Source organism: Pigmentiphaga humi (assembly GCF_900606115.1).
Classification (GTDB): Bacteria; Pseudomonadota; Gammaproteobacteria; order Burkholderiales; family Burkholderiaceae_B; genus Pigmentiphaga; species Pigmentiphaga humi.
The window spans coordinates 1-55,997 of the sequence record NZ_UWPJ01000010.1; the positions used below are offsets into that span (position 1 = coordinate 1).

Genomic DNA, 55,997 nt, shown 5'->3' on the forward strand with positions numbered 1-55,997 from the left:
CCCCCGCCCAACCCGACACCGACGAACTCCCCAAGAGCTTCGAACCCGCCGCCATCGAAGCGCGCTGGTATCCGCTGTGGGAACAACGGGGAGACTTCGCCGCCGGGGTACACGTACAGGGGCCGGAGAACGGCCAGCCCTTCGCCGTCCAGCTGCCGCCCCCCAACGTCACCGGCACCCTGCACATGGGCCACGCCTTCAACCAGACCATCATGGACGGCCTCACGCGCTACCACCGCATGCGCGGCTGCGACACCGTCTGGGTCCCGGGCACCGACCACGCCGGCATCGCCACCCAGATCGTGGTCGAACGCCAGCTCGACGCGCAGAAGATCAGCCGCCACGACCTCGGCCGCGAAAAGTTCGTCGAAAAAGTCTGGGAATGGAAGCAATACTCGGGCGGCACCATCACCGGCCAGATGCGGCGCCTCGGCACCTCGCCCGACTGGACGCGCGAATACTTCACCATGAACGACGACATGTCGCGCGGCGTGGCCGAAGTCTTCACGCGCCTCTACGAACAAGGCCTGATCTACCGCGGCAAGCGCCTGGTCAACTGGGATCCCAAACTGCTGACCGCGGTCAGCGACCTCGAAGTCGTCAGCGAAGAAGAAGAGGGCCGCCTCTGGCACATCCGCTATCCGGTGGACGGCACCGGCGAGTCCATCGTCGTCGCCACCACCCGCCCCGAGACCATGCTGGGCGACGTCGCCGTGATGGTCCACCCCGAGGACGAGCGCTACCAGGCCCTGATCGGCAAACAGGTGCGCCTGCCGCTGACCGACCGCCTGATTCCGGTCATTGCCGACGACTACGTCGACCGCGAATTCGGCACCGGCGCGGTCAAGGTCACCCCCGCCCACGACTTCAACGACTACGCCGTCGGCCAGCGCCACGGCCTGCCCATGATCTCGGTGCTGACGCTCGACGGCCGCATCAACGACGAAGCGCCCGAGACCTACCGCGGCCTGGACCGCTTCGAAGCGCGCGCCCGCATCGTCGCCGACCTCGAAGCCCAGGGCCTGATGGCGGAAATCAAGAAGCACAAACTGATGGTGCCGCGCGGCGACCGCACCAACGCCATCATCGAACCCATGCTGACCGACCAGTGGTTCGTCGCGATGAGCAAGCCCGCGCCCGAAGGCACGTTCAACCCCGGCAAGTCCATCACCGACGTCGCGCTGGAAGTCGTGACCGACGGCCGCGTCAAGTTCTACCCCGAGAACTGGACCACCACCTACAACCAGTGGCTCAACAACATCCAGGACTGGTGCATCTCGCGCCAGCTGTGGTGGGGCCACCAGATTCCCGCCTGGTACGGCGACAATGGCGAAATCTTCGTCGCCCGCAACGAAGAGGAAGCCCGCGGCAAGGCCGACGCGGCGGGCTATGCCGGCGCGCTCACGCGCGATCCCGACGTCCTGGACACCTGGTTCTCATCGGCGCTCGTGCCGTTCACCACGCTGGGCTGGCCCGAGCAGACGCCCGACCTGGCGCGCTACCTGCCCTCGTCCGTGCTGGTCACCGGCTTCGACATCATTTTCTTCTGGATCGCCCGGATGGTCATGATGACCACCCACTTCACCGGCCAGGTTCCATTCAGGCACGTCTACGTGCACGGCCTGATCCGCGACGCCGAAGGCCAGAAGATGAGCAAGTCCAAGGGCAACACCCTGGACCCCGTGGACCTAATCGACGGCATCGGCCTGGATGCCCTCGTCGCCAAGCGCACCACCGGCCTGATGAACCCGAAGCAGGCCGAGAACATCGCCAAAAAGACCCGCAAGGAATTCGCCGACGGCATACCCGCCTTCGGCGCCGATGCCCTGCGCTTCACCATGGCCGCCTACGCCACGCTGGGCCGCAACATCAACTTCGACCTGAAGCGCTGCGAGGGCTACCGCAACTTCTGCAACAAGCTGTGGAACGCCACCCGCTTCGTGCTGATGAACGTCGAAGGCAAGGACTGCGGCGTGGAAGCCGGCGCGGCGGTGGAATTGTCGGTGTTCGACAAATGGATCGTCAGCCAGCTGCAGCGCACCGAGGCCGAGGTCGCCAGGGGCTTCGAGGACTACCGCTTCGACAACATCTCGACCGCGCTGTACCGCTTCGTCTGGGACGAATACTGCGACTGGTACCTGGAGTTGGCCAAGGTCCAGCTGCAGACCGGCGGCGAAGCCCAGCAGCGCGGCACGCGCCAGACCCTGATCCGCGTGCTCGAGACCGTGCTGCGCCTGGCCCACCCCATCATTCCGTTCATCACCGAAGAACTGTGGCAGAAGGTCTCCGTCGCCGCCGGCAAGCGCGCCGCCGGCGACTCGACCAGCGTGGGCCTGCAGCCCTACCCGGCATCGCAGCCCGAGAAGATCGACGAAGCGGCCGAGGCCGCCATGGCCGAGCTCAAGGCCCAGGTCGATGCCGTGCGCGCGCTGCGCGGCGAGATGAACGTGCCGCCCTCGCAGAAAGCGCCGCTCAATGCCGCCGGCAACCGCGCGGCGCTGGAGCGCAACGCCCCCTATCTGGCCGCGCTGGCCCGTCTGTCGGAAGTGAAGGTGGTCGATGCGCTGCCGGACGTCGTGGGCGCGCCCGTGCAGGTGGTCGGCGATGCGCGGCTGATGCTGCACATCGAAGTGGACGTCGCGGCCGAGAAGCTGCGGCTGGACAAGGAGATCGCCCGCCTGCAAGGCGAGATCGCCAAGGCCAACGGCAAGCTGGGCAACGCCAGCTTCGTCGACCGCGCCCCGCCTGCCGTCGTGGAACAGGAAAAGGCCAGGCTGGCGCAGTTCAGCGATACGCTGGCCAAGGTGCAGGAGCAGCGCGCCAAGCTGGGCTGATCTTATAGCAGCCAGAGGTTCCCGTCAGAATCAGGAGATCGATCCTGGCTCCTCAAGGCCTATTCCTTCATGGGATAGGTCTTGCATAACGGTCAAAGGCCATGACAATCCTGTCCCGGTACGTATTGAACATGATGTGTCGATTTGACAGACTGTCTCCGCAAGGAGACAATTTGCATGTTCACATTCCAGCGGACCAACCGATTCGCCAAGTGGCTGCGTGAAATCAACGATCCTCAAGATCGAGCCCGTATTTTGATGAGACTGATACGGGCTCAGCACGGGCAACTCGGCGACACCCGCCACTTGGGCTCTGGCATCATCGAAATGCGTCTCCATTTCGGGCCTGGATATCGCATTTATTTTGCCCAGGAGCGCTCGTGCTACCTCTTGCTGTGGGGTGGCACGAAAAACTCCCAAACACGCGACATATCCATGGCCCGTGCACTGTGGCAAAACTTCCAGCGGAATAACTCATGAAAAGGTTCATGCAACCAGAGGCCGCCGAATTCGATCCGGCAGAGTTCCTGCAAGACGAAGACACCATTGCCTGCTTTCTTTCTGAAGCGATGCATGACCAGGACCCAGGTATTTTCCTGGCTGCGTTAGCCGCGGTGGCGCGCGCGCGGGGCATGAGCACGATTGCGCAAAAAACCGGACTGGGAAGACAGAGCCTCTACAAGGCCCTGGCGCCAGGAGCCAACCCTCATTACTTGACGCTGCGCAAAGTTATGGACGCTCTGGGAGTCGACTTCTCGGTTCGCGCCCGGACATAGCTCCTGTCCTTCAGCGCCGCTTCATGTAGTGCACGAACAGCTCGCCGTCGTCGGTCTGCGCCAGCAGTTCGTTGCCGGTCTGCTTGGCGAAGGCCTGGAAGTCGCGGGTCGAGCCTTTGTCGGTGGAAACGACCTTGAGCACCTGGCCGCTTACCAGAGTGGCCAGGGCTTTCTTGGCCCGCAGGATGGGCAGGGGGCATTTCAGCCCCTTGGTGTCGATTTCCAGATCGAACGCTACGGGATCGCTCATGCTTGCTTGCCCTCCCCCGGCGCTCAGAGACGGCCTTCCACCCAGCCCTGCACGCCGGCCAGCGCCTGCGGCAGCGCGGCGGGATCGGAGCCGCCCGCCATCGCCATGTCGGGCCGGCCGCCGCCCTTGCCGCCCACCTGCTGGGCGACGAAGTTGACCAGTTCCCCGGCCTTGACCTTGCCGGAGGCGTCGGACGTGACGCCCGCCACCAGGCTGACCTTGCCGCCATCGACCGCGGCCAGCACGATGGCGGCGGACTTCAGCTTGTTCTTGAGCTGGTCTACGGTTTCGCGCAGCGACTTCGGATCGACGCCGTCCAGGCGGGCCGCCAGCACCTTGACGCCCTTGACCTCGATCGCCGAGGCGGCCAGGTCGTCGCCGGCGCTGCTGGCGAGCTTGCTCTTCAACTGGGCGATTTCCTTTTCCAGGCCCTTGAGCTGGTCCTGCACCTGGCCGATGCGGGCGGGCAGATCGCCCGGCTGCACCTTGAGCGCGCCGGCCGCGGCGGCCAGCGTGGCGTTCAGGTTCTGCAGGAAGGCCAGGGAATTGTCGCCGGTGATGGCCTCGACACGGCGCACGCCGGCGGCCACGCCGCCCTCGGCGACGATCTTGAACAGGCCGATGTCGCCGGTGCGGGCCACATGGGTGCCGCCGCACAGTTCGCGCGAAAAGCCGATGTCCAGCACCCGCACTTCATCGCCGTACTTCTCGCCGAACAGCGCCACCGCGCCGCCCTTGACCGCGTCGTCGTAGCCCATCAGTTGCGACTGCACCGGCGTGTTGGCCAGCACCTCCTGATTGACGATGGCTTCCACCCAGGCGACCTGTTCGGCGTTCATCGGCGCGTCGTGCGCGAAATCGAAGCGGGTCTTGTCAGGGTCGACCAGCGAGCCCTTCTGCTGCACGTGCTCGCCCAGCACCTGGCGCAGCGCCTTGTGCATCAGGTGGGTGGCCGAGTGGTTGCGCATGGTGCGCGCGCGGCGCACTTCGTCCACCTGCGCATCGACCGTGTCGCCCACGGCGAGCGCGCCCTCGGCCAGCTTGCCGTGGTGGCCGTACACGTCGGCCTGGATCTTCTGCGTGTCTTCCACGTCGAAGCGCGCAGCGCCGCCGACCAGCACGCCGGCATCGCCGACCTGGCCGCCGGATTCGGCATAGAAAGGCGTGCGGTCCAGCACCACCACCGCGGCCTGGCCGGCCTCGACGCGCGGCACCGAGGCGCCGTCCACGTACAGCGCCGTGACCTTGCCCTGCGCGGCCAGGTGCGTGTAGCCCTCGAACACGGTCTTGGCGCCGTCGTAGGACAGGCCGGCGGCCATCTTGAACTTGCCGGCGGCGCGCGCCTGCTCGCGCTGGCGCGTCATCGCGGTTTCGAAGCCCGCCATGTCCACCTCGACATTGCGCTCGCGGCAGATGTCGGCGGTCAGGTCAACCGGGAAACCATAGGTGTCGTACAGGTTGAACAGGGTCTCGCCGTCGAGCTCGGCGCCCGGTTCCACCGCGGCCAGCGCGCCGTCCAGGATCTTCATGCCGTGCTCCAGGGTCTCGCCGAAGCGTTCTTCTTCCTGGCGCAGCACCTGCTCCACGCGCGTCTCGGCCTTGGCCAGTTCGGGATAGGCCTCGCCCATCTCGGCCACCAGGTCCTTGACGATGCGGTAGAAGAAGGGCTTGGTCTGGCCCAGCTTGTAGCCATGGCGCAGCGCGCGGCGGATGATGCGGCGAAGCACGTAGCCGCGGCCCTCGTTGCCGGGAATCACGCCGTCCACGATCAGGAACGAGCAGGCGCGGATGTGGTCGGCGATGACCTTGAGCGAGTTGTTCGCGAGATCGGTACAGCCGGTCTCGCGCGCCGCGGCCTTGATCAGGTTCTGGAACAGGTCGATCTCGTAGTTCGAGTGCACGTGCTGCAGCACGGCGGCGATGCGCTCCAGGCCCATGCCGGTATCGACACACGGCTTGGGCAGCGGCGTGAGCGTTCCCGCGGCATCGCGGTCGAACTGCATGAACACCAGGTTCCAGATCTCGATGTAGCGGTCGCCGTCTTCCTCGGGAGATCCCGGCGGGCCGCCCCAGATCCCGGGACCGTGGTCGTAGAAGATCTCGGAACACGGACCGCACGGGCCGGTGTCGGCCATCTGCCAGAAGTTGTCCGAGGCGTAGCGGGCGCCCTTGTTGTCGCCGATGCGGATGATGCGCTCGGCCGGCACGCCGATCTCGTTCTGCCAGATGCCGTAGGCCTCGTCGTCTTCCTGGTAGACGGTGACCCAGAGCTTTTCCTTGGGCAGCTTGTAGACCGTGGTCAGCAGCTCCCAGGCGTAGTGGATGGCGTCGCGCTTGAAGTAGTCGCCGAAGCTGAAATTGCCCAGCATCTCGAAGAACGTGTGGTGGCGGGCGGTGTAGCCCACGTTTTCGAGGTCGTTGTGCTTGCCGCCGGCGCGCACGCTGCGCTGCGACGAGGTCGCGCGCTTGTAGGGGCGCACTTCGTTGCCCAGGAACACGTCCTTGAACTGGACCATGCCCGAATTGGTGAAAAGCAGGGTCGGATCGTTGGCTGGCACCAACGACGAGGACGGCACGATGGCGTGGCCCTTGGACTCGAAGAACTGCAGGAACTTCTGACGGATCTCGGCGGATTTCATCGCTACACGCTGGTGAGGGGATGAATCGCCAACAACGCCCGCATCCCCGGATCAATATCGAATCCTCGATTATAGAGGGAGGCGGGCGGAAAACCGGGTCAGCGGCCTGCCACGGCCTTCTTGATCTTCTGGTCGGTCTTGTATTGGCTCAGGGCGTACACGGACCAGATCGCCGCGGGGATCCAGCCGATCAGCGTGAGCTGCAGGATCAGGCAGAAGATGCCGGCGAACGGGCGGCCGATCGTGAAGAACTGGAGCCAGGGGAGCAGGAGCGCGAGAAGGAGACGCATACGTATCCGCGGAAAGACTGGAAAGCCATTTTACCCATGGCGCGCCTGCCGGGCGCCGGCGGGCCGGTGTCCAGGCGGCAGGCGCCGGCAGGCCTGCCTGCCCTACGTACGTAGAGCCCCGCATCTCCGGAACGGCGGAGCGTCCGTAGAAGCGGGCTGCGCCGCCCAGCCATCGAATGGAGCGGGGCCTGCCCGGCTCGTATCGCCGCCTTTGCTCGACCTTAAGGATCCTCCATGCACCAGACCTCCCCTCGCCCCGCGCCACGCCCGCATCTTGCCGTCTTGTCGCTGTCCGCCCTGCTCGCGGCCTGCGGCGGCGGAGACGACGGCGGCGCGCCGCTGCCTTCCCAGCCGTCGATCCCGCAAGCGGGCGGCGCGCGTCCCATCACGACCATGCCCGCCTCGAGCTACACGGGCGACAAGCTCGCCGCCTTCACCCATCTCAATGAAGCGCGCCTGGCCGCCGGCGTGGGAGCCGTGGAACAGAACGCGCAGCTCGATGCCGCCGCACAGGCGCATGCGACCTACCAGGCGAAGAATTACACGACCGGGCACGGCGAGCGGCGGGACCAGCCTTTTTTTACCGGCACGAACGCGGCGGACCGGGCGCGGGCCCAGGGCTATGCGGGCACCATGACCGCGGAGATCATCAGCTATGCCGCGCAGGGGAAGCCTGCGATCGACTCGCTGCTCTATTCGGTCTACCACCTGCATGCGGCGCTCGACCCGCGGGCGAACCAGCTGGGCATAGGCATGGACAGCACGCTCACGCCCGGAGCGCTGTCCAGCACCAGCCTCACTCTCGGCCAACAACGCGGCGCCCCAGGGCCCGTGGCGACGATCTGGCATTGGCCCGCCTCCGGGCAGACGGGCGTTCAGCCCGGGTTCGCGCCTGCCGGCGAATCCCCCAATCCCGCGCCGGACCTGGCGGTGACGGGAACGCCCATCATGTTCTGCGGCGCGGCGGGGAATTACGCGCCGCTCAGGTTGCTGGACGTGAGCCTCATCGAAACCGCCACCAGAGAAGCGGTGCCGTTGCGCGTGCTCAAGAGCGCGGCCGTGCAGAGCGATGCCTCGCTGCAGGCCCAGGTCGTCGACGACCCCAACCTGACGCCCGGCGTGGTTTACCAGATGTGCGTGTTCATGCTGCCCTTGCGCGCGCTCGACGCCGGCGCCCGCTACGACGTGGGCATCAGCGCAGGCCAGGCCGGCGAGCGCCTGGAAGCCGGGTGGACGTTCTCGACGCTCGTTCCGGATTGAGCTCGGGGCTGGTCGCCGTGAACGGGTCGCCGTGAGCCGGGCGCCTCAGCCCGGCATCTCGACGTAGCAGCTCGAAGCGAAGCTGCCGCTCTGGAAAAAATACCCCCTGTATCCGTTGTCGACCGACTGCAGGAATTGGTTCTGGTTGGCGAACGCGCCGACCTGCGCCAGATATTGCTCCCAGCCATAGACGGCCCATGCGGAGGCGCTTCCCGACATCCAGCTCTGGCAACTGGCGCCCGTGACGGTAATGCTGGCGGGCGTGATGGACATGGAGATCCTCGCGGTGCCTATGTCGACCTGGCAGGAAGTATTCAACGGCGTGAAGGAGCATAGCGACCCCCAGGTGTTGTTCCCCACGTTGTGCATCTGGATATCCGCGCGGTCCGCACGCACCTGGACACGGAGTATCGACGGCAGCTCCTGCCATCCGCTGCGCGTATCCCATATCTCCCGATAGTAGAGATCGGCCCCGTTCATTCGCTCCAGCAGTTCCGAAATCGACGTCGGCGCCGACACCGGCACCGGACCGGTGTCGGGCTCGACAGGCGAAGACGCAGCCGGAATCTGCGGCATTACCCGCTGCGCAATACCCGTCACGTGCGTCGAATCCGCCCACGCGCCCCGGCCCTGCGGCACGGCGGCCTGGCCGTCGGCCACGCCGAGCGCCCCCATGCAGCCGCCGGCGGCAAGCCCCAGGACCACCACCCGGATGTTCTTCATGTTCACTCCTCAGTATTTGCAATAAACCTGCGCAAGGGCACGAGCCGGGCCTCCCAAGGGGGTGCCATCGAAATCGAGCAGCAGCACCTGCCAATGCGCTCCCGCATCGACCGCCTTGCGCGTGAAGGACGCTGCCTGGGACGACTCGATCTGCGGCAGCAGGTAGATCAACGGCGTGCCGGCCGCAGTCCCCAATTGGCCGCACACGGGCTTGTCCACCAGGTCGCCCGAACCGACCAGCACGCTGCCGGCCATGACGTAGCTGGACAGCAGGTCGTCGGCACGCATCCAGACGCCCAGGCGGCACACGAGGCCGGTGCCGCTGGCGATGTCGGTGGCGAAAGCGCCGTTGGGCGCGCAGGCCGCGCCGGTATCGGCCATCGCGGCCAACTCGCGCCATGCGCCCCCGGCGCATACCAGCAGCCCGCCCGCGGCCGTGCGCGCGAACTCGGCGTGGGCGCCGGCCGCGGTGGCGATCTGCTGCGTGCACGCGGTGTTGGCCGCCGCGGTCTCGCGGATGCCGAGGCGGGTAGCCGACACGCCCGCGTGGCCGATGAGATCCTGGCCCGCGATGGTCAAGGCCAGCCCATGGCCGGTGGCCACGATCATCTGCCCGGCGGACACCCGGATCGTGGGCTGGGCGTCGGCGGCGTCGAAAACCGACCCTCGGTCCGTCGCCAGGCCCAGGCCGGCCTTGATGCGCCGGCTGACGATCACGCCCGAGGCAGGATCGATCTGCACGGTGCTGCCGTCGTCCGCCTGGAACAGGCCGGTCGCGGCCTCCAGCCTGCCGGCGCAGCGCACCTGCAGGACACCGGTGTTGGCCGCCGTCAGGCAGGCGCCGGACGGCCCGGCGAGCGCGAGGGTATCGTGCAGGGTGACCGCCCCCCGCACGTCCAGCATGCCCTGCAGATCGGGATTGCGGCTGTCCCGCATGCGGACGAACTGATTGAACATGGTGGTATCCAGGCTCGCCTGCACACCCACGATGCCCGCCGTGCCGCCCAGAGGATTCGGAACGGAGAACGCGGTTCCCCGTATCAGGCCCGGTTGCTCGGGATAGGCTGCGCCGCCGTAGCCGCCGCTGGACAGCACGACCTGCGCCAGCAGCGAACGGTCGGGCTCGGCGCTCGCGGCCGTGCGGACGGGCGTGGCGGTGTAGACCAGCGCATCGAGCCGGCAGCCGCTGCCCGGACAGTCTCCGCTGCGTTCGACGCGCACCGCCGGCGCCTGGTTGAACGGCGTCAGGTCCGGGAAACCTGCGTGAAGCAGGCCGGCCTGCCGGAGTTCCGGCAGAGACGGGGCAAGCGGCGCGGCTACGCCGGCGATGTCCTCGCCGCGAGCCATCGCCTCGTAGTGCCGGACCAGATAGCCATCCATCGCGCCCTTGATGGCCAGCAGGTAGGTTCCCGTGGCCTGGGCGGCGGCGTCGTCCACTTCCTGCACGAAGCGGCCCGCCGCGAACACGGCCAGCATCATGGCAATGCTGGCGGCAATGGCGACCTCGACCAGGGTCAGGCCCCGCTGGCGCGAGGCGGGTCCGGCACGCATGGCAGGAACGGGAGCGATGCGCATCTCGCCTTCCTAGCGGGCGCTGAATACGAACGTATTGGCGTCGCCGCTCGCGCATGCTCCGGCCGCGCCCGCCGCATCGTATACGCCCGTCATTCCGCCCGTACCGGGCTGCTTGACGCTGGTGCCGTTGATGGAGATGCGTTCGGACACCCGCTGCATGACCGCGGCCAGCGACGGGCACGCCGCCTCGTTGACTTTGTCCAGTGTCAGCATGAAAGCATCCCCCGCCGTCGTGATCGTGTCCGAGGCCAGCACGACACGGCCGTCGGTTGCGCCCAATCCATGGCTGACCACCGCCGCGGCCCCTGCGCCGCTGACGGCCAGCACGCTGCTGCTGCGCAGGGCGCTGGCCAGTTGAGCCGCGCCGAGGCCCGTATAAGGCGTGGTGCCCAGCCCCTGGTTGGCCGCCTTGGTGCGCGCCACGAAGCGCTGCAGTTCCTGCGCCACCGGCGGCACTTTGTTCTCGATGATGTAGCCGTTGATCGCCGGTATCCCGACGATGGCCGCGATCAGGACGATGGCCGCGACGATGGCGACCTCGACCAGGGTGAAACCTCGTTGGCGGCGAAACGGCGAAGTGCGGTTGCAAGGCATGATGGCTCCTCAATGGCTGGAGTAGTAGTTGGTCAAGGCGATCCGCATCTCGTTGACGACGCCGACGTGCCAGAACACCAGTCCGAGCGCGACGCCTACCGCCCCGAGCAGCAAGGCCCAGCGCATCAGATTCGCCCGGGAGGCGACCTGCCTGGCGACGGTTGCTTCCAGCCGCGACCGCGACTGCTGCAGCGCGGCGTCCATGCCGCGCGCCGCGACCAGGTCGTTCAGGAACCAGAGCGTTTCGGCGTCGATGAGACCGGTATCGAAGGTCGCGCCGCCGACCCGGCCGTCGTCGATGTGGCCCAGCATCTGCTCCAGATGCCAGCGGGTCCACGCGCTGGCGCCTTCCATCAGCATGTCCAGCGCCTCGCGCAGCGCCGTCGTGACATTGCCGCGGCGCTTGACCATCACCGCCAGCGCGGCGAGGAAGCGGATGCTCTGGAAGTCCCGGTAGAGCCGCCACAGGAAGCAGCGATCGAGCAGCGTGCGCGCCCTGCCCGTCAGATTCGGCATGGACCACGCGACGACGTAGCCGGCCAGCGCCAGCGTGACGGCCATCGTGAAGGCATGCTGCCCGACGAATTCGGCGAATCCGAACAGGCCGCGCGTCAGGCGCCCCAGCATGTCGGGCGGCACCATGCCGAAAGCGTGCCGCAGGCGCGGCACGGTAAACAGCGGAACCGCCACCGCCATGGCGGCCGCCACGAGCACGGCGACGAACGCCACGGCGAGCGTTCCCAGCAAGGTGCGCCGCGCCTGGTCCACCAGCCGCGTCATTGCCGCCACGTCGCGCAGGGTCTGGCCGAGCGCGCCCGCGCCGCCGCGCTGCGCCATCCGGATCAGCACGAGATCCTGCCCGGGCAGCGTCGCCCGGAAGGTCTCATGGAGATCCCCGCCGCCGTCCTGGTAGCGCAGAGCCCAGTGCGCGGACAGTACGCCGCGCGGATGGCGCTTGTACCGGAGCGCATCGTCCACGAATATGTCGCGCAGCGTCTTGCGGCCATTGCTGGCATCCATCAGGTCGGCCAGGTAATCGTAGTAATCCGCGCGCGCATGGCGAAACCGCCACGCGGCCAGCGCCACCTGGGCGCGGCGCAACTGCCAGGTCATGGCCGGACTCCCTGCCGGCCCGCCAATGCGGGAACACGGCCGGAGGCCAGACGCCGTCCCCGCAAGCCGGCGCGCCGCGTCTCGCCGGCACGCCTGCGGCGCATCTGCACCGTCTCGAAACTCACGAAGCGCGGTTCGACGTCGCGCGGATCGATCAATCCCTGCGATGCCTTGTAGACGGCGCACTCCATCGCGGTCTTGCCGGTCATGTCGGGATCGTCGAAGGCGCTGCGCCGCCGGCTCAGGTAGTAGTCCCGCAGCGCCAGCGCATCGGCCCGGCGCACGAGCTTGAGAAAGCCGTCGTCCACGGCCGGATCGATCATTTCCGCGGCGACGGTCCTTCCCGCATAGCCGCGCAGCTCGGCCAGCGCCGTCTCGCGGCACGCCGGGCAGCCTTCGGGATTGCGCACGCGAAAGCGCGTGGGGTCGAGCCCGTATAGATCGTGCAGGCGCTCGCCATAGCTGCGCCAATGTCCGGGCCCACGCGCCGCCGCCCCGGCCCGGCCGTACAGAGAGTCGAACGGCAGCGCGCAGGCCGCGCACAGCCTGGGCAGCAGGGTCTGGTAGACCAGCAGCTTCAGTATTCCCGGCGTTGCCAGCAACTGGCGCGACACGCCGATGAACTCCGAGGCGAGGCGGTCCGGTATCAGGGCCGCCGCGCCTGCATGCGTGGTGGTGTAGAGGTTGCTGCCCGAACTGGCCAGGTCCATGAAGGCGCGCCCGGTGGACAGGTCGCGGATCTCGCCGATCAGCAGGTCGTTCATCGCCGATCGCTTGATGGTCTTGAGCTTGGCGTCGAATTCGTTGGATACCGAACCGTCGAGCGAACGACTGACGCTGTTCTGCAGGGCATTGGGTATCAGGTATTCGACCGGATCCTCGAGCGTGATGACCTTGCGGGTAGGCGGTATCGACGACATCATCGACGCGATGGTCGTGGACTTCCCCGAGCCCACCACGCCCGCCAGCACGATCGCGCCGCCTTCCGCGACCAGCGCGCGCTGCATGGCGCGGATCTGCGACGGCAGATATCCCAGCTGCGCGAAATCCAGCGGCTGCGCCTGCAGGTCCATGCGCAGGAGACGCAAGGTCACGGAAGCGCCGGCGTCGGTTGCCAGCGATGCCCATCTGAGCATGAACGAGGTGCCATCGACTTCGTGCAGGATGCTGCCCTGCTGCTCGACCACGGGATCGAACACGGCGCCGTTGCCGCCCTGTATGTCCATGTAGGCCACGGCCAGGATGTCCATCAGCGTCGCGGTCTGCATGCCGCGAAAGCGCTCCGGCATGACGTAGCGGCCACCGACCGTATAGCGGATCTCGGATTCGGGCTGGGCGATGCGCACGTTGACGTGGATGTCGCTGGCGGCGTGGCGTACGCCCCAGGCGACGATGTCGTGGAAAGCGGCCGCCATCGAACTCTTGACCGGATCCATCAATACGCGCCGGCGCGACCTCAAGGCGTCGCCGGTGATCTGGCCCCTGACGATGGACAGCAGCAGCGTGGCCGGCACGACCACCCTAGCCGGCCGCGCCAGAATCCTGCCGCGCTGCGCCACCATGCGTTCGAATTCTTCGATCTGTTCGCTTTGCGCATATTCGTCCACCGTGAACAGCGCGACGTGCCCGTTGTCGAGTTCGACGGGGCAGAGCTTGTTCAACAGCCCTCCCACATCGAACTCGGCGCGCAGCGCGCGCTTGAAGGCCGGCGTCATGCGGGCGAGCCGGTCGCGGCTGTCTACCCGTGCCGGCGCGGGCGGCGCTGCGCCGGGCTCGTTCGGAAACGCGCCGGCAGGAGCGGCATCGGCCGCGAGCCGAAGACTCCAGGGATGGCGCAGGCGCTGGAAACTGATGGACATGCGGGCTCCTTCGATGCGTGACGGGAAACGGCTCACGGACGCGGCAGCGGGACCGGCGCTTGCAGCGCATGCACGCCGGGCGCCATGGCCGCAACCGGCCTGGCGGGCGGCGTGGGCAGAGCTGCGGACGCATCGAAGCAGGCCGTTCGTTCAGCCGCCCCTTTGCGCAGGACCACGCAGCCATCGTCGATGCGCCGCAGCACGTAGTCCTGCCTGCCGGCGGACGCGCCGCGCGCCTGCTCCCGGCCCTGCCGGTACAGGCGCGGCTGGCCGTTGACGACCACCACCGCCGTCAGCGCGCCTTTCGTGCCGTACAGCGACGCCAGCGCCAGCGTGTCGCCCGCCGCCGCAACGGCCCGCGCCGGCGCGGGCTTGGGAGTCCGGGATCGTTCGGCGACGAGCGCCCGCTCGGTGTCGAGCCGCAGCATCTCGCGCACGCGGTCCAGTTCGGGTTCGGCTGCCGCGGCGTGCCCGGCGAAAAGCGCCACCGCCGCGACGAACGGCGCCATATAGTCATTCATGCGCATACAGCACTCCGGAAATGCCGGCCATGATCCGGCTGCGATTCAACGACGGCGCGGCGCCGTCATCGATGGTGAGCGACACCTGGCGCCATTCGATCTGGCCGTCGAGTTCCTCCGGCACCGCCAGCAGCGACCGCAGCGGCCCCTCGAGGCGCAGCGCCCGTTCGAACAGCGCCGGCATACCGGCGGGCCGCTCCAGTTCCCGCCCCTGTTCGTCGTGCGGCGCCTGGATGCGCAGCGGCGCGAATTCGCCTACGGCCGCTCCGCTCAGCAAGGGCAAAATGCGCTGCACCGCGCTGAGGGCATGCCCGTCCTGCCAGGTGCGGTCCCGCAGCGCGGCCGGGTCGAGCGGACCGCCGCCCGCATCCAGTGAGAAATGGGCAACGACGGCATCCATGGGTTGCCATGTTTCCTGCCAGCCCGCCGGACGGGCTTCCAGGAAACTGGCATTGGTCGCCTGCCGCGCCTGCCTGTCGTACCTGGCCGCGCACGACCAATCCTGCGCCGCGGCCCGCTTGCACGACGCCGAGGCCAGACGCCAGCCGCCGATCCCGGCGGGCAGTTCCGCCAGGCCCGCCAGCAGCCGCGCCCGATCGGCGGAGCCATGCACGCGAACGTTCCGCAGTGCCCGGTCCAGCGATTGCCGCCACGCGGACGCGGCATCGACCGGCTCGGCCGGCACGGCCGCAACCTGGCGGCTGCGATAGCCATCCCACGCCGCCCGGCCCCCCAGGGCCAGCGCGCATCCGAGCGCGGCAACGGCCAGCGGCTTCGGCAGCGCGGGCAAGGCCCAGCCGCACTCGCGCAAGCCGCAGGCCTGGGCGTCGGCAGGCAGCAGGGCCGACAGATCACCGGTCTCGCCGTCTTGCGGCCCATACACGTCGAGGCCGTCGCCATAGCGCTCGACGAGATCCGCCAAAGCCTGCTCGGCGTCCTGTTCCGAGACATAGAGACGATCGGAATGCGTCAGCACTTTGCCTGACTGCACGGCCACCACCCAGATCCGCCCGTCGGGCAGGCGCGCGCGCAACGCCGCCACGCCGTGCCGGTGCCCGGCGGCGAAAGCCAGCGCCCCGCTGTAGAGCAGCCGTGCGCCGCGGCGGTCGGCGCGCCCCAGCCGCACGACGCCGACCGCCTCGGAGCGTCCGTCGTGCGCATAGTGCGTGGCGCGCATCTGCCGCGCCGTCTTGCGCGCGCGGCGGTCGAGCCGGCTGCCCAGAATGGTGTGCCAGCGCATGCCCAGGATCAGCATCCGCTCGTCGCCATCCACGCGATGGAGGAGATAGTCGGCCATGGCGCCTCAATAGCCCTCTTCGACCTGCGCCGTGATCAGCACGACCGTGCTGCGCCGCTCGCGGGATGCCTTGCCCGACCCGCCGAGCAGCAGGGGCGCATCGTCGTCCAGGCGGCGCTTGTCGTACTGTTCCTGGCTGCGTTCGAACCCCGACACCAGCACGGGCTGGCCCGGACGCAACTCGACCTGCTGCACGGTGCCCATGCCGTCCACCGTTTTCTGCTGCAGTTGCACCTGGCTGCCGCTGGCGCCGAAAGTCAGCGTCTTGAGCGGCTGCGCGACGGTGCTGTCGTAGGCGATGGAAAGCAGGATCTGGCCGTCGTCCTGCGCGTCGGGGATCACGGTCAGGAAAGAACCGACGGTTTCTTCTTTCTGCGTGACCGAAGGCGCGGTGGACGTGCCCGCCGCCGACGCCACCGTCGTCACCTGCACCTGGTCGATATAGGTGAAGGTGGTCCGCACCGCATGCGTCACGGGACGCCGGTTCAAGGTCTGCAGGGGAACGGTGGTGTGCCGCGTAATGGTGCCGACTTCGCTCAGCGCCTTGAGGACCAGGGCGGTGCCGTCCCAGCGGCCGCCGGTGATAGACAGTCCCAGCCCCGCGCCGGCGATGTCGGACACCAGCGAGCCGGGCGTCCCGCCCTGCACGGCATCGCGGGTGCGCCGGTAGACCAGGTTCCAGTCTATGCCGTGCTCGTTCTGGTTCTTGGCGACCAGCTCGATTTCTTCGAACATCAGGCGTACGCGACGGGTCAGCGCCTTGTTCTCGCGCTCCAGGAACGCAGCGATGCGATCCAGCGATTCGGGAACGTCGGTGACGACGACCAGGCCCGAAGCATCGCCATTGGCGGCGATGACGCCCGCGCGCGTCAGGAACGGTTCGAGCTTGCCTTTGACGGCGGCCAGCGCGTCGCCCGTGCCCGACTCGATCCGCGTGGCCGACGCGCTTTCGAACGAGCCGGAGCTTCCGCCCGCCGAGCGTCCCAGGCTGGCGGCGGAGGTGGCCTTCAGCGTCAGCGCGCGTACATTGAAAGTACGCGTCTCGGTGCGATAGAACACGATGGCATCCGACTCGTACTTCCAATGGACCCCGAGCCGGTTGGCCGCCAGATCCAGCAGGCGCGGCAGCGGGTGCAGCCCCATGGGCAGCGCGACCGAGGCCGAGGACGGCGCGGCGGACGGCCCGCCCGATGCAGCGGTGGAGGCCAGCCGCGGCATGAAGGCCTCGATGGGCAGCAGCGCATCGGGGCGGACGCGCACCTGGATGCCCGTGGCCAGTGCGATCTGCTCGCCCAGGGTAGGCAGATCGACGCGTCCGCCGGGAAACATCAGGGCGGTCTCGACCGAGGCCCGCAGCGGTTCGGGCAGCACGACTTCGCGCGACAAGGGCAGGGGCTTGCCCGCCAGCCAGGGCCGTTCGACCTCTTGGGCCAGGACGCGCCGGCGCGCATCGACCACCGACTGCTGGAAGCCTATGCGCGCGCTGGCGATGCTGTCGGCCGTGCGGGCCGCGCCATCGTCGATCTGGCGGATGGCGTCGATGTGTCCGCAGCCGCCGGCAAGCAGCAATGCAGACATCGCGCCGCGACTCAGGCGGATGGGAAAGGGGACGTGTGCCATGTCTTACCCCTGGCGCGCCGTCTCGGCCGCGCGGCGGTCGCACGATTCGGCGTAGGCGATCACGCGCAGCACTCGGTTCGAATAAAAGCACGGCTGCAGCGGATGGGCGGAGAGCTCGGTCGCCGCGAGCAGTTCGCGCACCGCGCTCTTGAAGTCGCTGCCCAGCGAGGCCGACCCGGCCAGCGGAATATCGACATGGACGGCCCAGTGTTCGGTATCGAAGGTCCACCCCGCCAATCCGGCCCAGCGCCTGAGGGCCTGCCGCATGTTGCGGTCCGCCGGCGTGGCCTCGTAGACCTGGGCGGCCCGGACCGGCATGCGCGCCGCCATGGCGGCGGCCGGCTGGGGATCCGGCGGCAGGCGCGCGGTTTGCATCACGGGGAAATCGGCCCGCCCTGCAGGCTCGCCGCCCCAGGACTCGGACTGACGCGCCGTTCCCATCGACGCGCCGCGGAGCGTGCGTCCCTGGTAGCGCACGCTGGCGGTGACCTCGCCGATGCGCAAGGCGAACTCCCTCGCCATGCCCGCGACCACGGCATAGCCGCCTTCCCAGCTCACGGGCGCCAGGCGGTCGCCTTCCGGGCCGGAGCTGAAGATGGCGGGCGGCACCTGGCCCGCGCGGAACTGCATGTAGGTCTGGCGGCCGTCGTCGAAGACCTGGACCGGTGCGACGCGTTTGTCGCCCGCCACGCGATACGCGAAGTCGTAGCCGCCCTGGCCCTGCCCCGCGGGCACGGCTACCGGAGATTGCGCATGCGCCAGGCAGCATGCGGACAGGGCGGCGATCGGAAGCAGGCGGCAGGAAGGCATAATGACCCTTGGCAAGACAGCGCGGTCCAGACCGCGTCCATGCCCGGCATCGTGCCGCAGGCCTTCCGGCCCGGATAGCGTGTGAACTACGTACGTAAGGATGGATTTGTCCGCATGCGCATCAGAGTCCTCTCCGACCTTCACCACGAACATTTCGGCGGCCGGCGCCCGCTGCCGCAGGCGCCGGCCGACCTGGTCGTGCTGGCCGGAGACATCCATACCCACGACCAGGGCATCACCTGGGCGGGCGCGGCATTCTCCGGCACGCCGGTAATCTACGTACCCGGCAACCACGAGTACTACGGCGCGCACATGGCGCGGTTGGACCGCAAGATGGACGACACCGCGCGCGCCGCGGGCATCCGCCTGCTGCAGAACCAGTCGTGGGAATATGGCGGCGTGCGCTTCCTGGGCACGACGCTGTGGGCGGATTTCGCGCTGTACGGATCGCCTGCGGACGAAGTCGCGCAAGCCATGGCGCTGCGGGTGATGCCGGACTTCAGTTGCATCGATACCGATGCGGGCCGCTTTACCCCGGCCGCCTGTATCGCGCTGCACAGGCAGGCGCGCGGCTGGCTGGCGGCGCAACTGGACGTGCCGCATGCCGGCCCCACCGTCGTCGTGACGCACCACGCCCCGAGCGAGCGCTCCGTGGCGCCGCAGTACAAGGGCAACGCGCTCTCGCCCGCGTTCTCGTCGCAGCTCGACGATCTGGCCGCCAAGGCGGACCTATGGATACACGGCCACACCCACAACTGCTTCGATTACCGCATCGGCAAGGCGCGCGTCGTGGCCAACCCTGGCGGCTATCCCGGCGAGAATGCCGAATTCGATCCGGCCCTGGTCATAGAAATCTGAGCGGGCCGCATGGCCTGCCGGTGAAGCCCGCCTGGCGCGGCGGACGCGCGGCTCAGCGAAAATCCGCGCCGATCAGGTCGTAGCGATCGGTGCAGATCGCATCCACGCCCCACGAGAACAGCTGGCGCGCCCGGGCCGGTTCGTTCACCGTGTAGCACATCAGGCCGTAGCCTGCTCCGGTGATGCGCAACGCCAGCGCGGCATCGAGCGCGTCGTGCCGGCAATGCAGCGAAACGCAGTCCAGCGCCTCCAGCTGCCCGGCCCAGTCGTCCGGCACTTCCTCGACCAGCAGGCCGCGCGGGATATGAGGCGCCGCAGCGCGGGCCGCGCCGAGCGCCGTGGCCGAGAACGAGGAAAACAGCGGCAGGCGCGCCGCCCCCGCCATCCCGGGATACAGTTCGGCGATCAAGCGGCCGACGATGTCGCCGGTATCGACGTCATGCCCCGGCGCGGGCTTGATCTCCACATTCATCCAGAGCCCGTGGTCGTCCAGCCATGACGCGACCTCTTGCAGCGCAGGCACCGGCTCCCCCAGGAAATCCGGGCCGAACCAGCCGCCCGCGTCCATCCGCGCCAGCTCTTCGGAGGCGAACGCCGACACGCTGCCGACACCCGGAACGGTACGGCCCAACTGGCTGTCGTGCATCAGGACGGGAATGCCGTCGGCGGCGAGCATGACGTCGAACTCGACGCCGCGCATGCGGCGGGCATGGGCTTCGCGCATGCCCGCCAGCGTATTTTCCGGGGCGAGCTTGCCGCCGCCCCGGTGGGCCAGGACCCGGGGATAGGGCCAGCGCGACAGCGCGTCGGCCCCCGCGGCCATCACTTGGCCTTGCCGTTCATAACGGCGCTGGCGCGCGTCACCGCGTCGTCCAGGCCTTGTTTGGGCGGCTTGCTGCCGTTCCAGATCGCGTCGAGTTCGTTGTCCATGATCTGGCTGACGCGGTCGTAGTGGTTCAACCGGAAGCCACGGGTGAACTGCTGCTGCGGACGCGACATCGATTCGATCACGCCCATGGCGCCGGGAATGCTCTTGTAATAGGACACCTCGGAAGCCCGGTAGGAGGCTTCGGTCAGCGGCAGGAACCCGGACTTTTGGTGCCATTCGGCCGCGACCACCGGCGACGCCAGGTAGGCGATGAAGGTGGCCAGAGCCTTCTGCTCGGCGGTGGCGTGCCCCGCCAGGGCCCAGAACGCCGAACCGCCGACGAAAGGCGTGGCCGGACGCGTGGCCTCTTCCTCGTAATAAGGCAGCGGCGCGATGCCGTACGAGAACTTGGCCTTTTCCTGGATCTGCGCCAGTGCGCTGGTGCCGCTGGTCAGGACGGCGCACTGCCCGGAGGCGAACTGCGCATCGGCTTGATCGCGTTCGCTTCGCACCGGGAACAGCTGGCTGCGCACCCAGCTCATCATGAGCGCCATGTGACGCACGTGCAGCAGGTTGTTGGCCAGCAGCTGCGCGCCGTTGGCGCCGTCCAGCCCGTTGTTGCGCGTGGCGTAGGCGACGTTGTGCATGGCCGACAGGTTCTCGATGTGTACCCAGGTCTGCCAGCTCGAGGCATAGGGACAGTCGACGCCGTTCTGGTTCAACGCGATCAGGTGGCCCTGCATCTCGCGCCAGGTGCGCGGCGGCGCGTCCGGGTTCAGCCCGGCGCGCTGGTAGAGATCGCGGTTGTAATAGTAGACCGGCACGTCGGCCATCCACGGCAGCGCCAGCAGGCGGCCGCGCGCATCGCGCATCGTGCTGGTGGTCTGCGGCAGGAACCAGCGCAGGTCCTTGACCGGGTACTTGGCCAGCAGCTCGTACATGGGCAGGATGGCGCCCTGGCGCGCGATGAACTCGGGCGAGCGGTAGTCGGGCAATTCGACCAGGTGCGGCGCGCGGCGCGCACGCACGGCGGCCAGGCCGTCGTCGATCAGCGCTTCGGGCGACGGCTTGGCCGTGACCTTGACGGTGAAACCATGCCCCTGGTCATTGAAACGCTGCACCAGCGAATCGAATTCGCGAGCCTGCTCGGCGTTCATGGTATGCCATACCTGAAGCTCGATCGGTCCGTTCTGCGGCTGCATCGCGGCGGCGGCTCCCGCCGCGGCCGCTCCTGCCGCCGCCCCCGCAGCGGCCGGCTTCTTCGCCGGCGCCTTGCTGGCCGCAGCCTTGCCGGCCGGCTTCGCCGCGGGCTTGGCCGTGCTTTTCTTGGCGCCCTGGGCGGCAGCCATGCCCGCGCCCCCAAGAGCCAGCATGCCGGCCGACAGCGCCGACACGCCCCACTTCAACCAGCGCCCGTTCGGCTGCATCAATCGGTTCTTCAAAGACATGCTCCAGCGGAAATTCACAAAAAGGGAAATTCGACCTGCGGCCGGCGGCCGCAAACGAGATCGGCCAGCGCCCTGCCCGAGCCGCAGCCCATGGTCCACCCCAGCGTCCCGTGACCGGTGTTGAGGTAGAGATTGGGCAAGCGGGTGCGCCCGATCAGCGGCACGTTGGACGGCGTGGTCGGACGCAGGCCCGACCAGTATGCAACCCGGTCCAGGCCCAGCGCTCCGGGGAACAGTTCGCCCACGAGCCGCGTCAGGGATTCGCAGCGCGTGCGGTTCAGAGCGCGCGAATAGCCTGCAAGTTCCGCAGTGCCTGCGACCCTGAGCCGGTCGCCAAGGCGCGAAAATACCACTTTATGCGCGCTGTCAGTCAGACTCACGGTGGGCGCCCGGGAGGGGTCGGTAACAGGGTATGTCGCGGAGTAGCCCTTGGCCGGATAGACCATGCAGGATACCCCCAGCGGCCTGACCAGTTCCGGCGTGAAGCTGCCCAGCGCGGCCACGAACACGTCGCCCTGGACGCGGGCGTAGCGCCCATGGGCGTCGATGGTCTCGACCGCCTTGACCCAGCCGCCCTCGTCGACCAGGCGGGTGGCCTGCGTGGAAAACTGGAATTCGACCCCGGCCTCGGCGGCCTTGCGCGCCAGCGCGGTGGTGAACAGATACACATCGCCGCTTTCGTCGGCAGCCGTGTAGTCGCCGCCGACGATGCGATGGCTTTGCGGAGCCAGTGCGGGCTCCAGCACCACCAGCTCCTCGGTACTGAGGATTCGCCGGTCCACGCCGTACTCGCGCATCAGGTCGGCGGCCTTTTGCGAGGCGTCGAACTCGGCGGCATCGCGGTAGAAATTGATGATGCCCTTTTCCAGATGATCGTACCGGATGCCCAGTTCCGCGCGCATCTCCTGCAGGGTCGCACGGCTGTAGGAGGCCATGTTGACCAGCGCGCGGACGTTGCGCGGCAGGCGGTCGGGCAGGCATTCGCGCAGAAAGGCCAGACACCAGAGCCATTGATGCCAGTCGGCATGCAGGCGGAACAGCAGCGGCGCATCGCTCCGCGTCAACCAGCGCGCCAGCTTGAGCGGCGTCCGCGGATTGGCCCAGGGTTCGGCGTAGGAGACCGAGATCTGGCAACCATTGGCGAAACTGGTTTCCTGCGCCGGACCGGGCTGTCGATCGATCACCGTGACCTCGTGGCCGGCCTGGCGCAACCACCATGCGCTGGACGTGCCGATGATCCCGCTACCTAGTACGACGACTTTCATCCTGGCTCCTCTGATGCGGCGCGGCGATGCGCCGCGGGCCGCCCCGGCCGGCGGCGCAAAGCTGTAAGTGTATCGCTGCTGCGGCCCCGGGCACGGACGGCCGCGGCGGGCCTTCGCGGCGTCACCCCGCAGGCTTGAGCGGCGCGGCCGGATCTGCCGAGGCCGTGCGGTCCGGCGATTGTCCGGCCTGCATGAGCTTGCGCGCCGTCATCTGGTCCACCGGCGAATTGACCGATTCGATCACGCGAAGTTGCGCGCCCTCGAAATGCAGGACCGAAAAGCCATTGCCGCGGCTGGCGGGACGCACGACGCTGTCGTAGCCGGGCCGCCACAGGCCGGTGATCTGCAGGCGCGCATCCCCCTGGTCGGACCAAAACCACGGCACGGCCGCATAGGGCTGCGGTTCGCCGCACAGTCGCGCGGCCAGGGTCCTGGCCTGGTCGTTGGCGTTCTGCACCGACTCCAGGCGCAGCGGCTGCGGCCACGCGGGATGGGGGAACGAGGTGCAATCGCCGATGGCCGAAACGGCGGGATCGGCCGTGGCCATGGTCGCGTCCACGACGATGCCGTCGCGGCAATCCAGGCCGGCGGCGCGGGCCAGCTCCACGTCGGGCTGCGCTCCCAGTCCCGCGACGACGAGATCGACGGGCAGGGGCTCGCCGCGCACGACGACCGCCACCGCGCGTCCGTCGGCCACTTCCAGGCCGTCCACCCGAGTATCGAGACGGATGTCGGTGCCGGCCTTGCGGTGGGTCTCCAGCAGGAAGGCGGAAATCTCGGGTGAGACCGAGCGCGCGAGCAGGCGCGGCATGGCCTCGAATACCACGACTTCCTTGCCCAGCTGCCGCGCCGTGGCGGCGATCTCCAGGCCGATGAAGCCGCCGCCCAGCACCGCCACCCTGCCGGCTGCCGGCAGCGCTTCGCGCAAGGCCTGCGCCTGGGCATAGGTGCGCAGGTAGTGCACACCCGGCGTGTCGGCCGGCACGCCGGGCAGCTCGCGCGCCGTCGCGCCGGTGGCCAGCACCAGGTGGTCGTAGGCAAGCGTGCCGCTGCCCTGCACCGCCGACACCTCGAGCGCCTTGCGGGCGCGGTCGATGGCGCGCACGCGGGTGCCGAGCCGCAGTTCGATGCCGGCCTGCTCGTAGAAGGAAGCGGCTTTCAACTCGGGCAGCGCCGCCTCCGGATCCTTGATCAATGTCTTGGACAGGGGCGGACGATGATAGGGAATGTGCGGTTCATCGCTGACCAGCACGATCTGGCCGGCATACTGCTTTTCGACCAGGGAGGCGGCCAGTTGCGCGGCGGCGTGTCCGCCGCCCACGATCACGAGTCGGGTCATGGGTTCTCTCCAGGGGGCCGTGGCGGCCCTCGCCGGGCCGCCGCCGGCAGCCCGGCTTGGATGGCTTACTTGCGCATCCCGGTGATGATGCCGTCGAGCTGTTCGAGCATGGCGTCGATCTCGCCGGTCGTCACGTTCAGCGCGGGCATGAAGCGCAGCAGATTGCCGCGCGGCGCGTTCAGCAGCAGGCCATGAGGCGCCAGCGCGCGGGCGCGGTCGACGATGGCCGGACCGTCGTCGCGGTCCATGATCAGCGCGCGCAGCAGGCCGTTGCCGCGCTCGCCCGGCATGCCCCACTTGGCGGCCAGCGCCAGCAGGCCCCTGGACAGGTGTTCGCCGCGCTCGCGCACGCCTTCCAGGAAACCCGGCGCCGCCAGCGCGTCGAACACCGCCGCGCCGATCGCGGTCATCAGCGGATTGCCGTTGTAGGTCCCGCCCTGGTCGCCGTGCTTGAACACGCAGATTTCCTCGCGCGCCAGCATGGCGGCCAGCGGCGCGCCGCCGCCTATGCCCTTGCCGAGAGTCATGATGTCGGGCCGGACGCCCGCCTGCTCGTAGGCGAACATGGTGCCGGTGCGGCCCATGCCGGTCTGCACTTCATCGACGATCAGCAACAGCTTGCGCTCGTCGGCCAGCTTGCGCAGCGCCTGCATGAACTCGGTCGTGGCGGGAATGACCCCGCCCTCTCCCTGCACGGGTTCGAGCATGATGGCAACGGTCTGGTCGTCGATCAGCGCCTCGACCGAGGACAGGTCGTTCAGGTCGGCCTTGGGGAAACCGTCGACCTGCGGCGCGAAGATCGTGCTCCAGCCGGGCTTGCCCGAAGCCGACATGGTCGCCAGCGTGCGGCCATGGAAGCTGTGGTCGAAGGTGACGATCTTGAAAGCGCCCTGCTTGTGCACCTGGCCCCATTTGCGCGCCAGCTTGATCGCGCCTTCGTTGGCCTCGGCGCCGCTGTTGGCGAAGAACACGCGGTCGAAGCAGGAAGCCCCGGTCAGCCGCGTGGCCAGTTCGATCGACGGCAGGTTGTAGAACGCCGGCGACGGATTCAGCAGCAATTGCGACTGCTTCTGCACGGCTTGCACGATCTCGGGCGGGCAATGACCCAAGCAGTTGACGGCCCAGCCCTGGATGAAATCGAGATAGCGCTTGCCCGCATGATCCTCCAGCCACGACCCCTGCCCTCGGACGAACACGAGGTCCGGACGCTGCGTGATCTCCATGAGGGCGTTGACGTTGAACTGGCCGAATTCCATGACTCAAACTCCTTGCGTGCCCGGGGGGCGAAAAATGGAAGACCCGCCGAGGCGGCGGGTCGATGAACATTACACGGTGTTGCGGGCGATGTCTGCCTCGGACGTGAAAGAATCCGCATAAAACTCGTCCTCCGGCAACCCGCAGTGCTGCACGAAGTCGCGTTGTGCCGATTCCACCACGATGGGCGCGCCGCAGGCATAGACCTGGTAGCCGGACAGGTCGGGCAGGTCTTCCATCACCGCGCGGTGTACGAAGCCCGTGCGCCCGCTCCAGGCGTCTTCGGGCAAGGCGTCGGACACGACCGGTACGTAATGGAAATCGGGCACGCTCCCGGCCCAGGCGAGCGCGGCCTCGTCGAGATAGAGGTCGCGCGGGCGGCGTCCGCCCCAGTACAGGCGCACCGGGCGGCGGATATCCTGGCGGATCATGTGCTCCACCATCGCGCGGATCGGCGCGAAGCCGGTGCCGCTGGCCACCATGACGATGGGCTTGTGGCTGTCCTCGCGCAGGAAGAACGAACCGAACGGCCCCTCGAAGCGCAGGATGTCGCGCTCCTTGAGCCGGGTCGCGCCCGCGCCGAAGACGTGGTCGGTGAAAGCGCCGCCGGGCAGATGGCGGACGTGCAGCACCAGGCTGCCTTCCTCGTGCGGCGCATTGGCCATGGAATAGGAACGGCGGCGGCCGTCCTTCATGATGATCTCGACGTATTGGCCGGCGTTGAAGCGCAGCTGCTCGGTGGCGGGCAATTGCAGGCGCAGGATGCGCACGTCGGGCGCCGCCTCGGTAATGGACTGCACCCGGCAAGGCATCTTGCGGATGGGGATGTCGCCGATGCCGGCGACTTCGCGCGCCTCGATGGTCAGGTCGGTCTGCGGCCGCGCCACACAGAACAGCGTCAGGCCGGCCTCGATCTCTTCCGGCGTGAGGGTCTGGGCCTGGTGCGGCCCGAGCTCGACGCTCCCCTCGACCAGCCGGCCCTTGCACGACGAACATGCGCCATTCTTGCAGCTATAGGGCAACATAACGCCTGCGTGCAGCGCGGCGTCGAGCACGGTCTGGCCTTCCTGGACCGAGAACTGGTGCCCGCTGGGCAGAACGGTGACCTGATGACTCATCACCTGGATCCTATGAAAACGGTGGAAATTCGATGAATGATGCACAGCCCGCGCGCGCTGCCCGCCTCGGCCGTCCGCGCCTGCTGATCGTGGGCTGCGGCGATGCGGGCACGCGCGTGCTGGAGCGTCTGGCCGGCCGCAAGCGGGTGTTCGCGCTGACCTCCAGCCCGGAGCGCCTGGCCGAACTGCGGGCCGCCGGCGCGGTGCCGCTGCTGGGAGACCTCGACCGGCCGGGCCAGTTGCGGCGCCTGCGCGGGCTGGCTGCCGCCGTCCTCATGCTGGCCCCGCCGGCCACCCAGGGCGAAGGCGATCCGCGCTCGCGGCGGCTGGCGGCGGTACTGCGGCGGCCATCCCGCCAGGCGCATGCTGCGCCGCCCGGTGAAGGCCGCGGCGCGCGCGGCCGCCGGCAAGCCCTCATTGTAGCCAAACGGCGCCGCGACGCCCCGCGCGGGACCGTCCCTGCGCTGACGGTGGTCTATGCCAGCACCACCGGCGTCTACGGCGATGCGCGAGGGCGCCGGCTGGCCGAGACGGCCCCGGCGCGCCCGGTCTCGGCGCGCGGCCGCCGGCGCGTGGCGGCCGAAGCGGCGTGGCGGGCACCGGCGCGCGCGCGGGCCCGCCAGGCCTGGCTCGGCCTGGCGCCCTGGCGCGCCACCGTGCTGCGCATTCCCGGCATCTACGGCCGCGACCGGCTGCCGCTGGAACGGCTGCGCGCGGGCCTGCCGCGCCTGGCGCCGGGCGAGGACGTCTATACCAACCACATCGAGATCGGCGATCTGGCGCGCGCGCTCGAAACCGCGCTCTATCGCGGCCGGCCGCAGCGCATCGTCCATGCCGCCGACGGCCAGGACCTCAAAATGGGCGACTATTTCGATGCGGTCGCCGATGCCGCCGGCCTGCCGCGCCCGCCGCGCCTGTCCGCCGCGCAGGTTCGCGCCGCCGTCAGCCCTGCCATGTGGTCTTTCATGCAGGAGTCGCGCAGGCTGGACAATCGCCGCCTCCTGGCCGAACTTCGCGTGCGCTTGCGCCATCCTTCGGTGGGCGACGCGCTGGCGGAATGGTATCGCCCGGCAGCGGCCGAGGCCTCCCGCGCACGCTGAATCCCCGGCCCGTCCGGCGCGCTCACCGCGCAGCCGCGATGCGCGCCTCGTGCTCGCGTCCCTGCGACTGCAGCCAGGCATTCAGCGCCTCCAGCGCAGGGTCGTCCGCCCGATGGCGCTCGCGCACGAAGAAATAGTCGTCGGCCGGCGCCAGCACGTCGGGAAACAGCGCTTCCAGGCGGCCGGCCTCCAGCTCCTCCTGCATCAGGTAGCGCGGTCCCATCGCCACGCCCAGGCCGTCCAGCGCGGCCTCGACCGCCAGATAGGTATGGTCGAAGCCGAGCCGGGCCTGCGGCTGCAGGTGCGGCGCGCCGGCCACGGCCAGCCAGCGCTGCCAGTCGTCCGGCCGCATGTCGGCGGTCAGCCAGGTCTGCTGCGCCAGCTCCTCGAAACAGGCCGGCCTCGCCCGTCCGCCGCGCGCCCACAACGGCGTCACGGCCTCCTTCATGAAGGCGGTCTCGATCAGATCGGGCTCGCCGCTGCGGCCGCGCCGGATCGCCGCATCGACCCCGCCCGGCAGCGCGTGCGCGCGGTCGCGCCGATTGTTGAGCTGGATCTCGATGTGGGGATGCAGGCGCAGGAAACCGGTTAGCCGGGGCAGCAGCCAATGCAGCGTCATGGTGGGCGGCGCGCTGATCACCAGCTTGCGGCCGGTCTCGGGGCACGCGCGTTCGACCGCGCCCGCGAGGCGATCGAAGAGATCGCGCAGGTCGCCGGCCAGCACCCGGCCGGCCGCGGTGGGTTCGAGCTGGCGGCCGCGCCGCTCGAATAGCGCCGCGCCCAGCCAGCGCTCCAGATTCAATACCTGCTTGCTGACGGCGCCGTGCGATACGCACAGCTCCTCGGCCGCCCGCACCACGCTGCCCAGGCGCGCGACGGCCTCGAAGGCTTTCAGGCTGTTCAAGGGCGGCAGGCGGCGCATACATGTTCCTTTTTCTCACATCATAGCCGACATCAATTCCATGGACCGCATCAACGATGCGTTCCTAGAATGCGCCCTATCCGGCTGAAACCGGGACCGAAGCCTAGAAAAAAACTCACATTTCATTCATTGGAGACGAGGATGCGCATGCACTCCCTGGCCTGGGCGCTGACGACGCTCGGCATGTTCAACGCGATACCGGCCGCGCAAGCCGCCGACACCTATCCGAACCGGCCGATCAGGCTGGTCGTTCCTTTCGAACCCGGCGGCAGCACCGACCTCACCGCCCGCATCGTCGCCCAGGCGCTGGGCGACAAGCTGGGCCAGAGCGTGATCGTCGAGAACAAGGGCGGCGCGGGCGGCAATATCGGCACCGCGGCGGTGGTCGAAGCCAAGCCGGACGGCTATACCCTGGTCTGGGCCAACGTGGCGCCCGTCGCCATCAATACCCACCTGTACGCGAAGATGTCCTACGACCCGGACAAGGATCTCGCGCCCATCGGGCTGGCGACCGTGTTCCCCAACGTGCTGGTGGTCAAGTCCTCGTTCCCGGCCTCGACGCTGCAGGAATTCGTCTCCCAGTCCAAGACCCGGTTCGACAAGCTGACCTATGGCTCGGCCGGCAACGGCAGCTCCACGCACCTGGCGGCCGAATGGCTCAACACCGAACTGGGCACGAGCTGGCTGCACGTGCCCTACAAAGGCGGCGGCCCGGCGCTGATGGCGGTGGTAGGCGGCCAGGTGGACATGTATTTCAGCAGCGTCCCCGCCGCCATTCCCTATCTGAAGAACGGCACGCTCAAGGCGCTGGGCGTCACCAGCAAGGGCCGCACCGAAACGCTGCCCGACGTGCAGCCCATCTCCAGCGCGAACCTGCCGGACTACGAGGCGCTGAACTGGAACGGCCTGATGGCGCCCGCCGCCACGCCTGCCGCCATTCTCGACAAGCTCAACGCCGAGCTGCGCAGCGTGCTCGAATCGCCCGACGTGCGCCAGCGCATGCTGGCCCAGGGGGCCGACCCGTCGCCGATGACGCGCCAGGAGTTCGCCGACTACATCCGCTCCGAGAGCGCGAAGTGGGGGAAAATCGTCAAAACCGCCAAAGCACAGATCCAATGAGCCTGACTGCCAGCGTCGCTGCGGACGCCACCGGCGACGCCGTTCTCGACCTCATCGCCGATTTCGCCGCCTCCCGCCCCCGCTGGCGCGCGGATACGCTGCGCACCGCCGGCCTGTGCCTGGCCGACGCCGTGGGCTGCGCGCTGGCCGCGCTGGACGACCCGGCCTGCGCGCGCCTGACCGGGCCGCTGTTCCCGGGCGCGCCGGCGGGCGACGTGGGCGTGCCCGGCACGGGCCGCTGGCTCGATCCGGTCAAGGCCGCGTTCGACATCGGCACGCTGGTGCGCTGGCTGGACTTCAGCGACACCACCTTCGTCAGCGGCCACCCCTCCGACAACCTCGGCGCGATCCTGGCGGCGGCCGCGCATGCGTCGGCGCGCCGGCGCGCCGCGGGCCTCGCCGGGCCGACGCTGGACGACGTGTTCGATGCGATGGTCAAGGCCTATGAGATCCAGGGCAGGCTGGCGCAGGCCAACCGCTTCGACCATCCCTCGGTAGGGCTGGACCACGTGATCGGAGTGAAGATCGCCTCGACCGCCGTGGCCACGCTGCTGCTGGGAGGCGACCGCGACGCCATCCGCCGCGCGCTGTCCAACGCCTGGCTCGACGGCCAGGCGCTCAACGCCTACCGGCACACGCCCAATGCCGGCTCGCGCAAGGGCTGGGCCGGCGGCGACGCCTGCGCCCGCGCGCTCTGGCTCGCCGGGCTGGCGCTGCGCGGCGACATGGGCTATCCGCAGCCGCTGTCGGCGCCCACGTGGGGATTCCAGGCGGTCCACCTGCAAGAGCGGCCCGTGCGCCTGCCGCGCGAACTGGGCTCCTTCGTGCTGGACCACGTGATCTTCAAGCTGCACCCATGCCAGCGCAACACCACCACCGCGGTGGAAAGCGCGATCGCGCTGCATGCCTGGCTCGACGGCCGCCAGGCGCGCATCGAGCGCGTCGACATCCGCACCCAGGACGAAGCCATGCGGCGCGTCGACAAGAACGGCGCACTGCCCAACCGCGCGGCGCGCGACCACTCCATGCAATACATCGTCGCGGTCGCCCTGCTCAAGGGCGGCCTGGACCACGGCGACTACGCCGACGCGGCGGCGGCCGACCCGCGCATAGACCGGCTGCGCGCGCGCATCCGCCTGGCCGAGGATCCGGACTACACGCGCGAGCACCACGACCCGGCGGTGCGCAGCTGCGCCAACGCCGTGCGCGTGACGCTCGACGATGGCACAGTATCGCCTTGGGTCGAGACCCGCTTTCCGGCCGGAGACCCCTCGCGCCGCGACGCCGCCCTGCCGCTGCTGGCGAGCAAGTTCCGCGCCCTGGCCGCGCATCGCTGGCCCGCCGAGCGGGGCGAAACGCTGCTGGCGCGCCTGGCCGACCCCGCCGGGGCGGCCGGCTGGCCCGCCGACGAGTTCCTGTCATCGATCGCCCGCGTTTGAACCCTTTGCCTTTTCCCGAAAGACGGCCATGACCAAGCAGACCAGCATTCCCGCCCTCTACATGCGCGGCGGCACCAGCAAGGGCGTTTTCTTCCTGCCCGAAGACCTGCCCGCCGATCCGGCCTGCCGCGACGCGGTGCTGATGCGCGTGATCGGCAGCCCCGATCCCTACGAGAAGCAGATCGACGGCATGGGCGCCGCCACCTCCAGCACCAGCAAAGCCGTCATCGTCGGCCGCAGCGAACGGCCGGACTGCGACGTGGACTACCTGTTCGGCCAGGTCGCCATCGGCCAGCCGCTGGTGGACTGGAGCGGCAACTGCGGCAACCTGACCGCGGCGGTCGGACCGTTCGCCATCCACCGCGGCCTGGTCGACGCGCCGCGCGACGGCATCGCGGTGGTCCGCATCTGGCAGGCCAACATTGCCAAGCGCATCATCGCCCATGTGCCGATGAAAGACGGCGCGGTGCAGGAACTGGGCGATTTCGAACTGGACGGCGTCGCCTTTCCCGCGGCCGAGATCCGCATCGAGTTCCTCGACCCGGGCGCCGGCGACGGCGAGACCGGCGGCGCGATGCTGCCCACCGGCCGCCCCACGGACGTGCTCTCCATACCCGACCTGGGCGAGATCGAGGCGACGCTGATCGATGCAGGCAACCCCGCGGTGTTCGTGGCCGCCTCGGCGCTCGGCCTGACCGGCGCCGAATCGCAGCAGGACGTCAACGTCAATCCCGAACTGCTGGCCGCCTGCGAAGCCATCCGCGCCCATGGTGCGCTGGCGATGGGCCTGGGCGACAGCGTCGAAAGCATCAGCCGCACCCGGCAGCACACGCCCAAGCTCGCCTTCTTCGGCCCGCCGGCCAGCTACGTGGCCTCGAGCGGCAAGCCGGTGGCGGCGGCCGACATCGACATCAATGCCCGCATCCTGTCGATGGGCAAGCTGCATCACGCGATGACGGGCACCGGCGCGGTGGCGATCGCGGCAGCGGCCGCCGTGCCCGGCACCGTGGTCAGCCGGATGCTGGGCGGCACCCGCAGCGGCGTGCGCTTCGGCCACCCCTCGGGCTCGCTGGCCGTGGGCGCCGAAGCCCGCCAGGACGATGCCGGCTGGACCATCGTCAAAGTGACGATGAGCCGCAGCGCGCGCCGCCTGATGGAGGGCGCCGTGCTGGTGCCGGAAGACCTGCTTCAGCCTCGCTGAAACGCCTGCCGCACGGCCGGAAGCGCCGTGGCCGGCGGGCCCGTCAGTTCCAGACGATGCGAACGGCGAGGAACAGGAAAATGACGCCGGCCAGCCGGTCCAGCCAGACGCCCACCTGCGGCCGGCGCCGCAGCACCTCGCCCAGCATGCCGGCGAACCAGGCGATCAGGCAGAACACCACTGCCGCCTGGAGCATGAACAGCACGCCCAGCCAGAACATCTGCAAATCGGGGTGGCCGGCCCAGGGGCTGACGAACTGCGGCAGGAACACCAGGAAGAACAGCGTGACCTTGGGATTGAGCATGTTGGCCAGCACGCTCTGGCCGAAAATGCGCCACCGCCCCAGCGGCAGCGGACCGCTGGCGGGCGAGAAGCCCCCGCGGTTGCGCAGCACCTGCACGGCCAGCCACAACAGGTAGGCCGCGCCGGCCAGGCGGATGGCGTCGAACGCCAGCGGCGAGGCCTTGAGCAGCGCCGCCACGCCGAGCACCGCGAGCATGGTGTGGAACAGGCAGCCCGAGGCGAACCCCAGCGCGGCGGCAATGCCCGCCGCCCTGCCCTGGCTGAGCGAACGCGCCAATACCTGGAGATTGTCGGGGCCGGGCGCGACGGTCACGCCCACCGATAAAGAGAGAAAGAGCAGCAGGTCGGCCTGCATGGGCGCGCCCGCGGGCTCAGGACTTCTCGATCACTTCTTTGATGCGGTTGTTCTCGTCCACCAGCACCACGCGCGGCCGGAAGGTTTCCGCTTCCTCGTCGGTCATGGAGCCGTAGGTGCAGATGATCATCAGGTCGCCGACGTGGGCGCGCCGCGCCGCGGCGCCGTTCAGCGAGATTTCGCCGCTGCCGCGCCTGCCCTTGATGATGTAGGTGGAGAAGCGCTCGCCGTTGTTGATGTTGTAGAGCTCGATGCGCTCGTACTCTTTCATGCCGGCCGCATCGAGAAAATCTTCATCGATGCCGCACGAGCCTTCATAGTTCAGATCGGCCTGAGTCACCGCCACACGGTGAATCTTGGCGCGAAGCATGACGCGTTGCATAACTCGGGTGTCCTAGGAATCTGCCGTAGACGGCAAGGTGCGTTTATACCCGATCGGGGCGGGTTTGCGCACGAACGGCACCCTGGGCGCTCCAGCGGCCGGGCGGCGCCCAGGGGGCGCGCCCGGCGCAAGGCATCTTGGCTCAGACCGGCCGCAGGTAGCCCGGCTCGACCGCCTGGATGGGCGTGAAGGCATCGCGCGTGGCGATGAATTCGGGGCGGGGATTCAAGCCGTACTTGGGATTGCTCAGGGTGTTTTCGATGCTGTTATACACCATGAACACGTTGGCGCGCGGATACGGCGAGATATTGCTGTTCGAGCCGTGCATCAGGTTGCAGTCGAAGAAAACCACCGAACCGGCCGGCGCCGACAGCACATCGATACCGCCCTGGTCCACCAGCAATTGCAGGCTGACGGAATCCGGCACCCCGTATTCCTGTTTCTTCAACGATTGCTTGTAGTGTTCCTGCGGGGTTTCGCCGACGCACGAGACGAACTGGCGATGCGAACCCGGCATCACCATCAGCGGACCGTTGCTGGCATCGTTGTCGGTCAGCAGCACCGAGCAGCTCAGCGCGCGCATCGCCGGCATGCCGTCTTCGACGTGCCAGGTCTCGAAGTCGGAATGCCAGTAGAACTCCTTGCCCTTGAAGCCGGGCTTGAAGTTGGCGCGCGACTGGTGGATGTAGACGTCCGAGCCGAGGACCTGTTTGGCGATGCCCGCCAGGCGCATGTCCGCCGACAGGCGGCCGAGCAGCTTGCTGAGCTTGTGGACCATGAAGACCGAGCGGACGGCGTCGCTGCCGCGCTCGGTGACCGCTTCCTCGCGGCGCTTGATGGACGGGTCGCGGCCGAGCCGCTCGACTTCTTTCTTGAGCGTTTCGGTTTCCTGGCTGGAGAAAAAGCTCTTGAGCAGGATGTAGCCATTGCGCTCGTAGCTGCCGAGCTGTTCGGCATCCAGGCCCGCGCCGGGCGCCACCTTGGCGCTGCCATAGACGACCGGGTCGCGCCGCTGGACGATGCCGGCGGCGCGGTCGGCGCGGGAAGAATAGATATCGCGTGCGGGAGTAATCATGTTCGCCCTCCTGGTTCGTTCTGGGGGCCGCGACGCCCGCCGGCGTGCGCGGCAGCTCGCTAGGGCGCGCACCGGCGGAGCCGGGCGCGCAGGCCATGCCGTCAGGCGGCCTTTTCTTCCTCGAGGGGGTAGACGCCTTCGGCGTCGTGGACTTCCTTGCCGCTCAGCGGCGGATTGAAGACGCAGATCACGCGCAGCGGCTCCTTGCCGCCGCGCAGGTAGTGCTCGTCGTTTTCGTCGAGCGCATAGATCACGCCCGGTCCGAGCTTGTAGACCTTGCCGTCGGCGACGGTCTCGACCTCGCCGTCGCCTTCGATGCACCACACGGCTTCGACGTGGTTCTTGTACCAGATGTGCGTCTCGGTGCCGGGCTGGATGACGGTCTCGTGGAACGAGAACCCCATGCCGTCTTTCTTGAGCAGCACCCGCCGGCTGGTCCAGGTCGGGGTGACGACCTCGTTCTCGGTTCCGATAATGTCCTTGATGTCGCGTACGATCATCGCGCTTTTCCTCCGAATTTCAACACGCGCGCGTGGGGCTGCTTGCGGGCCAGCTGTTCGGCCGCGACGACCTGGCCGACGGCCTGGTCCAGCACCTCCAGCGCCTGGCGCAGCTGCGCTTCTTCGATGGTCAGGGCGGGCAACAGCTTGAGCACTTCGTCGTTCGCGCCCGACGTCTCGATCACCACGCCGCCCTGGAAAGCCTGCGCGGCGATCTTGTTGGCCAGCCCCGGCACGCCGCTCACCAGTCCCTGGATCAGGCCGCGGCCGCGCACCGACAATTCAGCCTCAGGATGGCTGTGCACCATGTTCTCGAGCCAGTCGCGCACCAGCGTTTCCTTGGCCTGGATTTCGCCGGTGAAGGCGTCATCGCTCCAGTAGTGCTCCAGCGCCGTGCGCGCCGTCACGAAAGCCAGGTTGTTGCCGCGGAAGGTGCCGTTGTGCTCGCCGGGCTTCCAGATGTCCAGCTCGGGCTTGAGCAGCACCATGGCCATGGGCAGGCCGAAGCCGCTGAGCGACTTGGACAGCGTCACGATGTCCGGCTGGATGCCGGCGGACTCGAAGCTGAAGAAGGTGCCGGTGCGGCCGCAGCCGACCTGGATGTCGTCCACGATCAGCAGCATGTCGTAGCGGCGGCACAGGCGCTGCAGCTCCTGCAGCCAGCGCAGCGTCGCCACGTTCACGCCGCCCTCGCCCTGCACGGTCTCGACGATCACCGCCGCCGGCGCATCCATGCCGCTGCTGCGGTCTTCCAGCATGCGCTCGAAGTAGGCCATGGTGTCCACGTCCGGACCGAAGTAGCCGTCGTAGGGAATGAAAGTGGTGTTGCCCAGGCTCACGCCGGCGGCATCACGGTACTTGGTGTTGGCCGTGGCGGACAGCGAACCGCCGCTCACGCCATGGAAGCCGTGGGTGAACGAGACGACGTTCGGGCGCTGCTTGACGCGGCGGGCGATCTTGAGCGCCGCTTCGACCGCGTTGGTGCCCGTGGGACCGGTGAACTGCAGCGTGTACCGCATGCCGCGCGGCTTCAGGATCAGCCGTTCGAACGTCTCCAGGAAAGCCTTCTTGGCGGAGGTCGCCATGTCCAGGCCGTGGACCACGCCGTCTTCCTGCATGTAGTCGAGCAAGGGCTGCTTGAGGACCGGATTGTTGTGCCCGTAGTTGAGCGTTCCGGCGCCGGCGAACAGGTCGATGTACTGCTTGCCTTCCTCGTCGAACAGCAACGAGCCCCTGGCCTTGCTGAAGATCACCGGAAACGAGCGAATGTAGCCGCGGACTTCCGATTCGAGGCGGTCGAAGATCTTGAGATCCATTTTTATCCCTCCTGTTTTGCTTTCTCGAAGCATGAAAAACGTATGAGCGGACCCGGCGCGAAGCCGGGATGGACGCGTCGCGCCCGGTCTGCTAGAGCGGCGCGATACGCAACAGCCGCTCGTCCTCGTGGTCAGCCTGCCCGAACAGTTCCGGCGGGAACATGGACTCCTCCACGCAGGCGGCGCCGCGTGCCCGCGCCAGAGCGGCGAACATGCGCCGCGACGGCTGGTTGGACGGAGACACCGTGGTCTCGAGGCTGGCCACGGATTGGGTCAGCGGACGGGCGAGCAGATGCTCGAGCATGCGCTGCCCCAGGCGGCAACCGCGCGCATCGGGATGCACGGCGACTTGCCAGATGAACAGGACGTTGGATTGTGTGGGCGGGAAGTAGGCAGATACGAACCCTGCCAATTGCCCTTGCCGGGTAGCCACTACGCAGGTATCGCGAAAGTGCCGGCACAAAAGAAGGTAGGCGTAGGTGGAATTGACGTCCAGCGGCGGCGACGCCTGAATGAGTCGCTGGATGCCTGCGGCGTCTTCGATCACGGGAGACCTGAGGTGGAAGCCATCCTCGACCGGGGCGTGTGCCGCAGGTTGGATGAGCGTGTCGTCTGTCGCGTTCAGACTCAGACCCTCCTATCTTGCGCCAGCCCGGGAATCGCTTCTCCAGGCGGCTGGTTGATGGCTCCGGTCAAACCGCCAGGCCCGACTCCGGAGACGTATCCGACGCGTTGATATCCAGGATGGGCGAGTTGTCCGTACCGGAAGATTCCATCAAGCCGACGATGCGCTCGAGCGAGAGCGTAATCGTGGCCTGTTCCAGTTCGGGCAAGGCGCCCAGGGCATCGGCCAGCGTTTTCTGCAACGGCGAAGGCGCCTGCCTGGCCACCTCGCGGCCGGCTTCGGTAGCCGATACGAGGACGGTGCGGCGGTCTTCGCGGCTGCGTTCGCGCCGGATCCAACCTTTTTCCTCCAGGCGGTCGAGGATGCCCACGACCGTGCTGGGACTGACCGAGATCTCGCGGCTGATGGCCGTAGCCGTCAGCGGACCCGATTCGATCACTACCAGCAGGCAGACCAGTTGCGGCGCGGTGATGTGGCTGCACGCAGCCAGCTGCTTCGAATGCAAGGCGATGTTGCGGGTAATGCGGCGCAAGGCACGCAGGATACGCAAGTTGTAGTTCACGCCTGGTTCGGCACCGATGCCGGGATGGTCCATGTCCTGTTGGAAACCTGAAAAATGCGTTGGCATAAAAAACCCCCACGCTGCGCCCTCGGCTGCGCTACCCCTTCAGGGAGCGTTTTTTGCCTTGGGGCGGCCCGGCGGCGAAAACCATCGCTCTTGAACAATCAGTGGAGCAATGATTTCAACTCGAATGATTCTACTGTGAACGATCGCTCGGGTCAAATGCCCGCACTCAGGAATTACCCTGGAATTCGCATGAATTCTCTGTTAATCGTCACGATCAAGCTGACATCATGCTTACATGCGATGAATCCCGCCACCCGGATTCCGCCGGCAAAGCCAACGGTATCGCGGGGATGGCCGGCTCACGGGGGGGGCGCGAGGCGGTGGCCGGCCATGGTGGAGCCTGGAGAATCAGGCGAAGTCGCGCACGGGGTCGAGGAACAGTTCGTCCACCGTGTAGCGCCGGGGGATCAGGCGCTGCTGGAAGGCATAGTCGATGGCCACTTCCAGGTTGCGGCGATTGGCCTCTATGCCGAACGGCAAATCGGCGGCGCCCGCGGCCACCGCCTGGCGGCGGCTCTCCGACAGCGCGCGGTATACCTCCCGGACCGCCTCGGGCCGCTCGCGCATCAGCGACTCGCGCACCACGACCATATGGTTGATCTGCAGCGCGCCGTGGCGCGCCTGCCAGTCGCGCGCGGCGGCCTGCGGATCGGGAATCACGGTCTGGATGCGGTCATCCGCCGGCAGGCCGTCGCCCGCCACCGCCGCGTCGATCTCCCCCGCCAGCAGCATGTCGATCATCTTCTTGCCGGGCGCGGCGCGCTCGACGTTGGAGGGATCATGGAACTCCGCCACGTGCGGTTCTTCGAACGTGACCCAACGGACCGTGTCGAGGTCGACGCCGTAGTCGTTGGCCAGGATGCCGCGCACCCAGGCGCCGGTGGTCACGGAGTACGAACGGATCCCCACGCGCCGCCCTCCCAGATCCGCCGGTTCGAGCTTGCCCCGGCTGCGGTCGTGGATCAGGAAAGGATGCTGGAAGCGGCCGACCATCACGGCCGGCAACAGCGCGAGCGGCTTGCCGGCGGCCTTGGCGATCAGGAAAGTGATGATCGCCAGTTCGGCCACGTCGAATTCCAGGTCGCGCACGACCCGCTTGAACTCGCCGCTGGCCTTCCCCACCGGAACGAAATCGAATTCGATGCCTTGCAGCGGCACGTCGCCGCGCTTGAGCGGCAGCGTGACCGGATAGTCGGCCAGCAGCGTATGGAGCTTGATGGATGGCGCCATGGTCAGCGCTCCGCGTGGCCGGCCAGCGCCGGATACAGCTTCTCGGCCGTGCGCCGGAAGATGTGTTCCTTGTCGGCCTCGGAAGCCCACGCCAGCGCCGCCAGGCTGTCGTCGAGGATCTCCTTGAGCGTGCCCGGCGTAGCGGGGAAGTTCGATCCCCAGGCGATGCGGTCGGCGCCGAACTCGGACACGACCCGCGGCAGATAGGTCTCGGGCGACGCCTTGCCCTTGCGCGCATTGTCCATGGTCACACTGGTCAACTTGAGATAGACGTTGGGATATCGAACCACTTGGTACAGCGCGTCGGCGGCGGTATAGGGCGGCCCCTCTTCAAGCGGGATCTGCCACAAGTGATCCAGGATGATGGGCACCTCGGGAAAGCGCGACAGGATTTCCTGGAGCTGCGGAAAGCCCTCCGCGCGCATTTGCACGCAGACCGGGATACCGAGTTCGCGCGCGCACTCCCAGGCCGGGAAGGTGCGCGGGTCCGCCAGCCACGAGGCCTGGCCCGGCATGGTGCTGCCGGTGGTGAACAGGCGCAGGCCGGTCAGTTTCCGGTCCACCACCCACTCGCGAATGCGCTGCGGCGCATCGTCGGCCAGCACGTCGACGGAGAACACGCCGGTGAATCGATCGGGATGCGCGGCGACCGCGTCGGCCACATAGGAATTGTCGAAGCCATAGCAGGTCGACGACTGCACGATGGCGGCCTTGGCGACACCCGCGGCGTCCATCGCGGCCAGCAGCTGCTCGGTCGTGGTGGGACGATCCCTGGACCATCCCGACTGGTTGCCGCCGAGCGGCGCGCGCGGATAGGTCTCGGTATCGGTCGTGATGATGTGCGGGTGTATGTCCAGAATCCGGGAAGGCATCTCAGAAATCCTCGAAATAATGATCGGCAGTAAATCAATCAGGCGCGCGGGTCGACGAAGAAATCGCCCGCCTGGTAGGAACGCTTGAGCAGCCCCTGCTCGTGGCAATAGCGGATCAGGGCCTCGATCGCGGGCCGGTTCTCCTCGATGCCGGCAGGCAGCGGATTGCCGACCACGGACGCCATCTTCATGTAGTGCCGGTCGACCTCGGTGCGGACGTCGCCGCGGCCGAGCCGGTCCAGATAGAGTTCGGTAGACTTGGCCAGCGCGTCGAACAGCGCCCGTGCGAGCCACGGGTACCGTTCGAGCAGTTCGTCCTTGACGACGATGAGCCCGTGGATCGGATAAATGCCGGTACGGCGCACCCAATCCTTTTCCAGCTCGAAGGCGTCCGGAAACATCTCGGGATAAACCGTGGCTCCCTTGCTGGCCTCTTCCCACCCGACCATCGGTGCGCCGCCCTTGCCTGCGTCCCAGCCCGCGGTGGGCGCGCCCGCGCGGCCGATGCCCGCGGGCCCGGTGAACGCAGCCTGCAAACTGCCGTCGGCCATCATGCTCACCAGCGATTGGCCCGCCGGCGCATGGCTGACATTGGGCGGCAGCTGAAGCGATGCGACATGCTCTTCGTCATCGACCACCCAGCCCACCTTCGACAGGTCGACCCCGTATTCGTCGGACAGGATGCCGCGCGTCCAGATCCCGGTGGAGACCGAATAGGCCCGCACGCCGACCTGCTTGCCCTCCAGGTCTTTCGGACTGGAGATTCCGGCGTCGGGCCGGTACACCAGTCCTTCGTGATGCAGGCGGCGATAGACGAACACCGGCAGCGCCTTGAACGGCGCGCCCGCTTCCCGCGCGATCATGTAGGTGGCGGGCGCCATCTCGCATACGTCGAACTCGACATCGCGCACCATGCGCCGGAATGCCGCGATGATGGGCTCGACTTCGACGAAATGCGCCTCGACGCCCTCGATGGGCACAGTGCCATCCTTGAAAGCGGCTGTATGCCCGTAGTTGCCCAGGGCGATATTCAGTTGGACGGAACCGTTGCGTGACATGGTTGTTTTCCTCTTCCTCATGCGGGGATTGGGTGTCTGAATAGCTCGCCCTACTGGAGCGGGATATTCGCCTGTTCGATCACTTTCTTCCACTTCGTATAGTCGGAATTGAGCTGGTCGCGTATCTGTTCCGACGTACCGGCACGCGGCACCGTGCCCGCGGCCACCAGCTTCTGCGAAACTTCGGGGTCTGCGATCGCGCGCGCGATCGCCTTCTGCAGGCTTGCGACGACTTCCGGCGGTGTTCCCGGCGGCGCCGACAGCCCGTTCCACGACGAAGCTTCGTAGCCGGGCACCCCGCTCTGGTCGATGGTAGGCACCTGCGGCAACAGCGGCGAACGTTTGAGCGAGGCCACGCCGATCGCGCGCAGCGCGCCGCTCGAGAGTTGCCCCATGACCGGCGGCATGAGCTCCATGCCGACCTGCACGTCCTTCGACCGCAGCGCCGAAATCACTTCCGCGGAGGAGCGGTAGGGAACGACCTGGGCCTGGATCCCGGCAGCGGTTTGAAACAGCACCGCCGCGAGCTGCTGGGTACTGCCGACGTTGATCGAACCGATGTTCAGCTTGCCCGGATTGGCGCGGGCATAGTCGAGGACATCCTGTACGGTCTTGAACGGCGAGTCATCGGCCACCACCATCACCATCTCGAAAAAGGCAAGCGTGGAGATGTGGTTGAAGTCGTTCATGACGTCGTTCGGCAACGACTTGAACAGCGCGCGGTTGATCGCGAAATTATTGCCCGTCAGCAGTATCGTGTAACCGTCGGGCTCGGCCTTGGCCACCGCCTCGGATGCCGCAATAGCGCCGGCGCCCGGGCGGTTGTCGACCACGAAGGCCTGGCCCATGATCTCGCCCACTTTTCGTGTGACGATCCGGGAAACGAGATCCCCCGCTCCCCCCGGCGCATAAGGCACCACTACCCGGACCGGCTTGGAAGGATAGGGTTGCTGCGCTGCACTTACCGAGCACCCGAGAGCGAACGCGGCCACAGCCGCGCTCTTGATAAGGCTGGTCATGCGATTCATGTTGTCTCCGCTGTCTAGGTCAGGCGGGCAATCAGGTGCCCCGCTCGTCAAACTCGGAGTTTTGTACATTGGCCATCGGGCGGTGGTCTATGGAGTAATATCTCTGGCGAGTTGAGTACACATTCAAGTCGACCCCGCAATGGCCCAGCTGGATTGGTATCTGCACGTCAATCTCAAGTCGCGTCAACTGCGCCTGCTGGTAGCGCTGGGCGATTTCGGCAACCTCAAGCAAGTGGCGGAGATCTCCCACGTCACGGTGTCGACCGTCTCCAAGGCCTTGAGCGAACTCGAAAAAGGACTGGGCCTGACGCTATTTCGGCGCACGAGCCAAGGCCTGCGGCCGACGCCGCACGGCGAGTGCCTGATCGCGCATGCGCGCACCATCCTCGGCGACATCGGCCGCGCGCGCGAGGACCTGAAGGCACTGAGCAGCGGCTCCGTCGGCAAGGTCACGCTCGGCATGCTGCCCGCCACCTCGTCGGGCCTGATGGCCCAGGCCCTGGGTCTGCTCAAGCAGCGCTCGCCCGGCACCAACGTTCTGGTCACCGACGGCACGGTCAACGCGCTGATGCCCGAGCTATGGCGCGGCGGGCTGGACATGGTCGTAGGACGCCTGCCCGCCCCCGACCTGCGCAACGGCATCACCGAAAAGATATTGCTGGAGGACCCGCCCGTACTGGTGGCTGGACGCCATCATCCCCTGGCCGCGCGCAAACGGCTGACGTGGTCTTCGCTGCGCAACTATCCCTGGGTGCTTCCTCCTTCCGGCACCTTGCTGCGCGACCCCCTCGAACGCGTGCTGGAGCGGCACGGCGTACCGCTGGCCGGCAACTACATCGAGATGCTGTCCATCCACGTCATTCAGGCGTATTTGCAGATCAGCGATGCCGTCGCGGTCTACGGCGGCCTCCTCGACCGCGGCATAGAGCAATCGCTGACGGTGCTTCCGCTCGCATTGCCCAGGCTGCTGCGGCCGACCGGGGTCATCTGGATCCGCGACAGGCCCCTGACGCCGAGCGCCAGGCTCATGCTGGAATGCCTGGAAGAAGTGGCCCTGCAATGGCCCGCGCGGCGAAGCTGAGGGCTTCAGGCCCGTCGCCATGCCGTGCGGGTTGCTAGGCAGTCGTCAGGGCATCGCATGAGACCGCAGAGCATGCGGTTCGAAACTGTCCACTTCGATAACCTTGGCCGCGGCCGCCCGAGCAGCCTCGACCGCATCGCGCTGCTCGGCCGACCACGTCTCGGGCAATGGATGGTCCGAGCCGGCACGGCGGACCGCGTCGAGCAGGTCGGCATGGCGGGCGGCCAGTTCGAAAGCCGTTTCCAGATCGTGCACCGCCTCGCCCGCTCGGGGCCGGGCCAGGCCGGGCAGCAGCCGCTCGCGCGCCGCCGACGGCTCCAGCAGCAGGGCCGCGCACGCTTGCGTGACCGCGTCGGCCGGCCCGCGCCGCCGCACGCCCCAGGGCAGGCACGCCAGCCGCAGGACAGCCGCGACCGCCCTGCCCGGCAGGTTGGCCAGCACGCCGTCCAGGCTGCTTTCGATCGTGGCGAATCCGCTCTCCATGCACCACTGCACCAGAGGCAGGTCGGCGGCCTGCCGGCCTTCGTCGTGCCAGCGCTTGAGCACCGCCGACAGCAGGTACAGTTCGGCCAGGATGTCGCCCAGCCGGCCCGAGATCGCCTCCTTGCGCTTGAGCGCCCCGCCCAGGCTGCCGAGCGCGGCGTCGGCCACCAGCGCGAATGCGGCTGCATAGCGGTTCAACTGGCGGTAGTAAGGCGCGGCGACGCCGGCGGCGCGCGGCGCCGGCGCGAAGCGGCCGCCAGTCCAGCCGCGGCCGATGGCGCGCAGCGTGTTGCGCGCGGCATGGCCGGCATGGCGCCAGAACACCCGGTCGAAGGCGTCCAGCCCGCGGCGCGGATCGGCATCGGCCAGCGCCGCCATTTCCTGCATCAGGAAAGGATGCGCGCGGATGGCGCCCTGGCCGAAGATGATCAGGCAGCGCGTCAGGATGTTGGCGCCTTCGACCGTGATGCCTACCGGCACGGCCCGGTAGATGTTGCCCAGGTAATTGCGCGGCCCGTCGATGACCGCCTTGCCCGCGTGCACGTCCATCGCGTCATTGATCGCCACGCGCATGCGCTCGGTCGCATGGTATTTCATGATGGCGGAGATCACCGCCGGCTTGTGGCCCGCGTCCAGCCCGGCGCAGGTCAGGCGCCGCGCCGCATCGACCTGGTAGGCCAGCGCCGCCATGCGCCCCAGCTTCTCCTGCACGCCTTCGAATTTGCCGATGGCGATGCCGAACTGCTCGCGGATCCGCGCGTACGCGCCGCTGGTGTGCGCGGCGAACACGCACGAAGCGGCGGCCAGCGAAGGCAGCGAGATGCCCCGCCCAGCCGCCAGCGCCGTCATCAGCATCTCCCAGCCCTGCCCGGCACGTTCGGGGCCGCCGACGATCGCCTCCAGAGGGATGAACACGTCGCGCCCCTGGTTCGGGCCGTTCTGGAACACCTGCATGGCCGGCAGGTGGCGCCGGCCGATTTCCACGCCCGGCGTATCGGTGGGCACCAGGGCCACGGTGATGCCCAGCTCGGCCGCGCCGCCCAGCAAACCGTCGGGATCGCGCAGCTTGAAAGCCAGTCCCAGCACCGTCGCCACCGGTCCCAGCGTGATGTAGCGCTTGTGCCAATTCAGCCGTATGCCCAGCGTCTCCTGCCCTTCCCAGGTCCCGCGGCAGACCACGCCCGTGTCCACCATGGAAGCGGCGTCCGAGCCGGCCTCGGGGCTGGTCAGGCCGAAGCAGGGAATGTCGCGGCCGTCGGCCAGCCGGGGCAGCCAGTGGTCGCGCTGCGCCTGCGTGCCGAAATGCAGCAGCAGTTCGCCCGGCCCGAGCGAATTGGGCACCATGACCGTCACCGCGACCGCGACCGAACGCGTGGAAATGCGCCGCACCACCTCGGAATGCGCATACGCTGAAAAACCCAGGCCGCCGTACTGGCGCGGAATGATCATGCCGAAGAAGCGGCGCGCCTTGAGGAAGGCCCAGATGTCGGCGGGCAGGTCGCGCAGCTCCCAATTGATCCGCCAGTCGTCGATCATCGCGCACAGCTCCGCCACCGGACCGTCGAGGAACGCCTGTTCCTCGGCGCTCAGGCTGGCCGGCGGCGTATCGAGCAGCTTGCGCCAGTCGGGCGTCCCGGTGAACAGTTCCGCGTCCCACCAGACGTCGCCGGCCTCGATCGCGGCGCGCTCGGTTTCCGACATGGCGGGCAGCGCGGCCGCCGCCCATCGGAACAGCGGCCTGGACAAGCGCTCCCGGCGCCATGAGGAATCTGCCATCGTCTGCCTCCTTGCAGATAGGGTCGTTGCCGCGGAGGGATGCCGGCGCAGCACGCATCCGGGCGATCCGGATGCCCGGGCTCACGGCACATAGTAGTGCGCGGCAAGCTAGAGCAGCCCATCCTCGATGGACGCACCCTGCCCGGCATTGGTTCCGCCCACGCCGGCGCACTGGTTAAGATAGCGCCATGACCGATCTTGCCCCGTCTCTTGCTTCCCCGCCCTCCTCATCGCCGTCCGCTCCGCCTCGGCTCGCCTTCGTCGACCTCGAAACCACCGGCACGGCGCCGCACAGCGACCGCATCACCGAGATCGGCATCGTCCAGGTCGATGAAGACGGCGTGCGCGAGTGGAGCAGCCTGGTCAACCCCGAGCGTCCCATCCCGCGGATGATCCAGTCGCTGACCGGCATCTCCAACGCCATGGTGGCCGGCGCCCCGCGCTTCGCGGAACTGGCCGGCGACATCGCGGCGCGGCTGCGCGGCTATACCTTCATCGCCCATAACGCCGGTTTCGATTACGGTTTCCTGCGCCATGAATTCCAGCGCGCCGGCCTGCCCTTCCGCGCGCAGGTACTGTGCACCGTGCGGCTGTCGCGCCGGCTCTATCCCCACTACCGCAGCCACGGCCTGGACGCGCTGATCGCGCGCCATGGCCTGCGCGTCGAAGTGCGCCACCGCGCCCTCGACGACGCGCGGCTGATCTGGCATTTCTGGCAGGACATCCACCGCGAATTTCCCGCCGCCCACATTGCCGGAATCGCCGACGCCCTCAGCGGCCGGCTGGAATGGCCGGCCGCCCTCGATCCGGACCTGCCCGACCGGCTGCCCGAGACGCCCGGCGTCTACACACTGCGCAATGCCAATGGCGTGGCGCTCTACGTCGGACGGGCCGACAGGCTGCGCGACAAAATCCTCGCCCATTTCCAGCCGGCGCGCTGGCGCTCGGCCAAGGCCGGGAGACTGGCCGCCCAGGTGCACGATCTCGCCTGGCAGGAAACCGGGGGCGCCCTCGGCGCGCTGTTGCATGAAAACAGGCTGCTGCGCGCGCTCGAGCCCTTGCACAACCGCCGATCCCGCGGCACGGCGCCCCAGGCCGCGGCGGAGTGGCCGTATCCCGGCCCGGTCGGCATACGCGAGTCGCGACTGATCCACGTGCTGCACGGCTGGCAGTTCATCGGCACGGCATCGAGCGACGAAACGATGCACGAACTGCTCGACGGCTCGCGCGCCGGCTACGACCACGACGTCTACCGCATCCTGCGCGACCGGCTGCACTTGGTGCCGCTGCTCAAATGGGACGCGCCGCCGCGCTGACGGACGTTGCCGCACCCACGTCCCGCATGGCGGAAAACCTCATTTATCGGCGGGTCCCGCCACGTCGATGCCGCTGCCGGACAGCTTGTTGGAGCGAGGCGCGCGGCCCAGCTCGTCGGCCGATACGTTGCGGTCGTTCTGGCGCTCGGCCTGCTCCCGCTCGAGCGGCGCCTGCGCGGCTTCTGCGGTTTCTTCTTTACGGGCATTCTGTCCCGGCTGCCGGGCGGACCGGGGATCGGGCGGGGTCGAAGGTTTCATGGAGGGCTCCTTGCGTATGCGTCATCGACGGCCGCACGGCCGAAACGACGGCGGCCGATGCGGTCCCACGCACGAACCGTTCCCGGCCAGCGAAGCTCGGATCTGCGTGCATCGTCCGCAGCGACACACCTGGACAAACATGCTGGATATCCGCAACTAACCCGAGCACAGGCAGGCGTGATACGCTGAGGGCGTCATCGAACAATTACAAGCAGGCAGCACGCGATGCCACCCTGCAACAGGAGACTCGAATGACCTGCCAAGTGATCCAGCTGAGGCCCCGCCGCCCCAAGCGGCGTTCTTTGCCGTTCAGCGGCAAGTTGCTGGCAATCGCCGTCCCGGTGGCGTTCGCCATAGGTTGGCTGCTGGCGCTGCCCGGCATGCCGCACACGCCACGCGGCGCGGACGCCGGCGAGCATTACCGGTCGGAATTCGCCATTGCCGCCGGCGACCTGCGCAGCGCGCTGGAAAAATATGCGCGCCAGGCTGGCGTGCGGCTTTCTTTCGATCCGGCCAGCGTCTCGGGCCTGACCACCGCCGGCCTGAGCGGACGCCACACCGCGGCCGATGGCCTGGCCCTGCTGCTGCGAGGCACCGGCTATAGCGGCACACTGGAGAACGGCAGCTACGTGCTGGTGCCCGACGTTCCCGTCGCCGCGCGCAAGAAGACTCCGGCCGGGCCGCGCCTGATCGGGGCACTCACGCCCGTCTGACGGCCTGCGGCCAGGCGGACGCACCTGCCTGGCCTGCCTAGTCCTCTAGTCTTCTTCCTGGATATGCTCGTCCATGGCCGGGAAAATGTCCCAGACGGCCATGAACAGCGCGGCGATCAGCGGTCCGATCACGAAGCCGTTGATGCCGAACAGCGCCATGCCGCCCAGCGTCGAAATCAGCACGACGTAGTCCGGCATGCGCGTGTCCTTGCCCACCAGGATGGGCCGCAGGACATTGTCCACCAGTCCGATCACCAGGATGCCGTACAGGGTCAGGACGATGCCCTGCACGATGGAACCCGTCATCAGGAAATAGATCGCCACCGGGCCCCAGATCAGGCCGGCGCCCACCGCCGGCAGGAGCGACAGGAAGGCCATGACCACGCTCCACAGCAGCGCCCCCTGGATGCCCAGTATCCAGAAAATGATGCCGCCCAGTATGCCCTGGGTGATCGCCACCACGATATTTCCCTTGACCGTGGCCCGGACCACCGCGATGAACTTGCGCAGCAGGTGGCGCTTGTGCGACTCGGTCAGCGGGATCGACCGGCGGATCTTCGCCGACAGCGTGGCGCCGTCGCGCAGCAGGAAGAACAGCAGATAGAGCATCACCCCCAGGCTGATGACGAACTGGAAGGTGTTCTGGCCTATGCTCAGCGCCTGGGTGGCGAAGAACTGGCTGCCCTTGGTGGCGACGTCGGCCAGCTTGGCCTGCACGCCGCCGATGTCCATCAGGCCGAAGCGGGACAACAGGTTGCGGGCGCTTTCCGGCAGCGCCGTGACGGCCTGTTCGAAATAGGCGCGGAAGTCGACATGGCCGGAACGGATCTGGTCGTAGAGCCCGGCGCCTTGCTGGATGATGGCGCCGGCGATCACCGATACCGGGATGATGACGAGCAGTATGCACACGCCCAGCGTGGCCAGCGCCGCCAGGTTGGCGCGGCCGCCGAACCGTGCCTGCAGGCGCCGCTGCATGGGGAAGAAGACGATCGCCAGGATCGCACCCCAGAATACCGCGCCGAAGAAAGGCCACAGCAGCCAGCCGAAGGCGATGGTCGCGATGACCAGCAGCAGGATGAAAGCACGATAGTGCAGGGGATTCTGGGCCATGGACCGTCCTTCACGGCAGAGGGGGCGTCGGCAGGAGCATAGCCGATGCCGGTTGCGGCGCTGCGGCGGTTGTTGCGTCGCAACACCAGCTATTGTGTGCGCCGGTAACACGTGCGGGAAAGCGCTGGAAGATCAGTCCTCGAGCTGCCTGCGTGCCGTGAAGACCGGCAGCGCCCAGCCTTTGCGGATGGCCACCAGGCGGAACAGGAAGCCGACGAGCAGCGCGATCCAGGTCGCATGATCATGGGCCACCCCATAGCGTTGCAGCAGCACGTAAAGGGCGCCGGTGGCCAGCGCCACCGAGGCATAGAGGTCGCGCCGCAGCACCAGCGGCACCTGGTTGCACAGGACGTCGCGCAGCAGGCCGCCGCAGATGCCGGTCACCATGCCCATCAGCACGACGATGGAAGGATGCGCGTCCGTGGCGGCGGCGATGTCGCAGCCGATCACGGCGAACGCCACCAGGCCCAGCGCGTCCAGCACCAGGAAGGCCATCCGCACCTGGTGCATGAAGCGCACCAGACAGGCGGCGGCCAGCGCCGCGCCGACGGTGAAGAACAGGTATTCCGGATGGGCGACCCATCCCAGCGGATGGCGGCCCAGCAGCACGTCGCGGATGGTTCCGCCGCCCAGGGCGGTGACGGTGCCCACCACGCAGACCCCGAACAAGTCCATGCGGCGGCGCATGCCCATGATCGCTCCCGATGCCGCCTCGGCGGTAATGGCGATCAGATAAATCACTTGCAGCAACATGGTTGGCTGGCCCCGAGCTGGGCGTCTCCCTTGCATGGATGCCCGGCCGGGCGCTCCCAGGCCGGCATTATCGCAGGAGCGGCGCGGTTCCGGGCGTTCCGGCCCTTTTGGGCGCGACATCGATTGATCGGGAAAATCGATTGCCCGATAAAAAACAAAAGTATCTAAAACTGATACTTTTGAAATCAACTGCTTTACACTGGCTCCCACGCGATATCCCTATCTCGTCCGGCCCGCAGCCGCGGGCAGCACAAGGAGACACCATGACGGCCACCTCTATTCCCGTACAGGGCCTGCACCACTACGCCTACCGCTGCCGCGATGCCGAAGAAACCCGGCATTTCTACGAAGACCTGCTGGGCCTGCCGCTGGTCCACGTGATACGCGCCGAGCGCGTTCCCAGCACGGGGGAATACTGCCCCTACGTGCACGTATTCTTCGAAATGCGCGACGGCTCGTACATGGCCTTCTTCGACCTGGGCGACAACCAGATCGCCGAGCCTTCGGCCAACACGCCCGACTGGGTCAACCACATCGCGCTGCAGGTCGAGTCCGAAGCCGAGCTGCTCGAGGCCAGGAAACGCCTGGAGCAAGCCGACGTGAAGGTGGTCGGCGTCACGGACCACGGTTTCGTGCACTCCATTTATTTCTTCGACCCCAACGGCATCCGGCTGGAACTGACCACCCGCACCGCGCCGCAGGCCACGCTCGATGCCTACAAGGCCGAGGCGCACGCGCAACTGGCCGATTGGGTCCGCGCCAAGGCCGAGGCCGCGCGCCACTAAGCCGCGCCCGCCGTTCCACCGAATTCCGCGCAAGCCCCGCGGCGCGCCGTGCCAAGCCACGGCGCGCCGGCTTGCACCCGTTTTTCCCCTATTCCGGAGACCGCTCCATGTCCGAGCCCGCCAAGCACGCTTTCGACCGTATCCCCGTCATCCTGCAGTTCCGCGAACCCGTGGGCATGGTGGAAACCTATGGCTTCAACGGCAGCCAGGGCTACACCGTGCTCGAAGGCCAGCGTCTGATCCCCAGGAACAAGCCCTCCAAGGTGCTGTTCCTGTTCATGCATCCCGCCTCCACCCTGCAGTTGCTGCCCATGCCGGTCGCGCTCGCCGAGGCGGGCATGCACGTGATGTGCTGCGGCAGCCGGTATGCCAAGAACGATTCGGCGCTGATCATGGAAAAAGTCGCCGCCGACCTCGGCGCTTACATGCGCCACGCCCGCGAAGACCTGGGCTACGAAAAAGTGGTGCTGGTCGGCTGGTCGGGCGGCGGCGCGCTGTCGCTGTTCTACCAGGCCCAGGCGGAATCGCCCTCCATCACCCAGACCCCGGCCGGCGATCCCTACGACCTGACCGCGGCGGGCCTGCAGCCGGCCGACGGCATCATTTTCATCGCCGCGCACCTGAGCCGCCCCGAGACCCTGACCGAGTGGCTGGACCCGTCCGTCCGCAACGAGCTGGATCCCGACGACCGCGACCTCGAACTGGACATCTACGCCCCCGACTGTCCCAACCAACCGCGCTACAGCGCCGACTTCGTCGCCGCGTTCCGGCAGGCCCAGCTCGCCCGCAACCGGCGCATCAGCAACTGGGCGCTGGACATGCTGGACAAGCTGTCGCGCTCGCCCCAAGGTGAACGCGAACGCGGATTCGTGGTCCACCGCACCATGTGCGACGTGCGCTGGTTCGACACCTCGATCGACCCCAACGGCCGCCGCCCCGACTGGTGCTACCTGGGCGACCCGCGCGTGGTCAACTCCGGGCCGGCGGGGCTGGCGCGCTTCAGCACGCTGCGCAGCTGGCTGTCGCAATGGTCGTACGACCATTCCAACATCAAGGGGCCGGTGAACGCCGCGCGCATCCGCAAGGTGCCGGTGCTGCAGATCGAGAACGAGGCCGACGACGCCGTGCCGGCCACGCACAATCCCATCATCCACGAGGCGCTGGGCACGCCGGACAAGGAGTACGTGCGCATCATGGGCGCCACGCACTACTATCTGGGCCAACCCGAAGAGCTGGAGCAGTGCATGGACACCATCGTGGAGTGGACCCGGCGCAAGATCGCCGCCGACTTCTGAGCCGTATGTCCCAGGTCGCCAAAGTCCTGCAGGTCCTCGACCTGTTCTCGGCCAGTCGTCCCACGCTGGCCGCCGAGGAGATCGCCGACCTGCTGGCGATCTCGCGCCCGACGGCGTTCCGCTACGTCAAACAGCTGTGCGAGACCGGCCTGCTGGCCAAGCTGGCCGGCCGCTACGCCCTGGGCGCCAAGATCATCGCGCTGGACTACCGCATCCGCCGTTCCGAGCCCATCCTCCAGGCCAGCCGGCCGCGCATGCGGGCGCTGGCGGAGCAGACCGGCGCGACCGTGGTGCTGTGCGGCATCTATGGCGACGAGATCGTGCACAGCCACCACGAGGCGAGCGGCAAGCCCGCGGCGATGAGCCTGGAACGGGGCCGCGTCATGCCGCTGTTCCGCGGCGCGGCGCCCGCGGTCATCCTGGCCCACTTGAGCAGCACGCGCCTGAAACAGCTGTACGAACGCCACCACGACGATCCGGCGGTCGCGCACATCGCGCCGGACTGGCCCGCCTTGCGCGCGCATTACCAGCGCATCCGCAAGAACGGCTTCTACGTCTCCCGCGAAGAAATCGACGCGGGCGTGGTCGGCATCGCCGCCCCCATCTTCAACGACGGCCGCCACGTGGTCGGCGCGGTGACGCTGGTCCGCGAGCTGGACGGATCCGAACCGGCGGACGAGACCGCCGCCATCGCCCGGATCACGACCTGTGCCACCCACATCACCGTGGAGCTCGCCAGGCTGGCGAACTGAGCGGCGGGCCGGCGCCTTGCCTAGCCGGCCGTCCGGCCGTGCGCCCAGCGGTACAGCACGGGCAGCACCAGCAGCGTGAGCGCCGTCGATGAGATGATCCCGCCGATCACCACGGTCGCCAGCGGCCGCTGGACCTCGGCGCCGGTGGCCGTGGCGAGCGCCATCGGCACGAATCCCAGCGACGCCACCAGGGCAGTCATCAGCACCGGGCGCAGGCGCGCGGAGGCGCCCTGCCGGACCGCCTCGTCCAGCGCCAGCCCGTCGGCCCGCAGCGCGCGGATGAACGACAGCATGACCAGGCCATTGAGCACCGCCACGCCCGACAGCGCGATGAACCCGACCGCCGCCGAGATCGACAGCGGGATGCCGCGCAGCCACAACGCCAGCATGCCGCCGGTCAGCGCGAACGGAATGCCGGTGAACACGATCAGGCCATCGCGCACATTGCCGAACATGGCGAACAGCAGGAGGAATACCAGCAGCAGCGCGGCCGGCACCACCCACTGCAGCCGCTCGGCGGCCGATTGCAGCTGCTCGAAAGTGCCGCCCCACGAGATCCAGTAGCCGGGCGGGACGCGCACCGACGCATCGATGCGTTCCTGCGCCTCGGACACGAACGACCCCAGGTCGCGCCCGCGCACGTTGGCGCTGACGACCACGCGCCGCTTGCCGTCCTCGCGGCTGATCTGGTTCGGGCCCGGCGCCAGTTCGAAGCGGGCCAGTTCCATCAGCGGCACGAAGGCCACGCGGGACTGCCCCTCCCCCTTGGGCAGCGCCACCGGCAGGCGCCTGAGGGCCTCGATGTCGCCGCGCACCTCGTCGGGCAGGCGCACCAGGATGTCGAAACGGCGGTCGCCCTGGAAATAAATGCCGGCCTGGCGGCCGCCCACCGCGGTGGCGATGGTCTCCTGCACTTCGGCCAGGCTTACGCCATAGCGGGCCGCCTTCTGCCTGTCCACCTCGATGGTCAGCATGGGCAGGCCGGTGGTCTGTTCCACCTTGACCGCCTCGGCGCCGGGCAGGCGCGCCAGCACCGCGGCAATGTCGCCCGCGGTCTGCTCGAGCCGCGCCATGTCGTCGCCGAACACCTTGACCGCGACGTCGCTGCGCACGCCCGAGATCAACTCGTTGAAGCGCATCTGGATGGGCTGGGTGAACTCGTAGCCGCTGCCCGGCACGCCTTCGACGACAGCCTCGATCGCCGCCGCGACCTCGGCGTGTGAACGGCGCGGTTCGGGCCATTCGGCTTGCGGCCTGAGCATGATGTAGGTGTCGGCCACGTTGGGCGGCATCGGGTCGGAGGCGATCTCGGCGGTGCCGATCTTGGCGAAGACCCGCGCGACCTCGGGCACCTTGTCGATCTGCCGCTCCAGTTCCTCTTGCATGGCGACGGCCTGGCTCAGGCTGGTGCCGGGAATGCGCAGCGCCTGTACGGCGATATCGCCTTCATCCAGGTTGGGAATGAACTCCGCGCCCAGGCGCGTGGACAGCGCCAGCGCGAACGCCACGGCGACCGCGCCGAAGGTCATCACTACCGGCGTGTTGGCCAGCGCCCTGCCGAGCAGCGGTTCGTAGAGCCGGCGCGCCGCCGCCATCAGGCGGTTCTCCTTCTCTTGCACCGGCCCGTCCAGGAGCAGCGCGACGGCAGCCGGCACGAAGGTCACGGAGAGGATCATCGCGCCCAGCAGCGCCAGCACCACCGTCGTCGCCATGGGATGGAACATGCGGCCCTCCACCCCGGTCAGCGCAAAGATCGGCAGGTAGACGATCATGATGATCAACTGGCCGTATATCAGCGGCCGCCGGGCTTCGCGCGCCGCGGCGTAGACCTCCTCGAAGCGCTCGGCGCGCGTCAGGGGCCGGCCGGCGTGCGCCTGCGCGTGGGCCAGCCGGCGTACGCAGTTCTCCACGATGACCACCGCGCCGTCGACGATGATGCCGAAATCCAGCGCTCCCAGGCTCATCAGGTTGGCGCTGACCTTGTAGCCGACCATGCCGGTGAAGGTGAACAGCATGGACAGCGGGATCACCAGCGCGGTGATCACCGCCGCCCGCAGGTTGCCGAGAAACAGGAACAGCACGGCGATCACCAGGATCGCGCCCTCCAGCAGGTTCTTCTTGACCGTGGCGATGGCCTTGTCGACCAGGTCGGTCCGGTCGTAGATGGTCACCGCCTTGACGCCGGGCGGCAGCGTCCGGTTCACCTGCGCCAGCCGCGCGTGCGCGGCGCGCGCCACCTCGCGGCTGTTCTCGCCGATCAGCATGAACACCGTTCCGATCACGGCCTCCCTGCCGTTCTCGGTCGCCGCGCCGGTGCGCAGCTCGCGCCCCAGTTCGACGCCGGCGATGTCGCGCACCCGCACCGGCTGTCCCTGAGCCTGGCTGACGATGATGTCGCGGATGTCGTCCATGGAGCCCACCTGGCCGGGCGCCCGCACCAGGTATTGTTCGCCGCCGCGCTCGATGTAGCCTGCGCCGACGTTGACGTTGTTGCGCTCGAGCGCGGCCACCACGTCGGCCAGCGTCAGGCCGTAGGCGGCCATGCGCTCCAGGTTCGGCGCGACCAGGAACTCCCTGGCATAGCCGCCTATGGTGTTGACCTCGGTCACTCCCGGTACGGTGCGCAGCTGCGGCCGCACCACCCAGTCCTGGATCTCGCGCAGGTCGGCCAGCGTGTAGGGCGTGCCGTCCCCCTTGCGCGCGCCGGGCTCGGCCTCGACCGTCCACATGTAGATTTCGCCCAGGCCGGTGGAGATCGGGCCGAGCGCCGGCGCCGCTCCCGGCGGCAGGGCTTCGCGCGCTTCCTGGATGCGCTGGTTGACGAGCTGGCGCGCGAAGTAGATGTCGGTCCCGTCGCGGAATATCACCGTGACCTGCGACAGCCCGTAGCGCGACAGCGAGCGCGTCTGCTGCAGTCCGGGCAGGCCCGCCATCGCGGTCTCCACCGGATAGGTGATGCGCTGTTCCGTCTCCAGCGGCGAATAGCCCGGCGCCGCCGTGTTCACCTGCACTTGCACATTGGTAATGTCCGGCACGGCATCGATGGACAGCCGCGTATAGCTGTAGCCTCCTACCGCCGCCATGCCCGCCACCACCAGCATTACCAGCCAGCGCTGGTCGATCGCGAACCGAATGATCCGTTCAAACATAGAAGATATTCCCGTAATCAGTCACCTCGACCCCGGGCACAGCGGATCCGGCTTCGCCGGTCCGCCAGTGCCGCCCCCTGGGGGGCGCGCGTCAGCGCGTACGGGGGCCCCTTCCTCAGTGGTTATGCTCGACCGCGGCCTTGCCCAGCTCTGCCTTGAGCAGGAAAGTATTCGTCTGCGCATAGCCGGTGCCAGGCTCCAGGCCCTCCAGCACTTCGACGTACTCCGCATCGCGGCGGCCGGTCCTGACCTCGCGCGCCTCGAAGCCGCCCGGCACGGCGGCGAACACCACGCGGTGCTCGCCCATGGCCTGGAGCGCCGACGCCGGCACCGCCACGGCCACCGCCTCTTCGGGCCGCAGCACCCTGACGGTGATGAACAGACCGGGACGCCACGCCATGCGCGGATTGCGCAGGATCACGCGCGCGGTGGCCGTGCGCGTCTGCGCGCCCAGCAGCGGCCCGACGTAGGACACCTCGCCCTGTGCCGTCTCGTTCAGCGCCGACGACGAAATCGTCACGCGCTCCCCCACGCGCACCGCGGCGAGGTCCTGCGGAGCCACGATGAACTCGGCCCATACCGTGCCCATATCCGCGATGGTGAACACCGTGGCGGTATCGCTCATGGCTTCGCCCAGCGACATGTGTTTTTCCACGACCGTGCCGTCGAACGGCGCGCGCAGGGCATACTGGTTCAATGCCGGCGCGGCCTCGTCGGCGCCGATGGCGCGCAGCTTCTGCGCCGCGTTCTGCGCGGCGATGCGCGCCTCTTCGCGTGCGGCGCGGGCTTGCAGGTAGTCCTGCTCGGCCGACACGCGCTCGCGCCAGAGCCGCGCTTCGCGCTCGTAGGTCTGCTCCGCCAGTTCCAGCCGCTTGCGCGCCGAATGCAGTTCGCTGCGCAGGTCCGACAGCGCGGTACTGGCCATGACCGCCAGCACCTGGCCCTTGCGCACTTGCTGGCCCAGGTCCACCGGCACGGCCTCCACCACGCCGGCTACCCGGGGCACGACATGGGCCGTCCGGTCCTCGTTGAAGCGGATCTCCCCGGGGAATTCGCTGCTCG

The 55,997-nt window shown here is 68.1% G+C and carries 51 protein-coding genes (1 of these 51 running past the window's edge); 15 read left to right on the forward strand and 36 right to left on the reverse strand.

Annotated elements, in window-relative coordinates:
* The 3 genes from PIGHUM_RS05665 to PIGHUM_RS05675 form a co-directional block, all read left to right on the forward strand.
* Positions 1 to 2,834, forward strand: a 2,834-nt coding sequence (locus tag PIGHUM_RS05665; RefSeq protein WP_124078424.1) for a valine--tRNA ligase, incomplete at its 5' end; no start/stop codon positions are given.
* A gap of 177 nt (positions 2,835 to 3,011) precedes the next feature.
* Positions 3,012 to 3,314 carry a type II toxin-antitoxin system RelE/ParE family toxin gene (locus PIGHUM_RS05670; protein ID WP_124078425.1) on the forward strand — a complete coding sequence of 101 codons (303 nt, stop codon included), beginning with the start codon at positions 3,012 to 3,014 and terminating at the stop codon, positions 3,312 to 3,314.
* The gene (locus tag PIGHUM_RS05675; RefSeq protein ID WP_246012942.1) at positions 3,311 to 3,610 is read left to right on the forward strand and encodes an addiction module antidote protein; all 300 of its coding nucleotides are present in this window, start codon (positions 3,311 to 3,313) and stop codon (positions 3,608 to 3,610) included. Before PIGHUM_RS05670 ends, PIGHUM_RS05675 begins: the two co-directional genes overlap by 4 nt.
* A gap of 10 nt (positions 3,611 to 3,620) precedes the next feature.
* Here the strand turns inward: PIGHUM_RS05675 and PIGHUM_RS05680 are convergent, their stop codons facing one another.
* The 3 genes from PIGHUM_RS05680 to PIGHUM_RS05690 form a co-directional block, all read right to left on the reverse strand.
* Complete coding sequence (locus PIGHUM_RS05680) at positions 3,621 to 3,860, reverse strand: sulfurtransferase TusA family protein (protein ID WP_124078426.1); 240 nt, start codon at positions 3,858 to 3,860, stop codon at positions 3,621 to 3,623.
* Between the two features lie 23 nt (positions 3,861 to 3,883).
* Complete coding sequence (gene alaS, locus PIGHUM_RS05685; RefSeq protein ID WP_124078427.1) at positions 3,884 to 6,499, reverse strand: alanine--tRNA ligase; 2,616 nt, start codon at positions 6,497 to 6,499, stop codon at positions 3,884 to 3,886.
* 98 nt (positions 6,500 to 6,597) lie between these two features.
* Positions 6,598 to 6,789 (reverse strand): YqaE/Pmp3 family membrane protein, encoded by a 192-nt coding sequence (locus tag PIGHUM_RS05690; RefSeq protein WP_124078428.1) that lies wholly within the window; start codon positions 6,787 to 6,789, stop codon positions 6,598 to 6,600.
* A 234-nt stretch (positions 6,790 to 7,023) separates the two neighbouring features.
* On the opposite strand from PIGHUM_RS05690, the gene PIGHUM_RS05695 reads away from it, so the two are divergent.
* Complete coding sequence (locus PIGHUM_RS05695; protein WP_124078429.1) at positions 7,024 to 8,049, forward strand: CAP domain-containing protein; 1,026 nt, start codon at positions 7,024 to 7,026, stop codon at positions 8,047 to 8,049.
* Positions 8,050 to 8,094: 45 nt separating this feature from the next.
* Here the strand turns inward: PIGHUM_RS05695 and PIGHUM_RS05700 are convergent, their stop codons facing one another.
* Genes PIGHUM_RS05700 through PIGHUM_RS24155 form a run of 9 tightly spaced genes read right to left on the reverse strand, consistent with a single transcriptional unit; the run spans position 8,095 to position 18,161 of the window.
* Positions 8,095 to 8,772 carry a hypothetical protein gene (locus PIGHUM_RS05700; RefSeq protein ID WP_124078430.1) on the reverse strand — a complete coding sequence of 226 codons (678 nt, stop codon included), beginning with the start codon at positions 8,770 to 8,772 and terminating at the stop codon, positions 8,095 to 8,097.
* Between the two features lie 9 nt (positions 8,773 to 8,781).
* Positions 8,782 to 10,347, reverse strand: coding sequence for a type II secretion system protein (locus tag PIGHUM_RS05705; protein ID WP_124078431.1), 1,566 nt, complete (start codon positions 10,345 to 10,347; stop codon positions 8,782 to 8,784).
* A gap of 9 nt (positions 10,348 to 10,356) precedes the next feature.
* The gene (locus PIGHUM_RS05710; RefSeq protein ID WP_124078432.1) at positions 10,357 to 10,941 is read right to left on the reverse strand and encodes a pilin; all 585 of its coding nucleotides are present in this window, start codon (positions 10,939 to 10,941) and stop codon (positions 10,357 to 10,359) included.
* 9 nt (positions 10,942 to 10,950) lie between these two features.
* The gene (locus PIGHUM_RS05715) at positions 10,951 to 12,054 is read right to left on the reverse strand and encodes a type II secretion system F family protein (protein ID WP_124078433.1); all 1,104 of its coding nucleotides are present in this window, start codon (positions 12,052 to 12,054) and stop codon (positions 10,951 to 10,953) included.
* On the reverse strand, positions 12,051 to 13,913 hold the full coding sequence (locus PIGHUM_RS05720; protein ID WP_124078434.1) for a GspE/PulE family protein: 1,863 nt from the start codon (positions 13,911 to 13,913) through the stop codon (positions 12,051 to 12,053). The genes PIGHUM_RS05715 and PIGHUM_RS05720 overlap by 4 nt, the downstream gene beginning before the upstream one ends.
* Positions 13,914 to 13,945: 32 nt before the next feature.
* Positions 13,946 to 14,434, reverse strand: coding sequence for a hypothetical protein (locus PIGHUM_RS05725; RefSeq protein WP_124078435.1), 489 nt, complete (start codon positions 14,432 to 14,434; stop codon positions 13,946 to 13,948).
* The gene (locus PIGHUM_RS05730) at positions 14,427 to 15,731 is read right to left on the reverse strand and encodes a type IV pilus inner membrane component PilO (RefSeq protein WP_124078436.1); all 1,305 of its coding nucleotides are present in this window, start codon (positions 15,729 to 15,731) and stop codon (positions 14,427 to 14,429) included. Before PIGHUM_RS05730 ends, PIGHUM_RS05725 begins: the two co-directional genes overlap by 8 nt.
* A gap of 6 nt (positions 15,732 to 15,737) precedes the next feature.
* Complete coding sequence (locus PIGHUM_RS05735) at positions 15,738 to 17,351, reverse strand: hypothetical protein (RefSeq protein ID WP_246012944.1); 1,614 nt, start codon at positions 17,349 to 17,351, stop codon at positions 15,738 to 15,740.
* Positions 17,352 to 17,354: 3 nt separating this feature from the next.
* Positions 17,355 to 18,161: a TrbG/VirB9 family P-type conjugative transfer protein gene (locus PIGHUM_RS24155; protein WP_246012946.1), complete on the reverse strand. Its 807-nt coding sequence runs from the start codon at positions 18,159 to 18,161 to the stop codon at positions 17,355 to 17,357.
* A 114-nt stretch (positions 18,162 to 18,275) separates the two neighbouring features.
* Between PIGHUM_RS24155 and PIGHUM_RS05745 the strand changes: the two genes are divergently transcribed.
* Positions 18,276 to 19,019 carry a metallophosphoesterase gene (locus PIGHUM_RS05745; RefSeq protein ID WP_124078437.1) on the forward strand — a complete coding sequence of 248 codons (744 nt, stop codon included), beginning with the start codon at positions 18,276 to 18,278 and terminating at the stop codon, positions 19,017 to 19,019.
* A 52-nt stretch (positions 19,020 to 19,071) separates the two neighbouring features.
* On the opposite strand, the gene ugpQ is transcribed toward PIGHUM_RS05745, so the two are convergent.
* The 6 genes from ugpQ to PIGHUM_RS05775 form a co-directional block, all read right to left on the reverse strand.
* Entirely contained in the window at positions 19,072 to 19,842 is a 771-nt protein-coding gene (gene ugpQ, locus PIGHUM_RS05750; protein WP_124078438.1) for a glycerophosphodiester phosphodiesterase, read from the reverse strand.
* Positions 19,842 to 21,329, reverse strand: coding sequence for an extracellular solute-binding protein (locus tag PIGHUM_RS05755; protein ID WP_124078439.1), 1,488 nt, complete (start codon positions 21,327 to 21,329; stop codon positions 19,842 to 19,844). The genes ugpQ and PIGHUM_RS05755 overlap by 1 nt, the downstream gene beginning before the upstream one ends.
* A 20-nt stretch (positions 21,330 to 21,349) precedes the next feature.
* Positions 21,350 to 22,600, reverse strand: a complete 1,251-nt coding sequence (locus tag PIGHUM_RS05760) for a D-amino acid dehydrogenase (RefSeq protein ID WP_124078440.1) — start codon at positions 22,598 to 22,600, stop codon at positions 21,350 to 21,352.
* 121 nt (positions 22,601 to 22,721) lie between these two features.
* Positions 22,722 to 23,939 carry an NAD(P)/FAD-dependent oxidoreductase gene (locus PIGHUM_RS05765; RefSeq protein WP_124078441.1) on the reverse strand — a complete coding sequence of 406 codons (1,218 nt, stop codon included), beginning with the start codon at positions 23,937 to 23,939 and terminating at the stop codon, positions 22,722 to 22,724.
* A 65-nt stretch (positions 23,940 to 24,004) separates the two neighbouring features.
* Entirely contained in the window at positions 24,005 to 25,195 is a 1,191-nt protein-coding gene (locus PIGHUM_RS05770; protein WP_124078442.1) for an acetylornithine transaminase, read from the reverse strand.
* A 69-nt stretch (positions 25,196 to 25,264) separates the two neighbouring features.
* On the reverse strand, positions 25,265 to 26,311 hold the full coding sequence (locus PIGHUM_RS05775; protein ID WP_124078443.1) for a CDP-6-deoxy-delta-3,4-glucoseen reductase: 1,047 nt from the start codon (positions 26,309 to 26,311) through the stop codon (positions 25,265 to 25,267).
* Positions 26,312 to 26,343: 32 nt separating this feature from the next.
* Between PIGHUM_RS05775 and PIGHUM_RS05780 the strand changes: the two genes are divergently transcribed.
* Entirely contained in the window at positions 26,344 to 27,411 is a 1,068-nt protein-coding gene (locus PIGHUM_RS05780; protein ID WP_124078444.1) for an NAD-binding protein, read from the forward strand.
* Between the two features lie 22 nt (positions 27,412 to 27,433).
* Here PIGHUM_RS05780 and PIGHUM_RS05785 read toward each other — a convergent pair whose 3' ends face one another.
* Positions 27,434 to 28,333, reverse strand: coding sequence for a LysR substrate-binding domain-containing protein (locus PIGHUM_RS05785; protein WP_124078445.1), 900 nt, complete (start codon positions 28,331 to 28,333; stop codon positions 27,434 to 27,436).
* Between the two features lie 141 nt (positions 28,334 to 28,474).
* Here PIGHUM_RS05785 and PIGHUM_RS05790 point away from each other — a divergent pair, with 141 nt between their 5' ends.
* The 3 genes from PIGHUM_RS05790 to prpF are packed head-to-tail and all read left to right on the forward strand — an operon-like array spanning position 28,475 to position 32,092.
* Positions 28,475 to 29,452 carry a Bug family tripartite tricarboxylate transporter substrate binding protein gene (locus tag PIGHUM_RS05790; RefSeq protein ID WP_160142176.1) on the forward strand — a complete coding sequence of 326 codons (978 nt, stop codon included), beginning with the start codon at positions 28,475 to 28,477 and terminating at the stop codon, positions 29,450 to 29,452.
* Positions 29,449 to 30,891, forward strand: coding sequence for a 2-methylcitrate dehydratase (gene prpD, locus PIGHUM_RS05795; RefSeq protein WP_124078447.1), 1,443 nt, complete (start codon positions 29,449 to 29,451; stop codon positions 30,889 to 30,891). Before PIGHUM_RS05790 ends, prpD begins: the two co-directional genes overlap by 4 nt.
* Positions 30,892 to 30,919: 28 nt before the next feature.
* Positions 30,920 to 32,092, forward strand: a complete 1,173-nt coding sequence (gene prpF, locus PIGHUM_RS05800) for a 2-methylaconitate cis-trans isomerase PrpF (RefSeq protein WP_124078448.1) — start codon at positions 30,920 to 30,922, stop codon at positions 32,090 to 32,092.
* Positions 32,093 to 32,135: 43 nt separating this feature from the next.
* On the opposite strand, the gene PIGHUM_RS05805 is transcribed toward prpF, so the two are convergent.
* The 11 genes from PIGHUM_RS05805 to PIGHUM_RS05855 form a co-directional block, all read right to left on the reverse strand.
* Positions 32,136 to 32,750: a LysE family translocator gene (locus PIGHUM_RS05805; protein WP_124078449.1), complete on the reverse strand. Its 615-nt coding sequence runs from the start codon at positions 32,748 to 32,750 to the stop codon at positions 32,136 to 32,138.
* Between the two features lie 16 nt (positions 32,751 to 32,766).
* Positions 32,767 to 33,132 carry an aspartate 1-decarboxylase gene (panD, locus tag PIGHUM_RS05810; protein ID WP_124078450.1) on the reverse strand — a complete coding sequence of 122 codons (366 nt, stop codon included), beginning with the start codon at positions 33,130 to 33,132 and terminating at the stop codon, positions 32,767 to 32,769.
* Positions 33,133 to 33,274: 142 nt separating this feature from the next.
* Positions 33,275 to 34,207 carry an ectoine hydroxylase gene (thpD, locus tag PIGHUM_RS05815; protein ID WP_124078451.1) on the reverse strand — a complete coding sequence of 311 codons (933 nt, stop codon included), beginning with the start codon at positions 34,205 to 34,207 and terminating at the stop codon, positions 33,275 to 33,277.
* Between the two features lie 101 nt (positions 34,208 to 34,308).
* Positions 34,309 to 34,707, reverse strand: coding sequence for an ectoine synthase (locus tag PIGHUM_RS05820; protein ID WP_124078452.1), 399 nt, complete (start codon positions 34,705 to 34,707; stop codon positions 34,309 to 34,311).
* On the reverse strand, positions 34,704 to 36,023 hold the full coding sequence (gene ectB, locus PIGHUM_RS05825) for a diaminobutyrate--2-oxoglutarate transaminase (protein ID WP_124078453.1): 1,320 nt from the start codon (positions 36,021 to 36,023) through the stop codon (positions 34,704 to 34,706). The genes PIGHUM_RS05820 and ectB overlap by 4 nt, the downstream gene beginning before the upstream one ends.
* Positions 36,024 to 36,114: 91 nt before the next feature.
* Positions 36,115 to 36,654, reverse strand: coding sequence for a diaminobutyrate acetyltransferase (gene ectA / locus PIGHUM_RS05830; RefSeq protein ID WP_124078454.1), 540 nt, complete (start codon positions 36,652 to 36,654; stop codon positions 36,115 to 36,117).
* Between the two features lie 61 nt (positions 36,655 to 36,715).
* A complete protein-coding gene (locus tag PIGHUM_RS05835) occupies positions 36,716 to 37,243 on the reverse strand; it encodes a MarR family winged helix-turn-helix transcriptional regulator (RefSeq protein ID WP_124078455.1) in 528 nt (175 codons plus the stop codon).
* Between the two features lie 381 nt (positions 37,244 to 37,624).
* Positions 37,625 to 38,506, reverse strand: a complete 882-nt coding sequence (locus PIGHUM_RS05840; protein ID WP_124078456.1) for a substrate-binding domain-containing protein — start codon at positions 38,504 to 38,506, stop codon at positions 37,625 to 37,627.
* Between the two features lie 2 nt (positions 38,507 to 38,508).
* On the reverse strand, positions 38,509 to 39,378 hold the full coding sequence (locus PIGHUM_RS05845; RefSeq protein WP_124078457.1) for an amidohydrolase family protein: 870 nt from the start codon (positions 39,376 to 39,378) through the stop codon (positions 38,509 to 38,511).
* 38 nt (positions 39,379 to 39,416) lie between these two features.
* Positions 39,417 to 40,436: an ABC transporter substrate-binding protein gene (locus tag PIGHUM_RS05850; protein WP_124078458.1), complete on the reverse strand. Its 1,020-nt coding sequence runs from the start codon at positions 40,434 to 40,436 to the stop codon at positions 39,417 to 39,419.
* A 50-nt stretch (positions 40,437 to 40,486) separates the two neighbouring features.
* Positions 40,487 to 41,464 (reverse strand): Bug family tripartite tricarboxylate transporter substrate binding protein, encoded by a 978-nt coding sequence (locus PIGHUM_RS05855; protein ID WP_160142177.1) that lies wholly within the window; start codon positions 41,462 to 41,464, stop codon positions 40,487 to 40,489.
* Positions 41,465 to 41,603: 139 nt separating this feature from the next.
* On the opposite strand from PIGHUM_RS05855, the gene PIGHUM_RS05860 reads away from it, so the two are divergent.
* Entirely contained in the window at positions 41,604 to 42,545 is a 942-nt protein-coding gene (locus tag PIGHUM_RS05860) for a LysR substrate-binding domain-containing protein (protein WP_124078460.1), read from the forward strand.
* A 45-nt stretch (positions 42,546 to 42,590) separates the two neighbouring features.
* Here the strand turns inward: PIGHUM_RS05860 and PIGHUM_RS05865 are convergent, their stop codons facing one another.
* A complete protein-coding gene (locus PIGHUM_RS05865) occupies positions 42,591 to 44,804 on the reverse strand; it encodes an acyl-CoA dehydrogenase (RefSeq protein ID WP_124078461.1) in 2,214 nt (737 codons plus the stop codon).
* A gap of 188 nt (positions 44,805 to 44,992) precedes the next feature.
* Between PIGHUM_RS05865 and PIGHUM_RS05870 the strand changes: the two genes are divergently transcribed.
* Complete coding sequence (locus tag PIGHUM_RS05870; protein WP_124078462.1) at positions 44,993 to 46,120, forward strand: exonuclease domain-containing protein; 1,128 nt, start codon at positions 44,993 to 44,995, stop codon at positions 46,118 to 46,120.
* A gap of 39 nt (positions 46,121 to 46,159) precedes the next feature.
* On the opposite strand, the gene PIGHUM_RS23855 is transcribed toward PIGHUM_RS05870, so the two are convergent.
* Complete coding sequence (locus tag PIGHUM_RS23855; protein WP_160142178.1) at positions 46,160 to 46,378, reverse strand: hypothetical protein; 219 nt, start codon at positions 46,376 to 46,378, stop codon at positions 46,160 to 46,162.
* A 251-nt stretch (positions 46,379 to 46,629) separates the two neighbouring features.
* Between PIGHUM_RS23855 and PIGHUM_RS23860 the strand changes: the two genes are divergently transcribed.
* Positions 46,630 to 47,091, forward strand: a complete 462-nt coding sequence (locus tag PIGHUM_RS23860) for an STN domain-containing protein (RefSeq protein WP_160142179.1) — start codon at positions 46,630 to 46,632, stop codon at positions 47,089 to 47,091.
* Positions 47,092 to 47,136: 45 nt separating this feature from the next.
* On the opposite strand, the gene PIGHUM_RS05880 is transcribed toward PIGHUM_RS23860, so the two are convergent.
* Positions 47,137 to 48,201 carry an AI-2E family transporter gene (locus PIGHUM_RS05880; RefSeq protein WP_124078464.1) on the reverse strand — a complete coding sequence of 355 codons (1,065 nt, stop codon included), beginning with the start codon at positions 48,199 to 48,201 and terminating at the stop codon, positions 47,137 to 47,139.
* 132 nt (positions 48,202 to 48,333) lie between these two features.
* Positions 48,334 to 48,948: a trimeric intracellular cation channel family protein gene (locus PIGHUM_RS05885; protein WP_222929223.1), complete on the reverse strand. Its 615-nt coding sequence runs from the start codon at positions 48,946 to 48,948 to the stop codon at positions 48,334 to 48,336.
* 269 nt (positions 48,949 to 49,217) lie between these two features.
* Between PIGHUM_RS05885 and PIGHUM_RS05890 the strand changes: the two genes are divergently transcribed.
* The 3 genes from PIGHUM_RS05890 to PIGHUM_RS05900 all read left to right on the forward strand — a co-directional run bounded on the left by PIGHUM_RS05890 (position 49,218) and on the right by PIGHUM_RS05900 (position 51,786).
* Positions 49,218 to 49,739 (forward strand): VOC family protein, encoded by a 522-nt coding sequence (locus PIGHUM_RS05890; protein WP_124078466.1) that lies wholly within the window; start codon positions 49,218 to 49,220, stop codon positions 49,737 to 49,739.
* 107 nt (positions 49,740 to 49,846) lie between these two features.
* Complete coding sequence (locus tag PIGHUM_RS05895; RefSeq protein WP_124078467.1) at positions 49,847 to 51,034, forward strand: alpha/beta hydrolase family protein; 1,188 nt, start codon at positions 49,847 to 49,849, stop codon at positions 51,032 to 51,034.
* A 5-nt stretch (positions 51,035 to 51,039) separates the two neighbouring features.
* On the forward strand, positions 51,040 to 51,786 hold the full coding sequence (locus PIGHUM_RS05900) for an IclR family transcriptional regulator (RefSeq protein ID WP_124078468.1): 747 nt from the start codon (positions 51,040 to 51,042) through the stop codon (positions 51,784 to 51,786).
* Between the two features lie 20 nt (positions 51,787 to 51,806).
* Here the strand turns inward: PIGHUM_RS05900 and PIGHUM_RS05905 are convergent, their stop codons facing one another.
* Positions 51,807 to 54,935 (reverse strand): CusA/CzcA family heavy metal efflux RND transporter, encoded by a 3,129-nt coding sequence (locus PIGHUM_RS05905; protein ID WP_124078469.1) that lies wholly within the window; start codon positions 54,933 to 54,935, stop codon positions 51,807 to 51,809.
* A gap of 115 nt (positions 54,936 to 55,050) precedes the next feature.
* A protein-coding gene (locus PIGHUM_RS05910) for an efflux RND transporter periplasmic adaptor subunit (protein WP_124078470.1) crosses the window boundary here: on the reverse strand, positions 55,051 to 55,997 show its 3' portion. It continues 223 nt past the right edge of the window; 947 of the gene's 1,170 nt are visible here — the last part of the coding sequence; its start codon lies beyond the right edge, outside the window; its stop codon occupies positions 55,051 to 55,053.

Bases quoted from the DNA above. Each gene is read 5' to 3' on its own strand.
- PIGHUM_RS05670 (WP_124078425.1), top strand. From the start codon at position 3,012: ATGTTCACATTCCAGCGGACCAACCGATTCGCCAAGTGGCTGCGTGAA.
- PIGHUM_RS05675 (WP_246012942.1), top strand. From the start codon at position 3,311: ATGAAAAGGTTCATGCAACCAGAGGCCGCCGAATTCGATCCGGCAGAG.
- PIGHUM_RS05680 (WP_124078426.1), bottom strand. From the start codon at position 3,860: ATGAGCGATCCCGTAGCGTTCGATCTGGAAATCGACACCAAGGGGCTG.
- alaS (WP_124078427.1), bottom strand. From the start codon at position 6,499: ATGAAATCCGCCGAGATCCGTCAGAAGTTCCTGCAGTTCTTCGAGTCC.
- PIGHUM_RS05690 (WP_124078428.1), bottom strand. From the start codon at position 6,789: ATGCGTCTCCTTCTCGCGCTCCTGCTCCCCTGGCTCCAGTTCTTCACG.
- PIGHUM_RS05695 (WP_124078429.1), top strand. From the start codon at position 7,024: ATGCACCAGACCTCCCCTCGCCCCGCGCCACGCCCGCATCTTGCCGTC.
- PIGHUM_RS05700 (WP_124078430.1), bottom strand. From the start codon at position 8,772: ATGAAGAACATCCGGGTGGTGGTCCTGGGGCTTGCCGCCGGCGGCTGC.
- PIGHUM_RS05705 (WP_124078431.1), bottom strand. From the start codon at position 10,347: ATGCGCATCGCTCCCGTTCCTGCCATGCGTGCCGGACCCGCCTCGCGC.
- PIGHUM_RS05710 (WP_124078432.1), bottom strand. From the start codon at position 10,941: ATGCCTTGCAACCGCACTTCGCCGTTTCGCCGCCAACGAGGTTTCACC.
- PIGHUM_RS05715 (WP_124078433.1), bottom strand. From the start codon at position 12,054: ATGACCTGGCAGTTGCGCCGCGCCCAGGTGGCGCTGGCCGCGTGGCGG.
- PIGHUM_RS05720 (WP_124078434.1), bottom strand. From the start codon at position 13,913: ATGTCCATCAGTTTCCAGCGCCTGCGCCATCCCTGGAGTCTTCGGCTC.
- PIGHUM_RS05725 (WP_124078435.1), bottom strand. From the start codon at position 14,434: ATGAATGACTATATGGCGCCGTTCGTCGCGGCGGTGGCGCTTTTCGCC.
- PIGHUM_RS05730 (WP_124078436.1), bottom strand. From the start codon at position 15,731: ATGGCCGACTATCTCCTCCATCGCGTGGATGGCGACGAGCGGATGCTG.
- PIGHUM_RS05735 (WP_246012944.1), bottom strand. From the start codon at position 17,351: ATGGCACACGTCCCCTTTCCCATCCGCCTGAGTCGCGGCGCGATGTCT.
- PIGHUM_RS24155 (WP_246012946.1), bottom strand. From the start codon at position 18,161: ATGCCTTCCTGCCGCCTGCTTCCGATCGCCGCCCTGTCCGCATGCTGC.
- PIGHUM_RS05745 (WP_124078437.1), top strand. From the start codon at position 18,276: ATGCGCATCAGAGTCCTCTCCGACCTTCACCACGAACATTTCGGCGGC.
- ugpQ (WP_124078438.1), bottom strand. From the start codon at position 19,842: ATGGCCGCGGGGGCCGACGCGCTGTCGCGCTGGCCCTATCCCCGGGTC.
- PIGHUM_RS05760 (WP_124078440.1), bottom strand. From the start codon at position 22,600: ATGAAAGTCGTCGTACTAGGTAGCGGGATCATCGGCACGTCCAGCGCA.
- PIGHUM_RS05765 (WP_124078441.1), bottom strand. From the start codon at position 23,939: ATGACCCGACTCGTGATCGTGGGCGGCGGACACGCCGCCGCGCAACTG.
- PIGHUM_RS05770 (WP_124078442.1), bottom strand. From the start codon at position 25,195: ATGGAATTCGGCCAGTTCAACGTCAACGCCCTCATGGAGATCACGCAG.
- PIGHUM_RS05775 (WP_124078443.1), bottom strand. From the start codon at position 26,311: ATGAGTCATCAGGTCACCGTTCTGCCCAGCGGGCACCAGTTCTCGGTC.
- PIGHUM_RS05780 (WP_124078444.1), top strand. From the start codon at position 26,344: ATGAATGATGCACAGCCCGCGCGCGCTGCCCGCCTCGGCCGTCCGCGC.
- PIGHUM_RS05785 (WP_124078445.1), bottom strand. From the start codon at position 28,333: ATGCGCCGCCTGCCGCCCTTGAACAGCCTGAAAGCCTTCGAGGCCGTC.
- PIGHUM_RS05790 (WP_160142176.1), top strand. From the start codon at position 28,475: ATGCGCATGCACTCCCTGGCCTGGGCGCTGACGACGCTCGGCATGTTC.
- prpD (WP_124078447.1), top strand. From the start codon at position 29,449: ATGAGCCTGACTGCCAGCGTCGCTGCGGACGCCACCGGCGACGCCGTT.
- prpF (WP_124078448.1), top strand. From the start codon at position 30,920: ATGACCAAGCAGACCAGCATTCCCGCCCTCTACATGCGCGGCGGCACC.
- PIGHUM_RS05805 (WP_124078449.1), bottom strand. From the start codon at position 32,750: ATGCAGGCCGACCTGCTGCTCTTTCTCTCTTTATCGGTGGGCGTGACC.
- panD (WP_124078450.1), bottom strand. From the start codon at position 33,132: ATGCAACGCGTCATGCTTCGCGCCAAGATTCACCGTGTGGCGGTGACT.
- thpD (WP_124078451.1), bottom strand. From the start codon at position 34,207: ATGATTACTCCCGCACGCGATATCTATTCTTCCCGCGCCGACCGCGCC.
- PIGHUM_RS05820 (WP_124078452.1), bottom strand. From the start codon at position 34,707: ATGATCGTACGCGACATCAAGGACATTATCGGAACCGAGAACGAGGTC.
- ectB (WP_124078453.1), bottom strand. From the start codon at position 36,023: ATGGATCTCAAGATCTTCGACCGCCTCGAATCGGAAGTCCGCGGCTAC.
- PIGHUM_RS05835 (WP_124078455.1), bottom strand. From the start codon at position 37,243: ATGGACCATCCCGGCATCGGTGCCGAACCAGGCGTGAACTACAACTTG.
- PIGHUM_RS05840 (WP_124078456.1), bottom strand. From the start codon at position 38,506: ATGGCGCCATCCATCAAGCTCCATACGCTGCTGGCCGACTATCCGGTC.
- PIGHUM_RS05845 (WP_124078457.1), bottom strand. From the start codon at position 39,378: ATGCCTTCCCGGATTCTGGACATACACCCGCACATCATCACGACCGAT.
- PIGHUM_RS05850 (WP_124078458.1), bottom strand. From the start codon at position 40,436: ATGTCACGCAACGGTTCCGTCCAACTGAATATCGCCCTGGGCAACTAC.
- PIGHUM_RS05855 (WP_160142177.1), bottom strand. From the start codon at position 41,464: ATGAATCGCATGACCAGCCTTATCAAGAGCGCGGCTGTGGCCGCGTTC.
- PIGHUM_RS05860 (WP_124078460.1), top strand. From the start codon at position 41,604: ATGGCCCAGCTGGATTGGTATCTGCACGTCAATCTCAAGTCGCGTCAA.
- PIGHUM_RS05865 (WP_124078461.1), bottom strand. From the start codon at position 44,804: ATGGCAGATTCCTCATGGCGCCGGGAGCGCTTGTCCAGGCCGCTGTTC.
- PIGHUM_RS05870 (WP_124078462.1), top strand. From the start codon at position 44,993: ATGACCGATCTTGCCCCGTCTCTTGCTTCCCCGCCCTCCTCATCGCCG.
- PIGHUM_RS23855 (WP_160142178.1), bottom strand. From the start codon at position 46,378: ATGAAACCTTCGACCCCGCCCGATCCCCGGTCCGCCCGGCAGCCGGGA.
- PIGHUM_RS23860 (WP_160142179.1), top strand. From the start codon at position 46,630: ATGACCTGCCAAGTGATCCAGCTGAGGCCCCGCCGCCCCAAGCGGCGT.
- PIGHUM_RS05880 (WP_124078464.1), bottom strand. From the start codon at position 48,201: ATGGCCCAGAATCCCCTGCACTATCGTGCTTTCATCCTGCTGCTGGTC.
- PIGHUM_RS05890 (WP_124078466.1), top strand. From the start codon at position 49,218: ATGACGGCCACCTCTATTCCCGTACAGGGCCTGCACCACTACGCCTAC.
- PIGHUM_RS05895 (WP_124078467.1), top strand. From the start codon at position 49,847: ATGTCCGAGCCCGCCAAGCACGCTTTCGACCGTATCCCCGTCATCCTG.
- PIGHUM_RS05900 (WP_124078468.1), top strand. From the start codon at position 51,040: ATGTCCCAGGTCGCCAAAGTCCTGCAGGTCCTCGACCTGTTCTCGGCC.
- PIGHUM_RS05905 (WP_124078469.1), bottom strand. From the start codon at position 54,935: ATGTTTGAACGGATCATTCGGTTCGCGATCGACCAGCGCTGGCTGGTA.